At 38.8% G+C, this 57671-nt stretch carries 50 protein-coding genes (1 of these 50 running past the window's edge); 24 read left to right on the forward strand and 26 right to left on the reverse strand.

Going from position 1 to position 57671, the window contains the following annotated elements; translation table 11 throughout:
* The first annotated feature begins 272 nt into the window (after nt 1–272).
* The 5 genes from KIM67_RS06465 to KIM67_RS06485 all read left to right on the forward strand — a co-directional run bounded on the left by KIM67_RS06465 (nt 273) and on the right by KIM67_RS06485 (nt 6306).
* On the forward strand, nt 273–1757 hold the full coding sequence (locus KIM67_RS06465) for a BspA family leucine-rich repeat surface protein (RefSeq protein WP_213830531.1): 1485 nt from the start codon (nt 273–275) through the stop codon (nt 1755–1757).
* A gap of 379 nt (nt 1758–2136) precedes the next feature.
* Nucleotides 2137–4059 carry a BatA domain-containing protein gene (locus KIM67_RS06470; RefSeq protein WP_213830532.1) on the forward strand — a complete coding sequence of 641 codons (1923 nt, stop codon included), beginning with the start codon at nt 2137–2139 and terminating at the stop codon, nt 4057–4059.
* Nucleotides 4056–5309 carry a dihydroorotase family protein gene (locus tag KIM67_RS06475; RefSeq protein ID WP_213830533.1) on the forward strand — a complete coding sequence of 418 codons (1254 nt, stop codon included), beginning with the start codon at nt 4056–4058 and terminating at the stop codon, nt 5307–5309. The genes KIM67_RS06470 and KIM67_RS06475 overlap by 4 nt, the downstream gene beginning before the upstream one ends.
* A gap of 4 nt (nt 5310–5313) precedes the next feature.
* On the forward strand, nt 5314–5637 hold the full coding sequence (locus tag KIM67_RS06480; RefSeq protein ID WP_213830534.1) for a hypothetical protein: 324 nt from the start codon (nt 5314–5316) through the stop codon (nt 5635–5637).
* A 9-nt stretch (nt 5638–5646) separates the two neighbouring features.
* Complete coding sequence (locus tag KIM67_RS06485) at nt 5647–6306, forward strand: alpha/beta hydrolase (protein ID WP_213830535.1); 660 nt, start codon at nt 5647–5649, stop codon at nt 6304–6306.
* Here the strand turns inward: KIM67_RS06485 and KIM67_RS06490 are convergent.
* Nucleotides 6303–6797, reverse strand: coding sequence for a hydrolase (locus KIM67_RS06490; RefSeq protein ID WP_213830536.1), 495 nt, complete (start codon nt 6795–6797; stop codon nt 6303–6305). The two genes, KIM67_RS06485 and KIM67_RS06490, sit on opposite strands and share 4 nt — an antisense overlap.
* Before the next feature lie 3 nt (nt 6798–6800).
* Entirely contained in the window at nt 6801–7565 is a 765-nt protein-coding gene (locus tag KIM67_RS06495; RefSeq protein ID WP_213830691.1) for an MBL fold metallo-hydrolase, read from the reverse strand.
* 87 nt (nt 7566–7652) lie between these two features.
* On the opposite strand from KIM67_RS06495, the gene KIM67_RS06500 reads away from it, so the two are divergent.
* Nucleotides 7653–9110 (forward strand): TonB-dependent receptor, encoded by a 1458-nt coding sequence (locus tag KIM67_RS06500; RefSeq protein WP_213830537.1) that lies wholly within the window; start codon nt 7653–7655, stop codon nt 9108–9110.
* A gap of 72 nt (nt 9111–9182) precedes the next feature.
* Here KIM67_RS06500 and bcp read toward each other — a convergent pair whose 3' ends face one another.
* Nucleotides 9183–9635 carry a thioredoxin-dependent thiol peroxidase gene (bcp, locus tag KIM67_RS06505; protein WP_213830538.1) on the reverse strand — a complete coding sequence of 151 codons (453 nt, stop codon included), beginning with the start codon at nt 9633–9635 and terminating at the stop codon, nt 9183–9185.
* Nucleotides 9636–9690: 55 nt separating this feature from the next.
* On the opposite strand from bcp, the gene nth reads away from it, so the two are divergent.
* Entirely contained in the window at nt 9691–10353 is a 663-nt protein-coding gene (gene nth, locus KIM67_RS06510; protein ID WP_213830539.1) for an endonuclease III, read from the forward strand.
* 31 nt (nt 10354–10384) lie between these two features.
* Here the strand turns inward: nth and KIM67_RS06515 are convergent, their stop codons facing one another.
* Nucleotides 10385–10528: a hypothetical protein gene (locus tag KIM67_RS06515; RefSeq protein WP_213830540.1), complete on the reverse strand. Its 144-nt coding sequence runs from the start codon at nt 10526–10528 to the stop codon at nt 10385–10387.
* 72 nt (nt 10529–10600) lie between these two features.
* Nucleotides 10601–11182 (reverse strand): RNA polymerase sigma factor, encoded by a 582-nt coding sequence (locus KIM67_RS06520; protein ID WP_213830541.1) that lies wholly within the window; start codon nt 11180–11182, stop codon nt 10601–10603.
* A 249-nt stretch (nt 11183–11431) separates the two neighbouring features.
* On the opposite strand from KIM67_RS06520, the gene uvrA reads away from it, so the two are divergent.
* The 5 genes from uvrA to KIM67_RS06545 all read left to right on the forward strand — a co-directional run bounded on the left by uvrA (nt 11432) and on the right by KIM67_RS06545 (nt 22250).
* On the forward strand, nt 11432–14209 hold the full coding sequence (uvrA, locus tag KIM67_RS06525; protein ID WP_213830542.1) for an excinuclease ABC subunit UvrA: 2778 nt from the start codon (nt 11432–11434) through the stop codon (nt 14207–14209).
* A 396-nt stretch (nt 14210–14605) separates the two neighbouring features.
* Nucleotides 14606–17908, forward strand: a complete 3303-nt coding sequence (locus KIM67_RS06530) for a gliding motility-associated C-terminal domain-containing protein (protein ID WP_213830543.1) — start codon at nt 14606–14608, stop codon at nt 17906–17908.
* A gap of 51 nt (nt 17909–17959) precedes the next feature.
* Nucleotides 17960–18907, forward strand: a complete 948-nt coding sequence (locus KIM67_RS06535) for a type IX secretion system membrane protein PorP/SprF (RefSeq protein ID WP_213830544.1) — start codon at nt 17960–17962, stop codon at nt 18905–18907.
* A 19-nt stretch (nt 18908–18926) separates the two neighbouring features.
* On the forward strand, nt 18927–20861 hold the full coding sequence (locus KIM67_RS06540) for an OmpA family protein (protein WP_213830545.1): 1935 nt from the start codon (nt 18927–18929) through the stop codon (nt 20859–20861).
* A gap of 138 nt (nt 20862–20999) precedes the next feature.
* On the forward strand, nt 21000–22250 hold the full coding sequence (locus tag KIM67_RS06545) for a hypothetical protein (protein WP_213830546.1): 1251 nt from the start codon (nt 21000–21002) through the stop codon (nt 22248–22250).
* Between the two features lie 76 nt (nt 22251–22326).
* Here the strand turns inward: KIM67_RS06545 and KIM67_RS06550 are convergent, their stop codons facing one another.
* The 4 genes from KIM67_RS06550 to KIM67_RS06565 are packed head-to-tail and all read right to left on the reverse strand — an operon-like array spanning nt 22327 to nt 27775.
* Nucleotides 22327–23787 (reverse strand): polysaccharide biosynthesis C-terminal domain-containing protein, encoded by a 1461-nt coding sequence (locus KIM67_RS06550; protein ID WP_213830547.1) that lies wholly within the window; start codon nt 23785–23787, stop codon nt 22327–22329.
* Nucleotides 23772–25055, reverse strand: coding sequence for a glycosyltransferase (locus KIM67_RS06555; RefSeq protein ID WP_213830548.1), 1284 nt, complete (start codon nt 25053–25055; stop codon nt 23772–23774). The genes KIM67_RS06550 and KIM67_RS06555 overlap by 16 nt, the downstream gene beginning before the upstream one ends.
* On the reverse strand, nt 25055–27490 hold the full coding sequence (locus KIM67_RS06560) for a YfhO family protein (RefSeq protein WP_213830549.1): 2436 nt from the start codon (nt 27488–27490) through the stop codon (nt 25055–25057). Before KIM67_RS06560 ends, KIM67_RS06555 begins: the two co-directional genes overlap by 1 nt.
* Nucleotides 27491–27514: 24 nt before the next feature.
* On the reverse strand, nt 27515–27775 hold the full coding sequence (locus tag KIM67_RS06565; protein WP_213830550.1) for a DUF4834 family protein: 261 nt from the start codon (nt 27773–27775) through the stop codon (nt 27515–27517).
* Between the two features lie 85 nt (nt 27776–27860).
* Between KIM67_RS06565 and KIM67_RS06570 the strand changes: the two genes are divergently transcribed.
* From KIM67_RS06570 to KIM67_RS06585, 4 genes are all read left to right on the forward strand, one after another.
* Nucleotides 27861–28853, forward strand: a complete 993-nt coding sequence (locus tag KIM67_RS06570) for a transporter (RefSeq protein WP_213830551.1) — start codon at nt 27861–27863, stop codon at nt 28851–28853.
* A 76-nt stretch (nt 28854–28929) separates the two neighbouring features.
* Nucleotides 28930–30048, forward strand: a complete 1119-nt coding sequence (locus tag KIM67_RS06575; RefSeq protein ID WP_213830552.1) for a GTP cyclohydrolase — start codon at nt 28930–28932, stop codon at nt 30046–30048.
* A 65-nt stretch (nt 30049–30113) separates the two neighbouring features.
* Nucleotides 30114–30947 (forward strand): alpha/beta fold hydrolase, encoded by an 834-nt coding sequence (locus KIM67_RS06580; RefSeq protein WP_213830553.1) that lies wholly within the window; start codon nt 30114–30116, stop codon nt 30945–30947.
* 11 nt (nt 30948–30958) lie between these two features.
* A complete protein-coding gene (locus KIM67_RS06585; RefSeq protein ID WP_213830554.1) occupies nt 30959–31909 on the forward strand; it encodes an alpha/beta hydrolase in 951 nt (316 codons plus the stop codon).
* A gap of 47 nt (nt 31910–31956) precedes the next feature.
* Here the strand turns inward: KIM67_RS06585 and KIM67_RS06590 are convergent, their stop codons facing one another.
* From KIM67_RS06590 to KIM67_RS06600, 3 genes are all read right to left on the reverse strand, one after another.
* The gene (locus tag KIM67_RS06590; protein WP_213830555.1) at nt 31957–33216 is read right to left on the reverse strand and encodes an aminotransferase class I/II-fold pyridoxal phosphate-dependent enzyme; all 1260 of its coding nucleotides are present in this window, start codon (nt 33214–33216) and stop codon (nt 31957–31959) included.
* Nucleotides 33217–33343: 127 nt separating this feature from the next.
* Nucleotides 33344–34384 (reverse strand): PLP-dependent cysteine synthase family protein, encoded by a 1041-nt coding sequence (locus KIM67_RS06595; RefSeq protein WP_213830556.1) that lies wholly within the window; start codon nt 34382–34384, stop codon nt 33344–33346.
* A gap of 67 nt (nt 34385–34451) precedes the next feature.
* Nucleotides 34452–36527 (reverse strand): S9 family peptidase, encoded by a 2076-nt coding sequence (locus KIM67_RS06600; protein ID WP_250149181.1) that lies wholly within the window; start codon nt 36525–36527, stop codon nt 34452–34454.
* A 125-nt stretch (nt 36528–36652) separates the two neighbouring features.
* Between KIM67_RS06600 and KIM67_RS06605 the strand changes: the two genes are divergently transcribed.
* Nucleotides 36653–36979, forward strand: a complete 327-nt coding sequence (locus KIM67_RS06605; protein WP_213830558.1) for a YbaB/EbfC family nucleoid-associated protein — start codon at nt 36653–36655, stop codon at nt 36977–36979.
* Between the two features lie 140 nt (nt 36980–37119).
* Here KIM67_RS06605 and KIM67_RS06610 read toward each other — a convergent pair whose 3' ends face one another.
* The 10 genes from KIM67_RS06610 to KIM67_RS06655 form a co-directional block, all read right to left on the reverse strand.
* Nucleotides 37120–37710, reverse strand: a complete 591-nt coding sequence (locus tag KIM67_RS06610; RefSeq protein ID WP_213830559.1) for a hypothetical protein — start codon at nt 37708–37710, stop codon at nt 37120–37122.
* A gap of 34 nt (nt 37711–37744) precedes the next feature.
* On the reverse strand, nt 37745–38179 hold the full coding sequence (locus KIM67_RS06615; protein WP_213830560.1) for a hypothetical protein: 435 nt from the start codon (nt 38177–38179) through the stop codon (nt 37745–37747).
* Between the two features lie 144 nt (nt 38180–38323).
* Nucleotides 38324–38800, reverse strand: coding sequence for a hypothetical protein (locus KIM67_RS06620; RefSeq protein WP_213830561.1), 477 nt, complete (start codon nt 38798–38800; stop codon nt 38324–38326).
* A gap of 35 nt (nt 38801–38835) precedes the next feature.
* The gene (locus KIM67_RS06625) at nt 38836–39300 is read right to left on the reverse strand and encodes a hypothetical protein (protein WP_213830562.1); all 465 of its coding nucleotides are present in this window, start codon (nt 39298–39300) and stop codon (nt 38836–38838) included.
* A gap of 3 nt (nt 39301–39303) precedes the next feature.
* Nucleotides 39304–40335 (reverse strand): JAB-like toxin 1 domain-containing protein, encoded by a 1032-nt coding sequence (locus KIM67_RS06630; protein ID WP_213830563.1) that lies wholly within the window; start codon nt 40333–40335, stop codon nt 39304–39306.
* Between the two features lie 4 nt (nt 40336–40339).
* The gene (locus KIM67_RS06635; protein ID WP_213830564.1) at nt 40340–41410 is read right to left on the reverse strand and encodes a hypothetical protein; all 1071 of its coding nucleotides are present in this window, start codon (nt 41408–41410) and stop codon (nt 40340–40342) included.
* Nucleotides 41407–41664 (reverse strand): hypothetical protein, encoded by a 258-nt coding sequence (locus KIM67_RS06640; protein WP_213830565.1) that lies wholly within the window; start codon nt 41662–41664, stop codon nt 41407–41409. The genes KIM67_RS06635 and KIM67_RS06640 overlap by 4 nt, the downstream gene beginning before the upstream one ends.
* The gene (locus KIM67_RS06645) at nt 41652–42776 is read right to left on the reverse strand and encodes a hypothetical protein (RefSeq protein WP_213830566.1); all 1125 of its coding nucleotides are present in this window, start codon (nt 42774–42776) and stop codon (nt 41652–41654) included. Before KIM67_RS06645 ends, KIM67_RS06640 begins: the two co-directional genes overlap by 13 nt.
* Nucleotides 42777–42973: 197 nt before the next feature.
* On the reverse strand, nt 42974–43999 hold the full coding sequence (locus KIM67_RS06650; protein WP_213830567.1) for a low specificity L-threonine aldolase: 1026 nt from the start codon (nt 43997–43999) through the stop codon (nt 42974–42976).
* A 15-nt stretch (nt 44000–44014) separates the two neighbouring features.
* Nucleotides 44015–46417, reverse strand: a complete 2403-nt coding sequence (locus tag KIM67_RS06655) for a zinc-dependent metalloprotease (protein WP_213830568.1) — start codon at nt 46415–46417, stop codon at nt 44015–44017.
* Between the two features lie 84 nt (nt 46418–46501).
* Between KIM67_RS06655 and prfB the strand changes: the two genes are divergently transcribed.
* The 5 genes from prfB to fumC all read left to right on the forward strand — a co-directional run bounded on the left by prfB (nt 46502) and on the right by fumC (nt 52741).
* A protein-coding gene (prfB, locus tag KIM67_RS06660; protein WP_213830569.1) for a peptide chain release factor 2 occupies nt 46502–47597 on the forward strand; the annotation gives its coding sequence in 2 pieces (ribosomal slippage) (nt 46502–46564 and nt 46566–47597; 1095 coding nt in all).
* Between the two features lie 14 nt (nt 47598–47611).
* Nucleotides 47612–47953 (forward strand): arsenate reductase (glutaredoxin), encoded by a 342-nt coding sequence (gene arsC / locus KIM67_RS06665; protein WP_213830570.1) that lies wholly within the window; start codon nt 47612–47614, stop codon nt 47951–47953.
* Between the two features lie 76 nt (nt 47954–48029).
* Nucleotides 48030–48488 carry a hypothetical protein gene (locus KIM67_RS06670; protein ID WP_163419046.1) on the forward strand — a complete coding sequence of 153 codons (459 nt, stop codon included), beginning with the start codon at nt 48030–48032 and terminating at the stop codon, nt 48486–48488.
* Nucleotide 48489: 1 nt separating this feature from the next.
* Nucleotides 48490–51006 carry an outer membrane beta-barrel family protein gene (locus KIM67_RS06675; RefSeq protein WP_213830571.1) on the forward strand — a complete coding sequence of 839 codons (2517 nt, stop codon included), beginning with the start codon at nt 48490–48492 and terminating at the stop codon, nt 51004–51006.
* A 337-nt stretch (nt 51007–51343) separates the two neighbouring features.
* Nucleotides 51344–52741, forward strand: a complete 1398-nt coding sequence (gene fumC / locus KIM67_RS06680) for a class II fumarate hydratase (RefSeq protein ID WP_213830572.1) — start codon at nt 51344–51346, stop codon at nt 52739–52741.
* 78 nt (nt 52742–52819) lie between these two features.
* Here fumC and KIM67_RS06685 read toward each other — a convergent pair whose 3' ends face one another.
* Nucleotides 52820–53707, reverse strand: coding sequence for a hypothetical protein (locus tag KIM67_RS06685; protein ID WP_213830573.1), 888 nt, complete (start codon nt 53705–53707; stop codon nt 52820–52822).
* A gap of 165 nt (nt 53708–53872) precedes the next feature.
* Here KIM67_RS06685 and KIM67_RS06690 point away from each other — a divergent pair, with 165 nt between their 5' ends.
* A complete protein-coding gene (locus KIM67_RS06690) occupies nt 53873–54649 on the forward strand; it encodes an MBL fold metallo-hydrolase (protein WP_213830574.1) in 777 nt (258 codons plus the stop codon).
* 66 nt (nt 54650–54715) lie between these two features.
* Nucleotides 54716–55396 carry a hypothetical protein gene (locus KIM67_RS06695; RefSeq protein WP_213830575.1) on the forward strand — a complete coding sequence of 227 codons (681 nt, stop codon included), beginning with the start codon at nt 54716–54718 and terminating at the stop codon, nt 55394–55396.
* Nucleotides 55397–55410: 14 nt separating this feature from the next.
* On the opposite strand, the gene ettA is transcribed toward KIM67_RS06695, so the two are convergent.
* From ettA to KIM67_RS06710, 3 genes are all read right to left on the reverse strand, one after another.
* The gene (gene ettA / locus KIM67_RS06700; protein ID WP_213830576.1) at nt 55411–57102 is read right to left on the reverse strand and encodes an energy-dependent translational throttle protein EttA; all 1692 of its coding nucleotides are present in this window, start codon (nt 57100–57102) and stop codon (nt 55411–55413) included.
* A 32-nt stretch (nt 57103–57134) separates the two neighbouring features.
* A complete protein-coding gene (locus tag KIM67_RS06705; RefSeq protein ID WP_163419054.1) occupies nt 57135–57317 on the reverse strand; it encodes a CAL67264 family membrane protein in 183 nt (60 codons plus the stop codon).
* Nucleotides 57318–57383: 66 nt separating this feature from the next.
* On the reverse strand, nt 57384–57671 hold the final stretch of the coding sequence (locus KIM67_RS06710) for a Gfo/Idh/MocA family protein (RefSeq protein WP_213830577.1). The gene runs 696 nt beyond the window's last position; 288 of the gene's 984 nt are visible here — the last part of the coding sequence; the start codon falls outside the window, past its right edge — the gene reads right to left on this strand; its stop codon occupies nt 57384–57386.

A 57671-nucleotide genomic window follows, 5' to 3' on the forward strand; every position in this document is an offset into this window, starting at 1 on the left:
CGATGTCCGATGTCCGATGTCCGATGTCCGATGTCCGATGTCCGATGTCCGATGTCCGATGTCCGATGTCCGATGTCCGATGTCTGATGTCTAAAAAATAAACCTTTCACCCTTCACCCAAAACCTTTCACCCAAAACCTTTCACCCAAGACCTTTCACCCAAGACCAAAAACCCCTCAACCGTCAACCCAAACCCTGCATCCGTCAATTGACATGGGCGACCTATTCATATTACACTTTTCTTGCATGCTGTAATATAAAATATTCAACTCATGAAAAAAATACGTTTTTTGATCCTGATGACACTGTCCGTTGCAATGTTCGCCGTCTCTTGTTCCAGTGATGATGGTACAACGACACCAACACCGACTAAGCCGACCATAAGTAGTTTTACACCCAGTTCTGGGCCTGTTGGTACAGCGGTGACCATTAACGGGACCAACTTTAGTACAACGCCGGCATCGAACACCGTAAAGATCGGTGCCACAACGGCTACGGTAAGTGCCGCCACCGCCACCAAGCTTACCGTTTCCGTTCCCCAAGGTGCGTCTACCGGGGCGGTAAGTGTTGGCGTAGGTGGTGAGACCGTGACCGGGAGCACCTTTACCGTGACCGAAGCGGAAGTACAGAACACCGCCCCCGTGATCACCAACCAGACCACAACAACAGAAGTGGACGAGGATGCAAACAATGAATTCACCATCTTTACCGTGACGGCCACCGATGCAGATGCGGACGATACGCTCACCTTTGAGATCACGGACGGAAACGGCGATGGGCTGTTCAGCATAGATGAAAACGGCCTGATTACCTTGGCGGAGGGCAAAACCCTTGACTACGAGACCACCACCGAGCACAGCATCACCGTGACCGTCTCCGATGGCAATGGGGGCACGGACCAGATCAGCATACAGATAACCGTGAAGAACGTTATCGAAGACCTGTTCGAGGACCCGGCATCCTTTATCTTTACCTTGGAGACCGCTGGTGCCGATGAGGAATTCAACATAGGAGTATTCGGAGAAGGGGAAGACATCAATTTTCAAATTGATTGGGGCGATGGACAGGGATTGGAACATGTGACCGTTGCGGGAGACTTGGTCCATCAATATCAAGCTACGGACACCTATACCGTGGCCCTAAAAGGGCAAGTGGGCCGATTGACCTTCTTTCAACAGACCGCTTTGCAAACCTTGGAGCAATGGGGCTATACGGCATGGAAGAGCATGCAAAATATGTTTTTCTTGAGTAATGACGATGTTTATGTAGCCATAAATGCAGAGGACAACCCCAACCTTGACCAATGCACATCTCTTCAATACGCTTTCTCTCATGCAGATTTCAAACAGGACATTAACGGTTGGAAGGTAGGCAACGTCACCGATATGTTAGGTACTTTTGCTTATAACTCCTCGTTCAATCAGGATATCAGCGGTTGGGATGTAAGCCAGATCACCAATATGGATTATATGTTCGAGGGTGCCACGGCGTTCGACCAAGATCTTGGAGATTGGAACATAGGCAATGTTGGAACTATGGAAGGCATGTTCAACAATTCCGGGATGTCCGCCGTTAACTTTTCCAATACGCTTATTGGGTGGGCAGATCAACAGGTACAGGAAGGTGTAATATTGGGTGCAGACGAAGTGAACATCTGCGATAATGATGAAGCGATAGACGCTTATTATACCCTTACAGATGCAGATGATGGCTCCAACTGGAATATTATATTTAATATCGTAGTTCCTTGTAATTAAACTTAACTTTTAATACAATAGGCCACTGGGGAGCTTTACGTTTTTCGGTGGTCTTTTGGTTTAGGGTCAGAAGTTAGTTGTTCGTTGACAGTTGACAGATGACGGGGGTCAGAGGTCTGATATCTAATGTCAGTGGTCAATGGTCAATGGTCAATGGTCAAAACCAAGAGCTTAGAGCTTGAAACCCCAAAACCCTTAAACCTTTTACCCTTCACCCAAAACCCGCATCCGTCATCCGCCAACGTTCAAAACCAAGAACTTAGAACTTGAAAACCTAAAACTCTGCAACTTTGAAACCCTGAAACCCTTCACCCAAAACCTTTCACCCAAGACTCAGAACTTAATGTAAATTCCTATATTTGTTCAATCAAAATTGGGAATGCAATTTAAACATCCAGAAATCCTTTGGGCCTTAGTACTTCTACTCATTCCTATTTTAATTCATCTTTTTCAATTACGGCGATTTAAAAAAACACCATTTACGAATGTAGCCATGCTACAGCAAGTGGTTTCGGAGTCCAGAAAAAGCAATACGCTAAAAAAATGGCTCCTACTTTTAACACGACTTTTATTGATCGCTGCCATAATCATTGCATTTGCACAACCCTTTTCCTCAAAAAAAACAGCATTGCAACAAAAGGAAACCGTGGTGTATTTAGATGATTCGTTCAGCATGCAAGCTAAAAGCAACGGACTTTCGTTATTGGAAAAAGCCGTACAGGAATTAATCAAGAACAGTGATCCTGAAAGTGTTTTTAGTCTTTTTACGAACGAAAAAACATATAGAGAGGTTACCATTAGGGATATACAGAACAATTTACTTTCGCTCCCCCATTCGCATAGGCAGCTGGGGTTTAATGAAATTCAGCTCAAAGCAAACACCCTGTTCTCCAAGAGCACAAACACCATTAAAGATTTGATACTGCTATCCGATTTTCAAGAGAGCATGTATACTACGGATAGTGCCCTGGATTCTGCTACGACGAATTATTTAGTGCCTATTCGTCCAAAGGAAACCAGAAATATCTCGTTGGACTCGATATATCTAACAGAAAATCAAGCTGCTCCGGCATCACTTTCTGCACTGCTTTCCGGAGGTGCCGATGAAGAGAATGTTCCCATATCACTTTATGATGGCGAGGTATTGATTGCGAAAACCTCCGCAAAATTTAACGCTAATGGTAAAGCAGAAGTAACTTTTACCATACCCGAAGGTGAAGAATTAAACGGTACCCTAAAGATTACCGACAATGGGTTGTCCTATGACAACCAGTTCTTCTTTAATATCAATAAAAAGGACAAAATAAAAGTTTTGGTTGTACACGATTCCAACAGTAACTACCTGAATCGCTTATTTAACCAAAAGGAATTTACACTGAATAAATATACGCTCAGAGAATTGGATTACAGCACTTTGGGCGAACAAAACGTAGTGGTTCTGGATAATTTACCGGCTATTCCCAACAGCTTGCAAAAAGTACTCCGAACTTTTAAAGAAAATGGAGGGACTATCATCGTTATTCCTTCTGTTGAAATTGACCTCACCTCTTACAATCAATTTCTTACAAGCTTTTTTGCCACTCAACTAATTGAAAGTAACGACACCGGTAAAAAAATAACCACGATATCTTTTGAGCATCCTCTGTATCAAAATGTATTTGAAAAAAAGGTTTACAATTTTCAGTATCCAAATGTGAAACGCTATTATAAGACACGGACAAGGGCACCTAAAATTCTTTCTCTAGAGAGCGGCGAAGCATTTTTGTCGGGTATCGATGGTTTTTATTTGTTTTCTGCAGCGTTGGAAACTGATAATTCAAACTTTAAAAACTCTCCTTTAATCGTTCCCACTTTTTATAATATGGCAGCGTTGGGGCTTAAAATATCCGAGCCATACCATAATATCGGACAAGCTACTACGGTGGATATATCCTTGAATTTAGGGACGGATGACATCTTGAATGTTTCAAAGGAAGGATATGAATTTATTCCGTTTCAACAAAGTTTTCCGAATAAAGTAAGGCTTAGTTTTAATGGTGACCCCACGGTAGATGGTATCTTCAGCATTACCAGGCAGGGACAATCCATACAGAATATAAGTTTCAATTACCCTAGGACAGAGAGTAAACTTAGTTATTTGGATTTGGAAAGCATTGGCAATACACGTAATCAAGATTCTATTGCTTCGTTATTTGAGTTTCTAGAGGCAGAGAGCAGCATTACGGCGTATTGGAAATGGTTTGTTATTTTAGCGTTGTTACTGGCGCTTATTGAGGTAATTATTCAAAAATTTGTTACATGAACATTCTGCTAAAGTCTGTGAAAATAGTATGTCCAGAAAATGCGGCCTTACATTTAAAAAAGCGGGACATTTTTATAAAAAACGGAAGCATTGAAAAAATTGCTACAGTTGTGGACGTTCCTTCCAAAACTAACATTATCGATTACAAAAATCTTCATGTTTCATTAGGTTGGTTCGATACCGGTGTCAGTTTTGGAGAGCCAGGATTTGAAGAGCGTGAAACCATTTTGAACGGTCTGTTCGTAGCTGGCAAAAGTGGTTTTACAGATATTTTGTTGAATCCAACCAGCAACCCAGTGCCGGATACAAGTTCAGACATTGTTTTTCTAAGAGAAAGGGCAAAAGGAAATACTTGTAATCTATATCCTTTAGGCTGTTTGACCACGGGCTCCGAAGGAAGAGATTTGGCGGAACTTTTTGATATGAAAAATGCCGGTGCAGTGGCATATTACGACTTTAAAAAACAAGTTGCCAATCCCAACCTATTAAAAATAGCACTATTATATGCCCAAAACTTTGATGGGTTATTATATTCCTATCCGCAGGATGGCCAAATAAAGGGAAAAGGAATTGTGCATGAGGGCAAAGTTTCCACTTCTTTGGGACTTAAAGGAATTCCTGCTTTGGCCGAAGAATTACAGATTGCGCGGGACCTCTTTATTTTGGAGTATACCGGGGGAAAGCTGCATATCCCCACCATTTCGACAGCAAACTCCGTCAAGTTGATCGCAAATGCAAAGAAAAAAGGATTGGATGTTAGTTGTAGTGTCGCTATCCATAACCTGATTTTTACAGATGACAGTTTAAAAGATTTTGATACAAACTATAAAGTTTTCCCACCGCTAAGAGGCAAAGCGGATTGTAAAGCATTGATCAAGGGACTTAAAGATGGTGTTATAGATGTTGTAACATCTGACCACAATCCTATAGCCGTTGAAGAAAAAAAGATTGAGTTTGATAACGCAGTTGATGGAACAATTGGTTTGGAGTCTGCATTTGGTAGTCTAAACCAACTTTTTGATTTGGAACAAACCATTATATTATTGACTAAAGGCAGGGAACGTTTTGGATTAAAAACACCTACATTAAGAGAAGGAGAAAAAGCCTGTCTAACACTTTTTGACCCGAACATAGAGCATTCATTTGAAGAAGAAAATATACTTTCCACTTCTAAGAACAGTATGTTTCTGGATAGCACCCTTAAAGGAAAGGTTTATGGAACGATTAACAATGATCAAATCTTAATCTAACATTTTGAAAGAAGCAAAAAAGGGAAAAACCATCGCAATTGTAAGCTATATCACCATAGTTGGATGTCTAATTGCACTTACCATGAATATGGAGCCCAAAAATTCGTTTGCACGTTTCCATATTCGCCAAGCATTCGGAATCCATTTGGTATATCATGCATTGGCCATTGTGCTTACCTTCACAAAAATAGTTGAGGCTTCATTAGGATTGTACATTTTTTATCTTATTCTGGTTCTATATTGCTTTATTGGAGCGATGAACCTAAAAAAACAATTGTTGCCACTGCTGGGACCCTATTTTCAAAAATGGTTTACCTTTATTCCTTAATTTATAACAATGTCCCCCACCCCATTATCCTTAGAATACTTACTGCGTTCTTCCGTTGTAAAGGCTGATAAAACTCCTTCTGTTTTTATGTTTCACGGTTATGGAAGCAATGAAGAAGATTTATTCTCCTTTGCCTCTGAACTACCTGAAGAGTTAACAATATTATCTGTTAGAGCCCCTTATAATCTTGAACCTTTTGGCCATGCGTGGTATGCCATTAATTTTGATGCCGAACAAGGAAAATGGAGCGATAATGAACAGGCAAAAGTATCTAGGGATAAAATAATCACATTTATTGACGAGGCATGCGAAGCCTATAATCTAGATGAAGAAAACATTACGCTTTTAGGTTTTAGTCAAGGTACCATCCTCAGTTATTCTGTGGCCTTATCTGTTCCCGAAAAGATAAAAAATGTAGTTGCGCTAAGCGGTTACATCAATGAGGAGATTCTTTTGGAAAGCTATAAAACAAAGAATTACAGCCATCTGAATATTTATGCTTCGCACGGGCAAGTAGATCAGGTCATCCCGGTGGAATGGGCACAACGCATCCCAGAATTTTTAAAAGGGCTGAACATCAACCACCAATATGAGGAGTTTCCCATAGGACATGGTGTATCTCCTCAAAATTTTCACTCTTTTAGGGCCTGGTTGATTAAAAATATCTAATTGCTCCTAGTATAAAGTAGGTGGTCCATCAAAGTAAAGTCAACTCCTAAATCATCTTTGAGTTCATACTTAATGATTAAATCGCCCCAATATTTTCCATCAGAAAAATCGGCCAATAACCATCTATGGTTGATAATCTTTATTTTATTTATCTTGAAGTCACTTTCCATCCCTTCGTAGGGTATTAAAGGATTATCTCCTTTATTTTCGTTTGTTTCCAATAACTTATCTTCAATATAACGAGCGGGGTCTTTAAGCTTGAGATGGTCGTAATAGGCAAGGGCATCATCATTGTTCTCTAAGGAAAAGTATTGAACATCCAATATTTTGAGCTGTGCTTGTTGTAAGGAATCCTTTAAATCCGAAAGCTCTGTTTTCAAACTTTCCGCATCGGAATAAAATGCCTTTTGCATATTGTTCGTACTCACAAATTGGTACAATGCAATCAATGCGGCAAAAATAAATAGGTATAGAAAAATTTTACTCTTCATATTTTAAATCTTCAGTTGTAAATTATCATAGGCCAAAAATACATTTTTGGGAAGTTTTTTTTCTACTGCTTCATGAAACCCTAGTAAGTGGCTAATATGTGTAAAATATGTCCTTTCAGCTCCGACCAATTTTGAAAAGGACAGTGCCTCCTCTAAATTAAAATGGGAATGGTGTGGTTCTTCCCTAAGTGCATTCACAACGAGTACCTTTGCACCCTTAATTTTTTCAATTTCATGATCGTCCACATGTTTTACATCTGTTAGGTAAACAAAATCCTTAAATCGATAGCCAAAAACCTGCAAACGATTATGATACGCTTCAATAGGAACCACCTTTAAGCCTCCCAGTTGTATTGATTGGTTATTTACGACTTCATTGACCCGTACTGCCGGAGCTCCGGGGTATCGGTTTTCATCGGCAAAAATATAATCGAACCGCCTGGTTAAGGAAGTTATAACTCTGCTATGGGCATAAATTGGAATATCCCCTTGTCTAAAAAAGAAGGGGCGAATATCATCAATACCAGCTGTATGGTCCGCATGCTCGTGGGTAAAAAGAATGCCATCCAACTTCTCTATGGGATTTGTCAGCATTTGTTGCCTAAAATCAGGACCACAATCCACTACATAATTAAAACCGTTATACGAAACGAGGACAGAGACCCGTAGTCGTTTATCCCTTGGGTCGTTACTGAGACATACTTGATGATTACTGCCAATTATAGGAATTCCTTGCGAGGTTCCCGTTCCTAAAAAAGTAATGGTCATCATATCATCCATTAAAACCAAAATTATAACTTATTTATTTAATAGATTGGATGAAGAGTGTAACTTTGTTTTTATAAAATAGTGTTTATGTCCACAGCTACTGGTAAACAATATGCCTTTGAAAATATTCCTTCCATAAAGGCAAAAACCTTGAGGATCAATTTAAATTCCAATATCTACGGAACCTTTGCAGAAATTGGTGCCGGCCAAGAAACGGCCAGACAGTTCTTTAGGGCAGGTGGAGCTTCTGGAACCATTGCAAAGGCAATGAGTGCATATGACAAATCTTTTAGTGATGCAGTTTACGGTATTGAAGAAGACGGAAGGTATGTTACACAGTCTAGGCTAAAAAAAATGTTGGCCCACGAAATGCATCTTGTGGAAGAGCGTATTAGCCGGGAAAACAATCCAGATTATTTGTTCTTTTCTTTCGCCAATACTGTAGCTACCATCGATTTTTCCAAACGCTATAAAGGGCATGGATGGATTGGTATTCGGTTTCAACTAGACCCTAAGCAAAAGGAGTATGACGAAATCGTCCTGCACATTCGGTTTAAACAAAACGAGGCAAGATTACAGCAGGAAACCTTAGGTACCTTAGGCGTAAATTTAATTTATGGCGCATTTTTTAAATACAACAAACCAAAGAAGCTCTTAAAATACCTATACGATCATATTGACAAGGATACCATTGAAATTGATATGGTGAACTTTACGGGACCACATTTTAAAGAAGTTGATAACAGACTTATGAGTTTACAGCTCATCCGTAATGATATGACGGATGCCGTGATGTTCGGCCCTGATGGAAATAACCTTTTACCTGCATCGCTACTTTACAAGAAAAATATCTTAGCGCTACGTGGGAGCTTTAGGCCGGTTACGAAGGTGAACATGGATATGTTCCAAAAATCGTATGATATTTTTATACGGGAACAGACCGTTGAATATGAAAATACAATCGTGATTTTTGAAATAACCCTTTCCAACCTAAAAGCTTCGGGAGAGATTGACGAGCAAGATTTTATGGACAGGGCAGAACTGTTGAGTTCGCTTGGTCATACCGTGATGATCTCCAAGTTTCAGGAATATTATAAATTGGTGGAATACTTTAATAATTACACCAAGGCAAAGATTGGACTAACGATGGGAGTCAACAATTTGGTCGACGTTTTTGATGAAAAATATTATCGTGATTTGAGCGGTGGTATTCTTGAAGCATTTGGAAAATTGTTCTTTAAAGACCTTAAAGTATATCTATACCCTATGAAGGACGTTAATACAGGACAGGTCATGACTAGCAATAATGTGAAGGTACACCCAAGGATGAAAGAGCTCTACAAATTCTTCAAGTACAATGGAAAGGTAATGGACATTATAGATTATGATCCAGATATTATGCATATCTTTTCTAGGGATGTCCTAAAACGAATTATAAATGCTGAAGAAGGTTGGGAAGAAATGATTCCTGAAGGTATTGCAGATATTATAAAAGAAAAACGACTCTTTACACGGAAAGTTTTAAAGGAAAAAGAAGAAGCTTAAAAGCTATCTTATTTGAAAATAAAAAACGGCACTCCCAAAAAGGTTGTGCCGTTTTTACGTATTTGGCAGTGTTTAGTCCAAAAGCTGTGCTGCGTGATCTTTCGTTTTTACTTTTTCGATGACTTTTTCGATAACACCTTCGCCATCGATCACAAAAGTTGTTCTGTGCAATCCATCATATTCTTTGCCCATAAATTTTTTCGGTCCCCATACACCAAACGTTTTTATTACGGTATGGTCTTCATCCGCCAATAATGGATAAGGGAAATCATATTTATTCTTGAAGTTCGCTTGCTTTTTTTCTGAATCTTCGCTTACACCCAGTATTTCCAATCCTTGTTCTTGTAAGAGTTGATAGTTATCCCTTAAGTTACAGGCTTCTGCGGTACATCCTGGTGTATTTGCGCGCGGATAGAAAAAAATGGCCAATCGCTTTCCTTTGTAGTCACTAAGACTTATCGTGTTCCCGTCTTGGTCTTTTGAAGAAAATTCAGGTACTTTATCCCCTACTTTTAACATATTCATATGTATTCAACTTTAAATTTATTGTTTAACTTATTTTTCATAAAATTAAACAAAAATGACTAAACAACAGAAAGTAAATTTCACAATTGATACATTGAATGAACTTTATCCCACAATTCCAGTACCTCTAGACCATAAAGACCCCTATACTTTATTGATCGCTGTACTCTTATCTGCCCAAAGCACGGATATTCGTGTAAATAAGATAACCCCATTACTTTTTGAAAGGGCCGATAATCCGTATGCAATGGTTCGTCTTTCGGTTGATGAAATTAGAGATATTATAAGACCTGTAGGGCTCTCTCCTATGAAATCCAAAGGTATTCACGGACTTTCCAAAATTTTGATAGAAAAGTATAATGGAGAAGTCCCTAAGGAGATTGCGTTATTGGAAGAATTGCCTGCCGTTGGTCACAAAACTGCCAGTGTTGTCGTATCGCAAGCATTTGGGATTCCTGCTTTTCCTGTGGATACGCATATCCATAGACTTATGTACCGTTGGGGGTTCACCAATGGAAAAAATGTGGTACAAACTGAAAAAGACGCAAAACGCTTGTTCCCAAAAGCGTTGTGGAATCGATTACATTTACAGATTATATGGTATGGTCGTGAATATTCCCCAGCTAGGGGATGGAATCTGGAAAAGGATATCATCACGCGGACAATTGGTCGTAAATTGGTGCTCAATGAATACTATAAAACCAAAAAGAGCCGCTAATTGCGGCTCTTTTTGGTTTAAGTATCACGTACTAATTTAACGTAATCTCAAATTTGTAATTTTTACAATCGACTACATCAATTGATTTAGAATAGCTAAGCAAGAAATTGATGGTTTCTCTTGTAGCTTTTACCGTTTTAACGGTTTCTTGTTCTTCAGAGTAAATGTTTTCCATATTCTAGCATTAATGTTACAATTAGATAACGCCGCTAAAATGGAAATATTGCTATGTTCGACCTAATGCAGATTAATTCGTTAAAACGATATTATTGCGTTCAACTATCTTCCTAAGGTTGATTAAAGCGTATCTCATTCTCCCTAAAGCTGTATTTATGCTTACCCCTGTGTTTTCAGAGATTTCCTTAAAGCTCATGTCTTTATAGATTCGCATGACCAAAACCTCTTTTTGATCTTCTGGCAGCTCATCTATCAATAGTGAAAGGTCACTATCTATTTGATTTTTGATAAGTTGCTTTTCCGCGTTCAGCTTATCATCATGAATGACCGAGAAAATGTTGAAGTCATCGCTTCCTTCGAACTTGGGCATTCTTTTGTTTTTACGAAAATGGTCTATGATAAGGTTGTGTGCAATTCGCATGACCCAAGGTAAAAATTTGCCTTCTTCGCTGTAAGAACCTCTTTTAAGTGTTTTAATCACCTTAATGAAAGTATCTTGAAAGATGTCTTCCGCAACATCTCTGTCCATTACTTTAGAATAAATAAAACTTGAGATTCTCTGGTTATGGCGGTTGATAAGGATTTCTAAAGCTTTCTCGTCTCCAGAAATATAGTTTTTTACTAATATTGAGTCATCAATCTGTAGTTCCATACAAATTACTTTTTTTGGTTAAACACACAGTCTCTCCCTTAATAAAGAAGGACTTAGAGTTATTAGTTAATTATAAAAAAGTAATTATTTCTGTATAGGCCTATCAGCTTTTTAATTACACATCAAATATAGAAAAACAGTCTGCCCGTGAAAAAACTATGTTGTGATCTGGGCATTTTTAGATGTTAACTGATACAATATACGTATTAAGTGTGGTGTAGCGTATCTTTGAAACTCAAATTTTAACATATGGCCATTATCAATAACGTTGATCCAAAAGAGAATATTATCATAAAAGGCGCCAAACTACACAATCTAAAGAATATTGATGTGGTCATCCCAAGAAATAAGCTCGTGGTCATTACCGGGCTCTCCGGTTCCGGTAAGTCTAGCCTTGCTTTTGATACCTTATATGCAGAAGGACAGCGCCGTTATGTTGAGAGTCTTTCTTCTTATGCCCGCCAATTTTTAGGGAAACTGGATAAACCCAAAGTAGACTATATAAAAGGTATAGCACCGGCCATAGCCATAGAGCAAAAAGTAAATTCCACTAATCCAAGATCCACTGTAGGTACAACAACGGAGATATATGATTATCTAAAACTACTCTATGCCCGTATTGGAAAAACAATATCACCTGCCTCGGGAGACGAAGTGAAAAAGGACACAGTAACCGATGTTATCGATTTTATCAAGTCGTTAGAAATAGATAGTAAGTTATTGCTCTTAGCACCTATTACTATAAAGGAAGAAAGGGAACCGCTTAAATCGCTACAGCTTTTTTCCCAACAAGGTTATGCACGTATTAAATATAAAGGAGAAGTTTTACGAATAGACAATGTTCCTGAGGATATTGGCAGAAACTTTGATTTGGTAGTGGATAGAATTATTGTCAAGGACGATGAAGATTTTTATAACCGTTTGGGCAATGCAGTGGACAATGCATTTTTTGAAGGAAATGGACAGTGCACCATTGAAAACTTAAGAAATGAAGAAACCACAACGTTCAGCAATCAATTTGAATTGGACGGAATGAAATTTCTTGAACCCAATGTACACCTTTTTAGTTTCAATAATCCTTATGGCGCCTGTCCAAAATGTGAAGGGTATGGTGATGTAATCGGAATAGATGAGGATTTGGTCGTTCCCAACACAGCGCTATCCATTTTTGAAAATGCTGTTTTTCCGTGGCGTGGGGAAAGTATGGGATGGTACCGTGACCAATTGGTCAATGAAGCCTATAAGTTTGATTTCCCTATCCATAAACCTTGGTTTGAACTTTCTGAAAAGCAAAAACAATTGGTCTGGGACGGTAATGAACACTTTATAGGTATCCATAAATTCTTTCAACAGCTCGAAGAGAAAAGTTATAAAATACAGAACAGGGTAATGCTATCGCGCTACAGGGGCAAGACCAAATGTCCTATCTGTAAAGGGAAACGACTTAGGCCAGAAGCTGACTATGTTAAGGTAGGAGGACATTCCATATCAGATTTGATTGAATTGCCCATAAAAAAGCTTATTCCATTTTTTGAAGATTTACAGCTTTCCGAGCACGATAGCACCATTGCAAAAAGATTGCTGAAAGAAATTACGACCCGTCTTGACTTCCTCAGCAAAGTAGGTTTAAGCTATTTGACCTTAAATAGAAAATCCAATACATTATCAGGTGGTGAAAGTCAACGCATCAATCTTGCTACCTCATTGGGAAGTAGTTTGGTAGGTTCCATGTATATTTTGGATGAGCCCAGTATTGGACTACATCCAAAGGATACCGAAAATTTGATTGATGTCCTGTTGTCCCTTCGAGATTTAGGGAACACGGTGATAGTCGTTGAACATGATGAAGATATCATGAAAGCTGCGGATGAAGTTATCGATATAGGACCAGAAGCGGGTACATTGGGCGGTCATGTAGTGGCTACAGGAAGTTTAGAAGAAATATTGACAGCTAATTCCCTAACGGCAGATTATCTAAATGGCAACAAAGAAATTGCCGTGCCAAGCGAACGCAGAAATTCTAAATATTACATACAGATCAAAGGAGCTCGGGAAAACAATTTGAAGAATATAGATGTTACGTTTCCTTTAAATGTACTTACCGTAGTCACGGGAGTTTCGGGCAGTGGCAAAAGTACCTTGGTCAAGAAAATAGTATATCCAACCATTCTTAAAGAAGTGGGTGGCTATGGAGAAAAAGCAGGTCAGTTTACTAAAGTAGAAGGCAAATACAGTCATATAAAACATGTGGAGTTCGTTGACCAAAATCCTATAGGCCGTTCCTCTAGGTCAAACCCGGTTACCTATATAAAGGCTTACGATGACATTCGAACTCTTTTTTCATCGCAAAAACTCAGCAAGCTAAGAGGGTATCAACCCAAACATTTTTCCTTTAATGTGGATGGGGGACGTTGTGAAAAATGTAAAGGTGAAGGAGAGATAACCGTGGAAATGCAGTTTATGGCCGATGTCCATCTCGAATGCGATGTATGTAACGGCAAACGTTTTAAAAAAGATGTACTAGAAGTACAATTTGAAGGAAAAAATATAGATGACATCTTGAACTTGACCATAGATGAGGCTATTGAACATTTTAAAAACTATTCACAAAACAAAATTGTAACCAAATTACAACCATTGCAGGACGTTGGCCTAGGCTACGTTACTTTGGGTCAGTCCTCCTCTACCCTTTCCGGTGGTGAAGCGCAACGAATAAAACTGGCTTCATTTCTGGGGAAGGGAAATACCAAAGAGAAAGCACTCTTTATTTTTGATGAACCCACTACGGGACTTCATTTCCATGATATTAAAAAGCTATTAAAATCTTTTGATGAACTTATTGCAAAGGGACACTCCATCATTGTTATAGAGCATAATATAGAGCTCATTAAATGTGCAGATTACATTATTGACCTAGGTCCAGAAGGTGGTGAAAATGGTGGACACCTAATTGCTGAAGGTACACCTGAAGAAATAATTCAAAATAGGAAATCCTTTACTGCAGAATATCTTACTGGAAAGCTTTAGGGGTATCTTTTCATATTAAATTTTGATTTAATAGGATTAATTTCTAGTATTCCTTGCATGCGGATTTGCAAACAACAATACTGTAAGTATAAATTATAATTACAATAGGTATTTATCTACAAATCTAGTTTTAAGGCTTATTTTTTTCTTCCCGGATATATCATCCGTCAAATCAAACGCTACATCCGTCCATTCAAATAGCCTATTCAAAAATCCTTGCCTATTTGAGACTGATTTTTCGTGGATATTTGCACACAATTGTACAAGACGTCCAATTACATGCAAAATATCATGATTGCCAGCAAGTTATATACGCTTGCCTAAGTATAAGTTTTTTAATGAACCTACAACCTAATTATTCTATCCCATCGCTAAAATATTCCAACCATGCCCTTTATGAACTATTGCAAAGTAAAAAATAGAATTTCTTTTTTCTTAGTTATAATATTACCCGTTTTCATTTTTAGTGTAAATGCCAATATATGGTCATCTCATGAAAACAATTTCTCCCATAGCGAAGAAAGTAACAATGAACTCAACAGCATGAACAACATGTTTGTACCGGGTATTGGTCTTATAAAAACCGGGGCCGTTACCGATTTCGACGAAATCCTCTGCGGTCAAATTGTTTTTACCTATACCGTGACCAACGAAAGTACTGCCGGTGAGATACTCGAGAACATTGAGATCACAGATACAGATCTTGGTGATATTATTCTTAACGGATCTCCTGTATCTGGTGATGTGAACAATAACACCCTTCTAGATCCCGGTGAAACATGGATATATAATTCTTTCTATGAGACAACGCAGGTAGATATAGATAATGGTTCTTTTGGAGACCAACCTGCAAATGTTACTTCAAATCCAGTTGGCCAACCTTTAGTGAGTGTGGACGATGTATCCGATCCAATTGATGTTGCAGGGAGCAATCCAACTATAATAGATCTAACGGCTTGTCAGCCAAGAATTGCGGTTATAAAAACTGGGAGTATTTCCAATGACCCTGCTGGAGGATTGGACTGTAATTTTATCGATTATCAGTTTGAAGTCACTAATGAAGGTAGTCAAATTCTAGAAAATGTGGTTCTTAATGATCCGCTATTGGGTGGGGATTTACCCGGTCCCGATTCAGGTGATGACAATAATGATACTTTCCTAGACCCTGATGAAACTTGGATTTATGTCGCAGATTATGTTACAACACCCGAGGATATAAACGATGGGTTTGTGGAAAATCAGGCTACCGCTACTGCTGATGTTCAGGGAACGGTCAACACGGTCAACGACCTGTCTGATAATGATAGTGTATTGGAAGATGATCCTACAATAACCGACCTGAGTTCCTGCGGTGAGTCTGGTCCTGGTATAGGTCTTGTAAAAGATGGCAATCCAATAGACTTTGATGGTGACGGCTGTATCGAGAGTATTCTGTATACCTTCACCGTGACCAATCTGGGCGATATTGATTTGGACGAGGTACACTTGGAAGATCCTCTGTTCGGTGGGCCCATACCCGGACCCGACTCGGAGAGCATTGCAGAAAACAACATACTACAAGTGGGCGAGGTTTGGATATACACAGCGCTATACGCCATCACACAGGACGATATCGATGCCGCTGTGGTAATCAACCAGGCCACCGTATCTGCAGAGTCCGTGGGAACGGACGAACAGGTCGCCGACCAGTCTGATGACGACAGTAACTTTGAAAATCAGCCTACAAGGACAGAAGTTCCCGACGATTCCTGTACCGAAGGAGGGCCTCGTATAGGTCTTGTAAAAAATGGCAATCCAATAGACTTTGATGGTGACGGCTGTATCGAGAGTATCCTGTACACCTTCACCGTGACCAACTTGGGCAATATCGATTTGGACGAGGTACACTTGGAAGATCCTCTGCTCGGTGGGCCCATACCCGGACCCGACTCGGAGAGTATCGCCGAGAACAATGTACTGCAGGTCGGAGAAATATGGATCTACACCGCACTCTATGCAATCACACAGGACGACATCGATGCCACAATTGTGGTCAACCAGGCTACCGTATCAGCAGAACCCGTAGGAGCCGACGAACAGGTCGTGGACCAGTCCGATGACGACAGTAACTTCGAGGACGACCCCACAAGGACACAGGTGCCAGATGATGCCTGTACCGAAGGAGGGCCTCGTATAGGTCTTGTAAAAAATGGCAATCCAATAGATTTTGATGGTGACGGCTGTATCGAGAGTATCCTGTACACCTTCACCGTGACCAACTTGGGCAATATCGATTTGGACGAGGTACACTTGGAAGATCCCCTGCTCGGTGGGCCCATACCCGGACCCGACTCGGAGAGTATCGCCGAGAACAATGTACTGCAGGTCGGAGAAATATGGATATACACCGCACTCTATGCAATCACACAGGACGACATCGATGCTACAATTGTGGTTAACCAAGCCACCGTATCGGCAGAGCCCGTGGGAGCCGACGAACAGGTCGTGGACCAGTCCGATGACGACAGTAACTTCGAGGACAGCCCCACAAGGACTCAGGTGCCAGATGATGCCTGTACCGAAGGAGGGCCCGGCATAGGGCTTATCAAGACCGGTGAACTGGTCGATATTGATAATGATGGCTGTATTGAAAGTATACGCTACACATTCACCGTGACCAATCTGGGTGATTTCAATCTGGACGAGGTCCTGCTCGAAGATTCCCTGTTCGGTGGGGCAATTCCAGGGCCAGTCTCCGAGAGTATTACCGAGAACAACATACTACAGGTGGACGAGATATGGACCTATACAGCACTATACGCCATTAAACAGGCCGACATAGATGCCACAATTGTGGTCAATCAGGCCATCGTATCGGCAGAGCCTGTTGGCTTTGATATTAATGTTTTCGATTTATCTGATGACGATAGCAACTTTGAGAACTCCCCAACCAGAACCGAGGTACCTGATGATTCTTGCCCTGGTGATGACGGTGGAACACCGCTGTTCGGTATTGCCATGATCAAAACAGGAGAAGGACTGGATATTGATAACGACGGCTGCGATGATAGTATAAGGTATGATTTTACCGTAATCAATTCAGGGAGTATCAACTTAGAAAATGTGGAGATAAATGATGAACTCTTTGAGGGACAGATAAACGGATTGGTAGTGAGCGAAGAGACTGAAGATGGTATCCTACAACCGGGAGAAGAATGGCAGTACACTGCAATCTACAATGTAACACAGGAAGATATAGATGGGATTTTCGTTGACAACCAAGCTTCAATCGCTGCCAACTTAATAGAATTGAATGATGTTGTTTTTGATTTATCCGATGATGATAGTTACCAAGAAAATGAAATGACCAGAACCAATGTTTCCGCTTTCTGCGAATTTAATGGTAACAATACCGGTTTCAGGATTTACAATGGCATAACTCCCAATGGGGACGGTTTTAATGATTATTTCCAGATTGTAGGCATAGAAAACTACCCGGATAACAATGTAAAAATCTTCAACAGATGGGGTGTCGAAATCTATAACAGTGACAATTACGGTCAGGGAAATAATCTTTTCAGTGGTATTTCTGAAGGAAGGGCCACAATAGACAAATCCAGGGAACTGCCCAGTGGCACCTATTTCTACATTCTAACATTTACAGGCGAAAATCCTGGAGAAGATACCTACTCTGGTTATCTATATATCAATAGAGATTAACGGGCCAACCATCAAATTGAAAAAAGCAACCAACGCACAAGATATTTTATAATGAAAAGAAATCAATTGATAATAAGCATCGTATTTATGGTACTTGGTATAGTTTGTACGGCGCAGCAAAACCCGCAGTACACACAATACATGTACAATACCCAGATCATTAATCCAGCTTATAGCGGTTCTAGAGAAGCTTTAAGTTTTGGACTATTGGGAAGAACCCAATGGGTCAGCTTGGAAGGGTCACCGGAATCCGGGACATTCACTGTTAACTCCCCAATCGGACTTTATGATAATATGGGTTTAGGCTTATCGATTGTACATGACAGAATAGGACCTTCCTCGGAATCCAATATAACGGCAGATTATGCATACCGTATTGATGTTTCAACAGAGGGTAGACTATCCTTCGGTCTAAAGGCAGGTGTTGATGTATTGAATGTTGACTATAGTGCGTTGACCATTTTCGATCAAAATGACCCATTTTTTCAAAATAGTATTGATAATAGATTACAACCACAAGTAGGTGTTGGGCTATATTTCAATACCGATAGATTTTATATGGGGGCTTCCGTACCAAATTTTTTACGGGCAGAGCATTTTGATGAAAGTACTCTTGAAGGCGACAACGTGGATTCCGATAGTATTGCGTTGGAAAGATTGCATTATTTTTTGATTGCCGGGTATGTTTTTGATTTAAACCAAAATCTTAAGTTCAAGCCCGCTACCCTGTTCAAAGCTGTTGGTGGTTCTCCGCTACAATGGGATTTTTCTGCAAATTTTCTCTTCAATGAGAAATTTACTTTAGGAGCTTCATATCGATGGAGTGCATCCTTAAGTGCGCTAGCAGGATTTCAGATAACCGATTCGCTGTTTTTGGGCATGGCATATGATTATCAGACCACCGAAATAGAATCCTATAGCGATGGATCTTATGAAGTATTTCTTCGATTTGACATCTTCAAAAAATCAGACCGAATATTAACTCCAAGATTCTTCTAAAACCATAAAGACAATAACTATGCTACAAAAATTGCGAATATGTTTACTGTTTGTATTAATTACGGGAAACATTTTTGGACAAAGGAATAAAGTAAAAAAAGCAGATGAAGAATTTGAAACCTATTCCTATATCGATGCTAGAAAAATATATCTTAAGGTTGTTGAAGATGGTTATGAATCTGCACAAGTATTTAAAAAACTGGGAGATACCTACTATTTCAATAGCGAATATAAAGAAGCGTCCATATGGTATAAAAGACTGCTGGAAAAGTTTCCAAACGAAGTAGAACCGATTTATAAACATAGAGTCGCACAATCCCTCAAAAGTATAGGAGCATATGAGGAGTCAAAAAAGATAATGGGTTCTTATGCTGATATGGCCCAAAATAGTTCGATAACAGAAAACTATCAGAAAAACAAATCAGTTTTAGACAGTATTATTGACTTTGAATCGAAAGAGTTCGAAGTGCTAAATGCTTCCAACGGTTTATCCAGCTCAGACTTTGGACCTTCCTTTTATGGAAATAGTATCGTATATGCTTCAACTTCAAAAAATACCCAAGGAGATAAAATCCATGATTGGAACGGACTCCCTTACCTAGATTTATATCAAGCCGATCTAGATGAAAATGGACTATTCTCGAAAACCACATCGCTCAAAGGTGATATTAACACTCCATACCATGAGTCTTCAGCATGTTTTACAAAAGATGGAGAAACTATGTATTTTACTAGAAACAACTACATAAATGGCAAGAAAAAAAGAGGAAAGAACAAATTGGTCAGCCTAAAAATTTACAAGGCTACCAAAAGTACAGATGGTAGTTGGGGCAATGTACAAGAACTGCCTTTTAATAGCGATTCGTACGCTGTGGCCCATCCAGCATTGAACAGGGACGAAACTAGACTTTACTTTTCTTCGGATATGCCAGGTACTTTTGGAATGTCAGATATATGGTATGTTGAAGTGCTGAAAAATGGAAGTTATGGAAGCCCCGTGAATTTAGGTTCAAGGGTAAATACCGAAGCCAGGGAGAGTTTTCCTTATTTAAGCAATAACAACAACTTATATTTTTCGAGCGATGGACATGTAGGCCTTGGCGGGTTGGATGTTTTTGTAATCTCCCTAAACAATCCAGGCACTTTTAAAGAAGTGACCAATCTAAAAAAGCCTATAAATACAAACCAAGACGATTTTGGACTTATCATTAACGAAGAAAAACGCTTTGGCTATTTATCATCCAATAGAAATGGGAATGAAGGGAGCAAGTCTGACGACATTTACAGGTTTTCCGAAAGTTGTTCCATTCTAATCAAAGGATTAGTTGTGGACAAGGATACAAGGGAAATATTGCCTGGTTCAGTGGTCATACTTCTTGATAGTGAAAACAAGGTTGTCTCCCAAACCATAGCCAATAGTAAAGGTGTATATAGTTTTGATGGAATTACGGATTGTAACGACCAATATTCGGTTAGGGGAACCAACAATGAGCTAGAATATCAACCAGATGAGAAACTGGTCAATACTCCTTTAGGTTCTTCAACTTTAGAGGTTGATCTAGAATTGACACCCCCAGATTGTCCAGTAAACGATTTAGGTTGCAGATTAGAATTACAGCCCATCTATTTTGATTTTGATAAGCATAACATAAGACCAGATGCTGAAGTGGAGTTGGCCAAAATATTATCAGCTATGAAAGAATATCCACAATTGGTCATCCACATAGAATCACATACAGATTCCAGAGGAAACGATAGATACAACGAACTTCTTTCCGATAGGAGAGCCAAATCCACATTGGAATGGTTAGTTAATAAAGGAATAGATAGAACCAGACTCTCCGCTAAAGGTTATGGCGAATCTCAACTTCAAAATGAATGCTCAAATGGTGTGGAATGTTCAGAAAAAGCACATCAATTAAATCGAAGATCTATGTTCATCATTAAAAACTAAATTCAATAGTTTTAGAATAAAAAGGAACAAACTCCTGATAAGCAATTGTTTATCAGGAGTTTAATTTTTTTGGCACGCTGTTTGGTATTACCTAATCGGAAAGTAAATAGTTACTTCCAGAATTTAAAACCTTATAGTATGAAAAAGTCAGTACTTATTATTGCAGCGGTTTTTTTGGGTACATTTTTTACCAAGGCCGCAACGGTTGAAGATAAGGTTGCTACCGTCAATTACCGTTACGGAAATTCATTCATCTTTGTTGAGGATGGCGTAACGTTTTCAGTTTATCCTGACGGGGAATTCGATTTTTACGTTGATAATCGTGTTAATGTAGGTGTCGGTGCCCAGATCGGGAACGTCGGTATCACCTTTAACTCAGGTTTCGATTATAACCCATTTGTACAGTTCGATGATTTTGGAGCTGTAATCCAAGTTGAAAATACTCCAATCTTTTATGATTTCTATGGTCGTGTTTCCCAGATTGGAAGTGTAGACGTCTGGTACAGAAACGGAAGGGTCAGAAGACTTGGTGGATTAAACGTTTTTTATAACGGTGGAGTTTTTAGCCATCATACAGGATTCATAAATATTTATAACCGACGTTACGTGTATAGACCATTTCACAGATGGTTTGCCAGACCCGCAGTTAACTTCTGTAATGTTTGGAGAACTCCTTACCGAAGGTATTATACACCTGTAAGATACACATGGCACAGACCGTATAGAAACAATGTTCGTAGAGCTTATGCACAAATTGGAAGGGAATATAGATATAATAGAAGTAGAAGAGCAAATGTCTATAGAAATGATAGACGGGTTGCAGTAAGAAACAACAATACTATAAGAAGAGGAAGTGTTGCAACGAGAAGCAACAGATCTGCAAGTCGAAATGTTGGTAGGGCAAACACTACTAATAGAGTTAGTAATGCAAATAGAAGTTCTACCGCTAGAAGGTCTGTAGCTCAAACGAGTACTAGAAGAAGTACTACTGTAAATCGTTCAAGTAATACAGAAGCTAGAAATAATAGAAGCACAAGAACGGTAAAACAGAGCGATTATAGAAGAGGAAATGTTGCTTCTAGAAGTAATACTGGTAGAACGGTTACCAAGAGGGAAGTTACACAAAAGCCGAATAGCAGAACTGTAACCAAACGACAGGTTACCACTGCACCAAGAAGTAGAACAGTTAAACGCAGTACTCAAACTACGTACAAAAGGCCAGAAGCCAAAAGGAGTACAAGTAGTAGGTCTGTTGCAAGTAGAAGTAGTTCTCCTAAAAGAACGGTTTCCAAAAACACAAGGACTACCGTAAAAAGGAGTACTGGGAACAACAGTTCTAGAAGAAGTAATAATTCAAGTACAAGAACAAGAAGTTCTAGAGTACAATAAAGATAGTTTTTAGGTTGGTTAGTTGTTTACCCCGTAGTTGGATTTATCCGCTACGGGGTTTTTCTTTAGGAGATGACTACTCTTCCCTCCTTCTCAACCATTTGGAAAGAATACCGGATACATCCTCGGAGATTTGAAAACGAAACAAAATACCCAAATACGTCACTACGATTAAAAGCGATTTTATAATGATATTAACTACAGGATGAAATGGAAACTGAATCGCATAAAAGAGAATAGCTAAAAAAATAAGCGTAACAAAAATCTTGAAAGTAGCATGCGTAAATGGTAAGAAACCAAATTTTACTTTTACGAAAACCAGCTTTACCAAATCAAAAATGAATATTGAAATAAAACTGGCCAAAGCTGCACCTTCAAGACCAAGTACAGGAATTAAGAAATAATTCAGTACAATGGTCAATAATGCAAGACAGACGCCAAATATCAAAACTGTTCTATAGTATTTTGAATTGTATAAAATAGAATTATTGTTTCCCAACAGAGAATCAAATACCCTTGCAAGTCCAATTAAACATACAATGTAGAATCCGTTTCTATAAGCTTCGGGCAAGAGTAGATACAGGTCGTTTAAATTCAGTATAATCAATACAAAAAGAATACCGGATGCTATGAACAAGGTCAGCGATGTTTTCTTGTACAAGGTTTCCAGCGCAAAGTGATTGCCAGAATTAAGCAACTCTGCCGTTAAGGGATATGTAATTTGATGCATTGCCCTAGAAGGAACAATAATAACAGTAGCAATATATGCAGCCACTCCATAGTAGGCCACATTTTCAATTTTGATGAATTGATTGAGCATAACCTTATCTATTTCCACTAAAATCAGTGCGGCGGAGCCACCTAGAATAATCAAAAAAGTATACAATACTATTTCTTTCGTATTGGACGGAAAATTGAAATCCAGTTTAAGCCTGCGGATACTGAACGCATAAATTTTAATGATAGCGGTACGCAAGAGATATAGGCCAACAAGAAGTTTAAAGAAGATTTCCAACGAAATGACTTCATAATAAAGCAGTACCAATAATATAGAAACGCCTACTCGACCAAAAACCTCTTTCATAAAATTTCCGAAAACAGATTTAAGATGCACTTTGCACCAGGCATAGAACACTTCAAAGTACCCCATGGACAGCCCTACCAAAAATACATACCAGATATAATCCTTGACAATGGGATTAACTTTTGAAACCAGATTTCCTAAAGCATCATCAAAGATAAAGACTATCAAGGCTAATGGTATAATTCCCAATAAGGGAGTCAGGAGCATCAGGGTTAAAAACCCATCTTTTTCGGTATCTTGATAGTTACTGTAAAACTTGACCATTGTGTTTTGCACACCAAAGGCCATGAACGGCATTAAAATTGCCCCTGACGCCAGGATGAAAGTTACAAGGCCATAGTACTCATCAGGTAAAATCTGGGTGTAGAGAAAAAGCGTATTGACAGCTCCAAAAGCAAAGCCCAAATAGGTAATGGTTATGTTTTTTAAAGATTGTTTTAAAACGATTCCCATTGGATATAATTTGCCAATACTTTGGTTAATTCTCTTCTGTGATACTGCTCAATCTTACTAGAATTTGTCTTTAGTTCTCCATTTTCAAATTCGGAGAACCATTTTAAAAGTACATTTTTTATACTAGCTTCGTTTTGTTGCAGAAAAACCGTACCTGCGTTGATGCCTTCAATAATTCGACCAGCTTCCCAACCTTTGGGGCCAATGGCCAGTATGGGACGTTGCGCATTCAGATACTCAAACAATTTTCCTGGAATGATACCTTTGGTTTCTTCTGAATCGATTTCCAATAATAGCAGTACTTGCGATTTTTGTTGAACTTTCAATACCTTTTCATGGGAAAGGTACCCCAGTTGCTCCACATAAGGGCTTAATCCATATTCGTTAATAGATTCCATCACCTCTTCCCCTACTACACCAACTAGTTGAATCTTTAATTTCTTTTGAAAAGAATGGTTTTTATCCACCAAACTTTTAAGAACCTTCCAAAGTACGATTGGATTCCTTCCGGTAAGCAAAGAGCCAATATGTGAGATTGTAAAATCAGCATCCAATTCGGTCTCATTGAGTTCATCATCAAATCCATTCGTGATGACTTTAATGGATTTATCAGTAATTTCCTCAAACTCTTTCTTGGTCGTAGCACTGGTGACTATAATCTTATCCGCAGTGTTTAGAACTGTACTTTCCAAATCTTTATGCTTTTTTTGGGATGATCTGGACAATCTTAATTTGTCATGGTACCCAATGGATGTCCATGGATCTCTAAAATCGGCAATCCATTTAATTTGGGCCTGTTTTTTTAACCCTAGTCCTATTAAATGCATACTATGTGGTGGTCCTGTTGTAATTATGGTGTCTATTTGTTGTTCTTCCAAGACATTCAACACATATTTTATGGATGGTTTTACCCAAAGCACCCGAGCATCTGGAATAAAAAGATTTCCACGAATCCATAAAAGCGTTTTCTCTATAAAGGATGGTTTTTTTTCTGAAATGATTCCAGAACTGATAATCTTTGTTTTACGTTTGGACAACAACGAAGCCCAAGCATAAGGTTCGCTAATTGGTTGTTTTAAAAGTTGTATGCCTTCCGGAATTTCATTGACTAAATTCTCATCAATAATGGGGTAACTGGGATTCTCGGGAACATAAACAATGGGTTCAATATCGAAATCCCTCAAGTACTTTACAAATTTTAGCCATCGTTGCACTCCTGGCCCACCAGCAGGAGGCCAATAGTATGCTATGACCAAAACTTTACGCATCAAGTCTTGGTTTTTGATTTTTTAGAACGAAACGAAAATCCAATACCACCAACTATAATAAGTCCGAGAAATATACAACTGGCCAAGGAAATCTTACTCCCAGTCTTAACAACCTCAGGAGCAAACTTGAATTCAATTTCATGTTTTCCTGCTGGCACTTTAAGACCCCTTAATGCATAGTTTACTTTGTAGTGCTCCTTCAAATTCCCATCAATATAAACTTCCCATCCGTTTGGATAATGCATCTCTGAAAAAACAGCAAAACCATCGTTCGTATTATTGGTTTTATATTTTATGGCATTGGGCCGATGGTCGATTAAATCAATAGTAGCCAAAGAATCCACACCATAACTGAGCTTGGTTAAGGTTGGATATGAATTTGTATTAACGACAGCTTGCAATTTTGAATCAAAACCTTCAAGTCCCTGAATTTCCTCGTTGGCGGATTTTACTGGAATCAAACGTTCCACAAACCAAGCATTTCCGTTGGCGTTGTCATTTATCGCTGGAAAACTGTTGCCCTCCTCATCCTGTTGAATGATATATTTTACATTCAACATATTCAAAACCTCTACATTGTTCTGGTACAAATGATGCTCGAACAAATCTTGTAACTGTCGTGGCTTTGCGGCATGGTACCCACCAATCGATTTATGGAAATAGGAAGTTCTTGCCCCGTTTAAACCTTCCTGCGGATCAAAAACTCTAAATATCGATGTATCCTGCTGAATCAATTTGTCCAGCTGACTGGCTTGGAAGGGTGTATTTACATTACGTTGACGTACAAAATCACCTTCGTTGACATATCGTAGATTCACTCCTATCAAATCGAACAATATCAAAGCGCCAAGAACAAGTACCGCTAAATTCTTTCCTATTTTTTCCTTTATTAAAAACCATAATGCTACTGCCGTCAAAATCACAAACAGTAATGAACGAATCGTATCATTGATGTATACTGCTTCACGATCACGTTGAATCATCTTCATTAACTCATCACCAAAATATCCCCTATAAGTTTCATCCCGTAATCCTTCAAAATCAAAGAAACCTTTCAATAAAAAAATCAAGATTCCCAAGCCAAGAGTGATGAAAAAACTTAATTTTAGTGCTGTAAGTTTTTTGGCTGTCTCTATTTTCGACTTAAACAGCTCCCGTATTCCTAAGATTGCCAATATTGGGAAACAAAGTTCCAAAACCACTTGAATGGACGATACTGCCCGGAACTTGTTATAGAGCGGAAAATAATCGATCATAAAGTTGGTCAAAACCGGGAAATTTTTACCCCAAGACAGCAGTAGGGCCATAATAGCTCCAATCAATATCCACCATTTCTTCTTTCCTTTCACCAAAAACAAACCAAGAATAAACAAAAAGAAAACTATGGCACCAACATAAGCAGGTGCTGCGACTATGGGTTGATTTCCCCAATATAATGGAATCCCGCTAGAAAACTCCAATGCCTTTGAAGGTGAAAGTCCTTGATCTATCAAGTACTCATAAGCTTTAGAATCCTTTTCCAAATCTTCACCACCAGAACCACCAAACAATCTGGGGACGAACAAATTCAACGATTCTGCAATACCGTAACTATATTCTGTAATGTATTCTTTATCTAGACCAGCTTGGGATGTTTTGGCACTACCATCGGGATTAATGGTCAATTCAGATTTACCTCGTGTACTCCAATCTGCATATTCTTTGGTGGCAATAAGCCCTGTTGCATTGGTAGCAATAGATAATGCCACAGCGGCAACCAAAATCCCAACAGAAACAAAATAATGTTTTAACTTCTTTTCTTTAATTGCATAAATCAAGTATACCAATCCTAAGACCAAGACCAAAAACATAAAATAATAGGTCATTTGATAGTGATTGGCACTTATTTCCAATGCCATCGCCAAGGCAGTTAGTATAAAGCCCAGAACATACTTTTTTCGAAAAACGAGGATAATACCGCCCAAAACCATGGGGATGTACCCCAAAGCATGAGCCTTCGCATTATGACCCACACCAAGAATGATAATAAGATAGGTTGAAAAGCCAAAGGCAAGCGCACCTAAAATGGCGAGTCGGTACTCGACCTTCATACAGAGCATTAAGATATAAAACCCAACCAAATACAGAAAAAGATAATCTGCGGGCCTGGGTAAAAAACGTACGAGTCTATCCAGCTTTTTTATGTAATCATGCGGATAGTTTGCACCTAACTGGTATGTGGGCATGCCCCCAAAAGCACTATTGGTCCAATAAGATTCATCATCCGTCAATTCCTTAAAGTCATTTCGCTCTTTGGCCATACCTTTATACTGGGCAATGTCCGATTGGAAAATCGCTTTGCCCTGGAGTACAGGGTAAAAGTAGATAAGAGAGGCAACAATAAAGAAAGCTACTACACAAATATGGGTGATAATGGCTTTTGGAGAAAGATTCATGGATTGATTTTGAAAAGACAAATATTAGTCAATTTCTTCAAAATCTATATATTCTCCAACTTTTTTTGAAGGATTGGATTTTCTGAATGGCTTTTTAGAAATTTTTGTTTCACTGTTTTTATTAGGTGTATTACCAAAATCCTGATAATTGCCAAACTGTTGCCCAAAGCGTTCCTGTGTTTTCTTTACAGCATAGCTGAACAATTTGGGAGCCAACCATTTTGCCAGTAATTTAAATGTATAGTATACTAATACAACTATTAAAATCGTTTGTAATAAAACCATATAATAAGAGCTATTGCATCAAAATTACATTGTTAGTCCTTTAAAAGTCCTTAAAGTATCTTAAAAAAGTATTAAAATAAGTTATATGGATTTCCAACATATTAAAAAAACACTTGTAATAGCCCTAGTTACCCCCCTATTCCTAAATGCACAGTATACGGATGTCATAAATTCCAATAGACCGGGTAGAGCAGTGAGTGCGTATGCCGTGGGTAAAAATGTGATACAGGCGGAAATAGGCGTGGTATACGAACAACAGGACAACATTGACCTTAATTCTGATTCAAATATTTTTGGTACTGATTTTTCGTTCAGATATGGGTTACTCTTTGAACCATTGGAAATTAAATGGGAAGGTACTTTTATCAACCAGAACATTTTGTTTACCGATTTAAATACCGAAGAAACAAGAACCGATTTTACCCAAAATAGAATTGGTTTGAAATATTTGGTTTTTGACCCCTTTAAAAATCCTGAGAACAATAAGCCTAATCTTTATAGTTGGCGCGCCAATCATAAGTTTCAATGGAAAAATCTGATTCCTGCGGTTTCTATCTATGCTGGAGCCACACTTAATCTTGGGGAAAATCCATTTTACCCTACTGATCCTGTCGCATCGCCTAGAGTAGCAGTTGCCACTCAAAGTAGATTATCCCCTCGACTTGTTTTGATTTCCAACATTTCATACGATAGAATTGGCACGGATTTTCCAGAATGGGGCTACGCGGTTTCGCTGACACATTCCTTTAGAGACCCAAAATGGAGCGTTTTTATAGAAAATCAAGGTATAAGCAGTGACAGATATTCAGATTTGTTATTGCGTACCGGTGTAGCGCATCTTTTTAGTCCAAACTTTCAGGCCGACTTTCATTTAGGGTCTGGATTTAAAAATTCCCCTTCTCGAATTTTTGCCGTGTTGGGCGCTTCCTATCGATTGGATTTCCATAAGGATAAACTAGTTGCCATTCAAGATCAGAAAGCAGGCGAAAATGGAAGTATTCCAAAAAATGCGCAAAAGAAAAAAAGGAAGAAAAAGAAGAAAAAAGACAAAAAGGACAAAGACGATGTAGACTTTTAGCGTCCGCTAAATTTTGACAGTTTCTATTTTTCTTCTGAACAGATATTCCTAATATTGATCTTACAAAAGTTGATGTATGATCACTATAAAAGAAGCCCGATCCAAAGTTGATTTAAAACGTTTTGTAAAGTTTCCCTTTTCACTCTACAAAGACTCCCCTTATTGGGTGCCCCCCATTATCAAGGATGAATTGGAATCCTTTGATTCTGATAAAAACCCTGTTTTTAAAAGCGCTGAGGCCAAGTTTTTTTTGGCTTACAAAGATGGAAAAATTGTTGGTCGGGTCGCTGCTATCGTCAACTGGTTGGAAGTGAAAGAGCAAAACCTCAAAAAAATGAGGTTCGGCTGGTTCGATTTTGTGGACGATTTAGAGGTGTCCAAGGCTTTGTTGGATAAAGTTGCCGAAATTGGAAAGGGCCATCAACTAGATTATTTGGAAGGTCCTGTGGGTTTTTCCAATATGGACAAAGTTGGGGTACTTGTTGAAGGGTTTGACCATGTCGGTACCATGATAACCTGGTACAATCATCCTTATTATCAATCCCATTACGAAAAGCATGGCTTTGTGAAGGAAAAAGGATATCTCGAAAATAAGTTTTTAGCATCCAATGCGGATCCCAAACTATTCGCAAAGGCCAATTTATTGATAAAGAAACGATACGGCCTTAGGGAGTTAAATTTTAATAATAGTAAGGAAATTATGCCATGGGTGGACAAAATGTTCGATTTGTTCAATGAAAGCTATGCCCGCCTCTCATCCTTTGTGAAGATTACCGATGTACAGAAGGAATATTTTAAGAAGAAATACATAAGTTTCATCAATCCCGAATACATTAAGTTCGTAGTGGATGCACAAAATGAATTGGTAGCCTTTGCCATAGTGATGCCGTCATTCTCCAAAGCACTGCAAAAAGCTAATGGCAGATTGTTTCCAACTGGGATTTTTCATCTCTTAAAGGCCAGAAAACAAAGTAAAGACGTTATTTTCTATCTTATAGGCATACACCCTGACTATCAAAATAAAGGAGTTACGGCAATTATCTTCAATGAATATCACAAAACATTCAAAGAGAAGGGAATTATCAATTGTATCCGAACCCCAGAACTGGAGGAAAATACAGCTATCCGACAAATGTGGAAGCATTTTGACCCCGTGACCCACAAGCGAAGGAGAACCTACAAAAAGGAACTTTAAACTTTAAATAAAAGCACAAAGCTTGCGTCCTATTACCTCGTCCATACCCATTTCGATGATTTAAAATGATAGTTAAAACAAAAATCGGCACCATTGAATATAGCGATTTAGGTACAGGGGAGCCAATTCTCTTTTTGCACGGGGGACACGGCAATTGTAATGAAACCCTCTGGCACAAAGGTTTCGATCAAACGAAATTTAGATTACTTAATCCCTCAAGGCCAGGGTACGGAAAAACACCATTGTCAACTTTTGAATCACCCAAAGAAGCTGCAAGTCTTATTGTTTCATTATTGGACAAAATTGGGATAGAAAAAGTTGTCGTCATCGGTATATCCGCGGGGGGCTTAACAGCGCTTGAGTTGGCTGCAAATTATAAAGACCGTGTGGAGAAATTGATTTTATTATCCGCCGTAACCCAAAAATGGCTACAACCATCTGATGCATTGTACAAAAAGGGAAAGTTGTTATTTTCCCCTACCATGGAGAAATTGAGCTGGGGCATGTTCAGGGTGTTTTTTAGACTGATGCCCTTAACAATGACCAAAACATTGTTCAAAGAGCTTTCGACCGTTAAAGCTGTTAATTTTGACCATAAAGAAGTAGAAACTATAAAAGAGATCGCTTTCAACCAAAGTTCTGGTCATGGGTTTGTAAATGATTTAGAACAAGATATAGCTAGTAAAACGCTCTCAAAAATTACGTGTCCTACCCGAATAGTGCATAGTAAAAACGATAAGACAGTTTCTATAGAAATGGCCTATCATGCCAAAAAAAGTATAACCAACTCATATTTAAGACTCTACGACAATAAATGGGGACACTTACTTTGGGTAGGCGCAGATAGCATCGAGCCAATAACCGAAACCCTTGCATTTGTAGACAAAGCGAATCATTAAATTTATCAACTATGAAAATTAGCATTCTAACCCTATTAGCAGCTTTTATTTTTACAAATACTGGAATCGGCCAATTCGTCGAAGAATCTATTACATTGACAACGGAAACAGGAGCAATAGAAGGAACATTATTGATTCCTGAATCATCAGATAAGATTCCTGTTGTGTTGATCATTGCAGGGTCAGGGCCTACGGACAGGAACGGAAACTTTCCCATGTTCTCCAATAATTCCTTAAAAATGCTGGCTGAAGGTCTACATGAAAATGGAATTGCATCATTACGTTTTGATAAAAGGGGTATCGGGGAAAGCAAAGAAGCTGGAACAGAAGAGTCACTTCTTCGGTTTGAGCATTATATAGATGATGTAAAAGCCTGGGGCAGTTTATTGAAAAAGGATAAAAGATTTAAAAATCTCATAGTCCTAGGGCATAGCGAAGGATCATTGATAGGCATGGTTGCTGCTCAAAAGGGCAATGTGGACAAATATATTTCCTTGGCCGGGGCAGGATTCCCTGCAGGAGAAATCATTATGAAACAATTAAAGGCAGCACAACCAGATTCCATAATAAATCAAGCTTCATCAATAATCAAAAAACTAGAACAAGGCGAAATCGAGGAAAATGTACCCCAAACGTTAATTCAATTATTCAGAAAAAGCGTTCAACCTTATTTAATTTCTTGGTTCAAATACGATCCTGCAATTGAAATTTCTAAATTAGACTGTCCAACGTTAATCATTCAAGGCACAACCGATATTCAAGTAAATGTAGAAGATGCCGATGCGTTGGCAGATGCTAAAAAAGAATCAAAAAAAATTATCATAGTGGATATGGACCACGTGCTAAAAACGGTAAAACCCGATAGAGAAGAAGTCTTTGCAACCTATATTGACCCAAAACTACCGCTACATAAAGATTTGATTCCTGAAATAGTGGAATTTATAAAGGCCGACAATCATTAAATTTTTTGAATGAGAATAGCGTTGAGCGTTGAGCGTTGAGCAAAAAATTATTCCCCCATAGCTGCAGCTACAGCAGCAGATAATCTTTTATAGGTACCGTTTTGTAGACGCTCCCTAATGGCAGAAAATGCATCCAAAGTTTCAAGAATATCTTGCATGGTATGCGTAGCGGTAGGAATCATTCTAAGTAGAATCAATCCTTTAGGTATAACAGGATAAACCACTATAGAACAAAAGATTCCATAATTCTCTCTCAGGTCTTTTACCAAGGCCATGGCCTCTGGAATACTACCGTTTAGGTATACGGGAGTTACACAACTTGATGTAGTGCCAATATCAAAACCACGTTCTTTTAAACCGTTTTGCAATGCATCTACATTTTCCCAAAGTTTGGCTTTAAGCTCTGGCATGGTACGTAACATATCCAAACGCTTCAATGCTCCCTTTACATAAATCATTGGCAATGATTTAGCGAACATTTGAGACCTTAAATTGTATTTTAAATAATCTATAATTTCTTTATCGGCAGCTAAAAAAGCACCGATACTCGCCATTGATTTAGCAAAAGTGGCAAAATATACATCAATATCGTCTTGAATGCCTTGCTCCTCTCCTGCTCCAGCACCTGTTTTACCAAGTGTTCCAAAACCATGGGCATCGTCTACCAACAACCTAAATTTGTACTTCTGCTTTAGCGCAACAATCTCTCTCAATATTCCTTGCTCGCCACGCATTCCAAAAACACCTTCGGAAATTACAAGAATTCCACCTCCGGTTTGTTCTGCCATTTTTGTGGCACGCTCTAGGTTCTTTTCAAGGCTTTCAACGTCATTGTGCTTAAATGTGAAGCGTTTGCCCATATGAAGACGAACACCGTCTATGATACAAGCATGGGAATCCACATCGTAAACAATAATATCATCTTTGGAAACCAGCGCGTCAATGGCTGACATTATGCCCTGGTAGCCAAAATTCAATAAGTACGCCGACTCTTTATGTACAAAAGCGGCGAGTTCTTGCTCCAATTGCTCGTGATAATCCGTGTGCCCGCTCATCATACGTGCTCCCATTGGGTATGCGGAACCATGTTCATAGGCAGCGTCTCCATCAACTTTTTTTATTTCGGGTAGATTTGCAAGCCCTAGATAGTCATTTACACTCCAGGTGATAACTTCCTTTCCTTGAAATTTCATTCTATTGGAGATAGGGCCTTCCAATTTTGGGAAAACAAAATAACCTTCCGCTTGTGATGCCCATTTTCCTAAAGGACCTTTATTCTCGATAATTCTGTCAAATAAATCTCTCATCTACCCTAAAATTAATTCAACTGCAAAAATATAGCTTTTTACTAATCTCACATAATGAATTGAAGATATAAAAAAACGACAATGGAATCCATTGTCGTTGACTTTTTTTTGAAAACTGAGCAAGTCCTTACTCGATATATTCTATTTTTTCAGGAACATCGGTGTTTTGAATATCAAAAAAGCCTTGGTTTTCCATCCATTCATTACTAAATACTTTGCTCATATATCTTGAACCGTGATCTGGGAAAATTACTACTACATTGCTGTCCTTTGAAAACTCACCTTCCGTATTCAATTGGTACAAAGCCTGCATAGCGGCTCCGCTCGTATAGCCAACAAACATGCCCTCGGTCTGGGCTATCTTTCTGGCCATATGGGCACTTTCACCATCAGTAACCTTTACATAACGGTCAATAGCCTCAAAATCTGTGGCTGTTGGGATTAAGTTTTTACCCAACCCCTCAATTCTATAGGGATACACTTCGTTATGGTCAAATTCTCCAGTTTCATGATACTTTTTAAGTACTGAACCATAGGCATCTACACCTAAAACTTTTACGTTAGGGTTTTGTTCCTTCAAATATTGAGCAATACCGGAAATAGTACCACCAGTGCCACTACATGCCACTAAATGGGTTATGTTTCCATTGGTTTGATTCCAGATTTCCGGACCGGTCGTTTTATAATGGGCCTCTATATTCAACGTGTTAAAGTACTGATTGATATAGATGGAATTGGCGGTTTCATTGTGGAGGCGTTTGGCAACCTCGTAATAAGATCTTGGATCATCTGCACTAACATGGGCAGGACAGACATAGACCTTTGCTCCCATGGAGCGAAGCATATCTATTTTGTCTGGGGATGATTTTGAGCTAACGGCCAAAATACATTTATACCCTTTCACTATACTTACCATCGCCAAACTGAAACCTGTATTGCCAGATGTTGTCTCAATTATGGTACTATCCGGTTTAAGAATACCCTTGCGTTCTGCTTCCTCAATAATGTATGCAGCAATCCTATCCTTTGCAGAATGACCTGGATTAAAGGCCTCTAACTTAGCATAGAAATTTCCGGTAAGAGATGCTGTAATTTTATTGAGCTTAACTAAGGGGGTATTTCCAATTAATTCTAGAATATTGCTGTGCGCATTTATCTGTTTCTCCATAACTGGTATTAGGTAAGGAATGCATCTTGAAATACTCAAAATTTATCCGGTGCAAAAATAACATTTTTTATTTTAAAACAAGTTTTTCTTCCAAATCCAGAATGAAGGCATATTCTTTCGCTGTTTCCTTTAAAGATTCAAACCTACCCGAAGCTCCACCATGCCCTGCCTCCATATTGGTATCCAAAAAAAGAAGGTTATCGTCCGTTTTGTGTTCCCTTAATTTGGCGACCCATTTAGCCGGTTCCCAATATTGTACCTGGGAATCGTGCAATCCTGTCGAAACATATAGATTTGGATAATCCTGTGCCGTAACATTATCATACGGGGAATAGGATTTCATGTAGCCATAGTATGTTTTATCATTTGGATTGCCCCATTCATCATATTCCCCAGTGGTCAAGGGAATAGTATCATCCAACATCGTGGTAACAACATCCACAAAAGGGACAGCTGCAATTACACCATTATAAAGTTCTGGAGCCATGTTAATGATAGCCCCCATCAGTAACCCCCCTGCAGAACCTCCATTGGCATACAAATGTTCAGAACTGGTATATTTCTTTTCAATTAAAAACTTGGAGCAGTCAATAAAGTCTGTAAATGTATTTTTCTTGCGTAGCAGTTTGCCATCTTCATACCAAGGCCTACCCAAATATTCGCCACCTCTTACATGCGCAATGGCAAAAATGAAACCTCTATCCAACAAACTCAAACGAATTGAAGAAAAATAGGGATCGATAGTACTTCCATAAGAACCGTAAGCATATTGAAACAAAGGACTGGTACCGTCCAACTTTGTATCCTTATGGTAAACCAAGGAAATAGGAACCTTTATTCCATCTCTTGCTATGGTCCACAAACGTTCTGTCCTGTAATTTTCTTTGTCAAAAGTGCCTCCAAGAACTTCTTGTTCTTTCAAGATTGTCTGGGTTCTGCTTTCCATATTAAAATCGATGATCGCATAAGGAGCTCCCATTTCATTATAATAATAGCGAAGTTCTTTAGTATCGAAATCTACATTTACAGATGTTCCGGCCACATAGGTTTCACTTTCAAAAGGCAGATTGTAACTATATCTACCGTCCCATTTGGTGATTTTCAGCTTATTCAGCCCATTTTCTCTCTCGGAAAGCACATAATAGTCCTTGAATATTTCCACGTCTTCCAACAAAACATGTTTTCTATGTTTAATGAATTCCTTCCAGTTATCGGATGTAGTTTTACCCTCAAAGGTTTTCATCAATTTAAAATTGGTGGCGTTATCCTTATTGGTAAGGATATAAAAACTGCCATTATAATGGGCAATGGAATATTCTATCCCAGTTTCTCTTGGGGAAAACATTTTGAAATCCCCTTCAGGCGTATCTGCATTTAAAATTTGATACTCAGAAGTTAATGTACTTACGGAACCAATTACAATAAACTTTTTGGACTTGGTCTTATAGACAAATGTATTGAAGGTTTCATCCTTTTCATGGTACACCAATACATCATCAGTAGTTGGAGTACCCAACGTATGCCTGTAAATTTTGTCCGAACGCAGGGTTACTGGGTCTTTTTTGGTATAAAATAAGGTTTTGCAGCCATTTCCCCAAACCGAACTTCCCGTCGTCTTTTCAATCTTATCTGGGTAAACTTCCCCAGTCCGTAAATTTTTGATTTGTAAATCATATTCTCTCCTTGATACGGTATCAACACCAAAAGATGCCATCGTATTATCAGGACTTACAGATACTCCCTTTAAATTGAAATAATCATGGCCTTTGGCAAGTTCATTACAATCAAATAGTATTTCATCCCCAGCATCCATATGCTCTTTTCTTCTGGAATATATTGGATACTCCTGCCCTACCTTGTATTTCGTTATGTACCAATATCCATTATACTTATAGGGAACCGAAGAGTCATCTTCTTTTATCCTGGATTTCATCTCTAGAAAAAGCTTTTCCTGAAAATCCTTGGTGTGCGCAGTCATCTTTTGGTAATACGCATTTTCGGATTCTAAATAATCGATTACCTCTTGGTCTTCCCTATCGTTCATCCAATAGTAATCGTCTATTCTGATATCGCCGTGCTTTTCCAATCTTGTTGGTTTCTTTTTGGCGATCGGGGCTTTTATGTCCATCAACTGTTGTTTCATGTTTGGATAAGAGGCCGCAAAAGTAAGATTTAAAATAAAAGTACCATACAAAATCATAGCACTGAAAAGGACATTTTTACCTCAATTCGTTACTTTTGATCTTATAATTATAAAATACGGAACTTATGTTTGGAGATATGATGGGAATGATGGGGAAGCTCAAAGAGACCCAACAAAAAGTAGAGGAAACCAAAAAGCGAATGGATACCGTCATGATTGATGAAGCGTCTTCTGACGGTCACCTTAAAGTAACTATTACTGCAAATAGAGAGCTAAAATCCATAGACATTGATGAAACGCTATTACAGGATAAAGAACAGCTTGAAGATTATCTCATCATTACACTGAACAAGGCTATTGCAAAAGCTACGAATGTTAATGAAACAGAGTTGGCCGCCGTTGCCAAAGAAGGAATGCCAAACATTCCGGGGATGGACTCGATGTTTGAATAGCATGAGTTCCATACGAGAATAAGATTATAGTACTTACCTTCAATACTTTATAGAAGTACGTCAAGTCGAGCGCAGTCGACCACTTGCTTGAAAAATCAAATCATAAAGATTTATCTATTACTCTTGAATTGATGACTACCCTATTTGATGTTAAATATAGTCAGTAGCACTTCTTTCTTATCCAAAGTGTTAATGGCGTTTTCAATAAAATCAATTACTTGAATTTCATGCTCTTCTTTTTTCGGCTGACTTTTGTATTCTGTGATTTGTTCGATTGCGTTTTGTTTCCCCAGAAAATAATTATCTAGACTTATTTTATATGTAGCTGCACTTCTCTTATCAATTTCTTTTTTACTCATTTTACCATAAGCAGTATGTGCCTGCCTTAATAAATTTTCTGCTTCCGGCTTGTTTAACTTTAGGCCTAGGGCACCTTTATAGGTTAAATAGCTTGATTCATTTTTCAATATTATGACGTCTAAGTAATTATATGCATTCTGATATTGTCCAAGACTGACATAGTATTTTACTTTCTCAAACTTGAAGAAATCGCTCTCTGAATCACAATTTATGGTTCTATCCAAATAGTACAAAGCAGAATCTATTTCGTGCTCTGAGGAGAGTTTAAGATACTTCTCATTAAGACTTTGGCAATCTTCTTTAAACGCTACCCGATTTTTAGAGTTACATGATACTAAAAACAATGCTGGTAACAATAAGAATAATCTCATTCTGGCTAGAATTTGAAATCACTTTAATTTGTGATTATTCGGGATTTTCATTTGATATCGTTTTATTGCCCAAATTTTCAACGAATCCATTTTTTATGAGCGTGTAATCCAATGGAGTAGCACTAAGGCATGGTGGTAAATCATTATTAGGATAATCGATATTCCTTTGACATTCATACAAGATAGAACCTTCTACTGAATCTGCATTTTTGTTTTCAGAAACGAAAAAAACATTTTTCCCTAAAATATGTTTTACGAGAAAAATTATACCCTGTTCATAAAGAGGGTTATCTTGCTGTACCGCCTTGGTTTTTATGATTTGGATTTCATACTCTTTTTCGGTCTTTACCTCGGTTACGACAAACCTGTTCGTGGAAACAATTTCATCGACCGTAACCTCTGTCCAGTCATCTTGAGCATTAGCAAAACTGGCTATGAAGATAACAATTTGAAAAATGGATAATCTCACCTAATTAATTTTGTTGACAATTGATTATTTACTCTTGGACATGCTTATTAATACCTCTTTTCTTTAGATGACTTTATACGGTTTTCTAGAAAATCTATTGCTTGGATTTCATCAGTTCTTTTATTTCCTCCTATCGGGATTTTCCTATTCTCCCAGTTCAAATTTTTCCAAACCATTCTCAGTGATATAATAAGCCCAGTTAGGTGCACTATAGCCTAATCCTGCCATTCTTGAATTTTCATCTGGCGTATCGTTAGGTGGGGTATGCTCTAATTTGGAGACATCGACAAAATCTTTATTAGAAAAATGAAAGAACACAAGGTTTTCATCTAGCTCAATAAAACCATCGTTGTTCTGCGAATGATAATAGGGTTGCTGCATGATTATGACAACATCCCTATGGTTCTTTTCAAAAAATTCAACCCAATAAATATTAGTGTCTCCAACTTTACGACCGTATTTCCCAGCATTTTCTTCGCTGTATTCTATGAACCCATCAATATTTTTCAACAAATCTCTTCGCACGATTTTCGAGTTCATTGAATCGTTACAGCTCAGTAAAACCAAGAAAAGAGATGCGACAAAGAAAAGTTTTAATTTTTCCATAATCCATCTATTCATTCTTGATAAATTAGAATTAAAGCGAAAATGAATTTTTATTGACCAAGTTCAAATTTTTCCAAACTATTATCAGCATTGATATAGTAAGCCCAGTTAGGGGCACTAAATCCTAAGCCAGCTTCTTTGGAATTCTCATCTGGGACTTCTTCACCAATGGATTTTTCAAGTTTTGAAACATCCACAAAATCAGAGTCTGAAAAATAAAAGAAAACACTGTTTTCATTGATTTTAAGAAAACCATCAAGATCGCTTTTATAAATAAAAGGTTGTTCCATGATTACGACAACATTTTTCCCGTCTTTCTCGAAGAATTGAACCCAGTAAATATCTGTATCCGTTCTATTATTCTTAAAATCTGATATACTTTCTTCGTTAAGAGCAATAAATCCCTCAATCTCCTTAAGTAAATTACTTCTGATTATATCGGAGTTAGAAGTGTTCTTGCAACATACTAAAAGGATGCAAAAAGAAGTGCAAAATAATAGCTTTAATGCTCTCATAATCTAATCGTTAGTTTTATCAACAAAATCACTTGGCTTTTTAATAGTACCAATATATTCATCCCCTCTTCTAGGGCCATATCGATATAACCCTTGAGTGGGCGTATGATAGATATAGTAATGTAAAGATAAATTCCTGTTGCTTTGCCTTAGGATATTATAGTGACCAAATTGCCGTTCTCTATCACCACCAGGTTTTGGAGTATCATATCCAGAAGCACTGGGGTTTGTTGTATGGCTATGTAAATCAAATTGAAGATTTTCAATAGTGTACCCTCCCGACAGACCTAAATGATAAGCATTAAATGCATAACGGTCACTTCTATAAGTTCCTACTACATAGGAATAATCACCATTATCTAATTGAAATCCTTGTACACCGAATTCAACGTTTGAGTTGTCAGATGCAAATTTGAAAACATCTAAGGCATCACCCAAGTTACTGGTTACTCCAAAATCTGCGCCATTGTTATCGGAAGCTAACTCACTTAGAAAACTTGACCCAGAATTATCATCCACCATTGCAGTTGCAAATTCCTGACCACTATTGGAATCGACGATATTATTTTGGTCATCTATCGCATAAAGTCTGTCAACTTCATTCCCGTTTTCGTCAAGATACGTTTTGTCGTCCAGCCAAACAACATCACCGTCATTGTTTACTCCGTAGGTATCCAATAGACCGGTTGGGTCAGTTCTGATAATTGGATTATTTTGAACAAAATTGTATGGATTTACCCACTCTCTTTCCTCCGTCAACGGGTCTGGGGTCATCCAACGACTGACGATTTCAGGTTCCAAAGTTGCTTCTGAATATACCTTGTCGGTCTCAACAAACCCGACAATGGATTTTGTAAAGGGATTGAACAGTACGGAGCCTATCCGCACGATACTGTCATTGTCAAAATGTTCAATGTACTTGCCCTTGCTCAGGGTTCCTATCTTGGGAGTATACCCAAATTTCTCGAACGGGTTCTGTGCATGGCCTACGCTTATGCAAAGAACGGCAATTGTGATTAGGAATAGTTTTTTCATGGTATCAGTTGTTATCGGTAATCGTTTTGTTCTCGTATTTTTCTCGTTCCTCTTTTAGCGAGGTGAGCCAGTCCAGATACATTTCCTCGGGCATCCTACGATAGCCCAGCTCGTGTATGGTCATATATTCCCCTTGGAGTTCTAAAAATCTCTTTTTTAAGGTGTCATCTTGTGAGGCTTTTTGAGCCAACCCTGCAAAGTCCGTCCTGTTCTCCAGCTCCAGTATCTTTTTCGATGTTTCCGCTTTCAATACCAATGCATTGATGTAGTTGGGATAGTGTTTCAGGGCGGCATTGGTACATTTTTGGACAAATGTACCGTCATTATCGGGAAACTTTCGTTCATAGCCCTGTGCCAAATCTATAAGGCAAAGTGTCACGCTCCGTTTGTCGTCCAAGGCTTCCATATAGAGCTTGTTGGCAATGGCATCCAGATGGATATATCCAGAAGCCATCAGCCATGAATCCATCGGGAAGATACCGCTGGTCAGCTCTGTGTTGTACCACCCGTTCTCCTCTTTCCAGTGCTTGATGTAAATATGATTGGGTGCTAGGGCGAGATAGGCTTTTACATCCATTTCCTCCGCAAGTATCTTGTACAGGTAGGGCAAGGAATGGCAATTGCCCTTGCGCGTGACCATCAGTTTGGAGACGAACATGTTCTTCCAGTCGCCATGCCCCCAAATATCCTCAAAATCATAGGAGTATGGGGTGTACTTGTAACTGTTGCCCTTGCCGTCCGTTATTTCAAAACTATCCTTTAGCACGGAGAAGAGGGCGGCATAATTCTCCACATCCGCCTTATCGGAGCCTTGGTATTTTAGTTCACGGCTCTTGACAAGGTTTTGGGCAAGGACGGTCAGCTTTCTTATTTCGTTATGGAACAAAACACTGTCCAAGCCGTTTTCCAGGTAGGCGTTCTCCACCTCGTACACAGCATTCTTGAAACTGAGTTCACAGGAACCTTCCAGCATACAGTTGATGTTCTCAAAAGCGGTATCATAGAAAAAACGCTGGGCATCCGTTCCTGTTTGGAGCAATACGGTCAATACTATGGAGCAGATAATTTTTTTCAATCCTTTTTCTGTTTAATCGATTTTTTACCAAAACTCGCATTGAGCTGTCGCGTCTCCTGTTCGTTAACCGAGGCAAGCCACTTCTCATATTGCTCGGCGGGCATTTCGGAATAGCCTAGATTGTCTACCGTTTCATATTGTACCAGAACCGATTTGTAAAGTTTGACCAATTGGGGGTAATGTCTTATCTCATCAAAGTTTTCTTTGGCAATCCCCAATTTTTCCGTGGCATATTTCAGTTTTACCGTCTGCAAATTAGCCTTCGAAATTGGGCGGGAATATTTTTTGGGTCGATTTCAAGAGCAGTGTTCAAAACTTCTTCTGCAAAATCGTCATAGCCATATTTTCTTATGTAACCAACAGCCAATTCAGCAAAATAATTAGATAAAAGCTCCTGTTTATTCATGGGATGCATGAATATCTTGTTTTGTATTGCCTCGGCCTTTACGTAGCCAGAGTTCAGGATAAAGGCATCCGTAGTGAGCATATGGTTGGTCAGTTCAATATTGTACCATGTCCCACTATCATCGGGAAACTTTATGTAGGAGTGGTTGGGCGAAAGTGCCAGATGTGCCACGGCACCGATTTCCTCGGCTAGGATGAGGTATAATCTCGGTAAAGAATTGCACTGTCCCTTTCCCGTTAAAAGAAGTTTATGGACAAACATTTTGCTCCAATCCTTTCTGCCCCAGTAATCATCAAAATCATATTCAAACGGAAAGTGTTTTAATCCCTTGGATTTGATTTCCAGAGTGTCGGCAAAAAATTGGAACAATAGATAGTTCTTGTCAATGTTACTATTATTGTCTAACCCTAGTTCATCGAGTTTTTCACGAAGAAAGTCCCCTGTCTTTTTTATGGTCTCCTCAAATTCGGAATAATCTTTTTCGCCTTCGTAGTAGGCGTTCTCGACAATAAATGTCGCTCTTTTGGGAGAAAAGGAATTGTACCGCATGGGCAGAAGCTGGGCGTAAGCGTTTCGGTAGTGTTGGGAGCCTTTGGAATTTCTGAATGAGGGCAATGCACTTAGAATACCGTTCATTGTAGTGAAGGCGTCTTCGATGATTTCCTTTCTGGCCTTTTCTTCCGCTTCGACTTTTCTGACATCGGCTTCGTGCATCGCCATTTGGCGGGCATACCTATCCCTGTCGTTCGATGGAGAACTGGAAGAATAGCTTAGAACATTAATGGGTTGTGTAGGCTGTAAAGTACCGTAGGATTGAAACGTACCAGGGGTCGGGAGAGTGGGCTCAATGTTTTGTGAAAACATAATGCCTACCGTTCCAAAAATAAATATTGTGATTATCCCCTGTAAGCAAAGCGAAAAGGTGAATAGGCTAGAATTATTGGCTGGTTTTTGGCACATAAATCCTGTTTGATTTGGGCGTTGGACAACTATATAAAACTAATAAAAAAACATGTTATTTCTTACAACATCTATCAAATTTTTATACGTAAGAAAAAATCAGTTAAGATAACTTCTAGGATGATTTCAAACGATTTCGATAGATACAAAAATAGAGATAGGTGCTACACTCAGCACCCGTTTCCGATTAAGAGTAATCACCCTATTTTTCGTAGAATGTCAAGAAAGTGGTCGTGCATCTGCGCAGTATAATCCAAGTGTGTCACTATACGCAGTTTACCTTGCCCCATTCCAATAATCGAGATATGGTTGTCCTCCAGCTTGGACAAGAAAATAGTTGAAGACATTTGGGATTCATCCAACTCAAAAATGATAATGTTGGTTTCAATGGGCTCTACTTTTTTGATAAATTCCAGTTTACCGAGGACACTTCCAATTTCCTGTGCCTTATTATGATCTTCGGATAGTCGGCCAATATTGTTATTTAGGGCGTACGAACCTGCTGCCGCTAAAAAACCAGACTGGCGCATACCGCCCCCAAATACCTTACGCACCCGTAAAGCATCGGCGATTAATTTTTCGCTACCCACAAGCACGGAACCCACAGGACAGCCCAAGCCCTTGCTAAAACAGACGCTAATGGAATCAAATAAAGCTCCATAGTCCTTTGGATTTTCATTTTTAGCTACCAATGCGTTCCAGAGTCGTGCGCCGTCCAGATGATACTTTAATCCATGCTCCTCACAAACCCGTTTTATCTTTTTCAGTTCATCAAAATCCCAACATGCTCCCCCACCTTTATTCGTAGTGTTTTCAATACAAACCAAAGAAGTCAAGGGGCTATGATAAAAATCGGGAGGGTTAATGGCCGCTTCAACTTGTTCAGCGGTCATCATTCCCCTATTTCCATCCACCAATTTACAGGAAACGCCACTGTTGAAGCTTACACCGCCACCTTCGTAATTATAGACATGGGCGTATTTGTCACATATTAGCTGCTCACCAGGCTGTGTATGCAATTTTATGGCTGTTTGATTGGTCATAGTGCCACTTGGAAAGAACAAAGCGGCTTCCATACCAAAATAATTGGCTACTTCTTCTTCAAATGCATTAACGCTTGGATCATTCTTAAAGACATCGTCCCCTACCTTGGCATTCATCATGGTCTCCAGCATACCATTGCTTGGTCGTGTGACCGTGTCACTTATCAAATTAATTTTCATAAAAGGAACAAATCTTTAGTTCATACAATCCATACCAATTGGGGAACCATCTGGAATCTTAGGAGCTGGAATAACCTTAAAACTAGCCGGAGCTTTTAGAAATGCATCTATTCGCCGTACCATTTCTGAGGAAATCGCACTACTTCCTTTATTGGTCATTCTGGTTTTTAATCGCTTTAAAGACTCATTGGCTATTGCATTTACTTGAGGGTGAACTTCATTGTGCGCTGCCAAATTCATCATGTGAAACAGTACTCTAAAATTTATAATCTGCTGCGCTTCGTTCAAATAGGGATCTTTATGTGTTTTTTCAATCGTAGCATTCACTAAAGTATTGAACACCTGTTCTAATCCAAGCTGGTTTTTATCCAAGCTTTTCTGCTGAATTAAACGAGAAGCCCTTTCAGGATGTAACAAGAGTCCCAAAGTCATATCTGATGAGGTTTCCACTGCCGAAAGCGCATCAAAACTAACACCTGTTCTTCCTTTAAAAGATTCTCTTGTTCGTCCATATCCAATGGCGCGTGGTGGAAAAAGGTTTAGTTTGTCTTTTGGTATTGCCAGTTTATTAGCGTCCAATGTTTGTAATATAGTTTTCAGGGCATTCTCCTGACCAGTTCGATTAACAACGGAAACGGCACGTTGTCCATCACCCTTTACGGCATAATTATAATCCAATCCCCCAATAACTTTAGAAACTGCTTCAGTTTGATACCTGTGAAAAAAGAATAAAGGTGCAAAAATATCTTCCAGCACCGAATTGGGTTCTCCTGAACGAATATTGTCCATAGAAAAGTTGGCCATAGCTATTTTTCGTATCATCAGTACTTGTTCCAATTCTTCTGCTGCATTTTTTCCATTGTCCCATAGATGAGCCAAAGCATGTGCACTGCCCATGGGTCTGGCATCTTGATCGGATATGTACCGTAGACCATCGGCTTGTGCTTTTTCCAAAATAGCGTTTAAACCTTCCGCTTCTTTAGCCTTATTCGGAAAATCTGTATAAGAATATGCCACAGTGACTTTATCCCATACCCCGATTCCCGTGTCATATGCATTGGAAAAATCGATGGCATCACCCTTTAGTTCAAATTGTGGATGTGGATAGTCCATTACCGAAGCTCTGCCATTGGTGCTAGCAGCAAAATTATGGGCAAAGCCCAGGGTATGTCCAATTTCATGGGCAGAGAGCTGTCTAATCCGTGCCAAAGCCAATTCCAACATAGGTTGGTAATTATCATCCCGTTCAGCAAAAGGCTTGTTCATTAAGGCCTGTGCAATCAAGAAATCTTGGCGTATACGAAGACTTCCCAAGCTCACATGCCCTTTCATAATTTCTCCCGTTCGTGGGTCGGTGATGCTACTTCCATAGCTCCAACCTCTTGTGGAACGATGTACCCATTGAATTACATTATAACGAACATCCAAGGGATCTGCATCATCGGGCAATATTTTCAATTGAAACGCATCCTTATAACCTATGGCTTCAAATGCCTGGTTCCACCATTTGCCTCCTTCGAGAAGCGCGGAACGAACAGGTTCCGGGGTTCCGTTATCCAAATAATAAATTATGGGCTCTACAGCTTCGCTCACAGCTGCTCCAGGATTTTTCTTTTCAAGACGGTGACGTCTTACAAAATGTTTTAAAATAGGCTCTTGTACTGGAGTAGCGTAATCGTAATATGATATTGGGTACGAACCACAGCGCGGGTCGAACACACGTTTTTCATATTTATCATCAGGTAGCTCAATTAAGGAATGATGCTGGGCAACGGTAACCAGTGAAGGGTTTGGGGCAACAGACCGTATGTATGCTCCCTCAGGGTTTCCAGAAAAGGTAAGCGTTACATCAAACTCCACATTCTTTGGGAATGCTTTGGTACGGTCAAAGGCCATGGCACTTTTAGATCTATCCAAACTGTAAGAACCTTGTTTGGTCCGTTTCAATCTGGCGGAGACACCATGGGCATCACGCATTAGAAAATCAGTAATATCGATTAAAAACTTCCCTTTTGACTCTTCTTCAATCGTAAACCCATAAAGCACAGATTTTGCAAAAGCTTGTTCCACCGATTTTTTCTCCAGTTTATTTTGGGTCAGTGCCCTAAACTTTAAATTGGGTTGAACCAATAGTAATTTGTTTCCCGCTTTTCTAAAGAAAACTACTTGTTCGTTTCCTAGTTGCCCCCTATCCAATCCTATATCGTTGCTACCTATTCCACTGCTCAAAGAATACACATATAAAAATTCCTTTTCCAGTTCATCTACCTCTAAGAAAATCTTATCTGTTTTGTCATCAAAATAAAAATTAAAGTAGCCATTAAACTTTTGATATTCTTTGGTACTATCAAAACTTTGGGCGTTTAAAAAGCTAGTTATCAGAATGAATGGTAAAATGTGAGAGAGGTACTTTTTCATATCGTAGTTAGTTGAACCTAAAAATATATAAATTTCGTTGCTTGACCATTGTGAAACACTATTTTTGCTTGAAATTAAATTCTGATGATAACTACAGATCAGCAAAAAGATCTTATTGAGCGCCTTGGTGCGTTAAGGAGGTATCTTTGACATTGATGCCAAACTTATTGAAATAGAGAACGAGGAAGAAAAAACCCTTGCTCCGGGGTTCTGGGATAATCCACAGCAGGCCCAAGTTCAAATGCAATCGCTCAAGTCCAAAAAGAAATGGGTAGAGGATTTCAATTCCGCTGAAGCTTTGGTAGGTGATCTTGAAGTCTTACTGGAATTTCAGCAGGCGGGTGAGGTTTCCGAGGAAGAAGTAACCCAACAGTACGATAAAGCAGTCCTTCTTATAGAAAATCTTGAGTTTAAGAACATGCTTTCGGACGAAGGCGATGAACTCACTGCCGTATTGCAAATAACGGCCGGCGCAGGTGGCACGGAAAGTTGTGATTGGGCCGCAATGCTCATGCGCATGTACCTTATGTGGAGCGAAAAAAATGGTTATAAGGTCAAAGAACTCAATTATCAAGAAGGCGATGTAGCTGGCATTAAAACAGTTACTTTGGAGATTGAAGGTGAATTTGCCTTTGGTTGGCTAAAGGGAGAAAATGGCGTACACCGTTTGGTGCGTATCTCTCCTTTTGATAGTAATGCCAAAAGGCATACGTCATTTGCTTCGGTTTATGTCTACCCGTTGGTCGATGACACTATTGAAATCGATGTAAATCCATCTGATATTGAAATAACTACTGCTCGTTCCAGCGGAGCCGGTGGGCAAAATGTGAATAAGGTAGAAACCAAGGTACAATTGGTCCACAAGCCTACGGGCATTCAGATTTCTTGTTCCGATTCACGTTCGCAACACGATAATCGGGCAACTGCCATGAAGATGTTAAAATCGCAATTGTACGAAATTGAGCTTCGTAAAAAACAAGAGGCACGTGCAGAAATCGAATCCTCCAAAATGAAAATAGAATGGGGCTCACAAATCAGGAACTACGTTATGCATCCCTACAAATTGGTCAAGGATGTTAGAACAGCAGAAGAGACCGGTAATGTTGATGCTGTTATGGACGGTGATATCAATTCATTTTTGAAGGCGTTCCTTATGATGATGGGGCAACGTGACGATTAAATCTAATTATAGTTATGATAAAAATTTACCATAATCCAAGATGTAGAAAATCCAGGGAAGGACTAGAAGTTTTAGAAAAATCTGGTCAAGAGTTTGAAGTGGTACGATATTTGGAAAATATTCCTACGAAAGAGGAATTGCGAGAGGTCATTGCCTGTTTGGGAATTTCTCCTGAAAATCTGGTCCGAAAAAATGAAGCGATATGGAAAGAAAAGTACCGTAACCAGCTTTTAACGGACGAACAAGTATTGGACGCCATGATAGCACATCCAAAATTGATAGAACGGCCAATTGTAATGAAAGGCCGAAAGGCCGTAATCGGCAGACCAGCCGAAAATATTGAAGAAATACTATAAAATGTACTTAACAAAAGTTTAACCAAATTGGATTAAACCTTCACTTAACTTTAGAATCATATTTAAGTTCAACATCATGAAAAATGTACGTACTGTATTCGTTATCACATTTTTATTGGCAATTACATACACTTCTACGCTGTCCGCTCAATTTGGAAATAGGTTTGGCAGACAACAACGAAGTGCTATTCCACAAGCGCAGCAAGCACCTGAAAAACCAGACCCGCTTACTGCTGAAGAGATTGTGGAACAACGTATGCCTTCTATTACTGAGGAGTTAGGGCTCAATCCGTTCGAAGAAGCCGTAGTCAAAACTACATTGACGAAATATGTACAACAGCGAATAGAGCTGCAGATTTTAAAATTAGAACCTCAGAAAATGAGGGAAGAGCTTGAAAAAATAGGCAAGAACCAGAATGAAGAAATGAAGAACGGGTTGCCAGAAGATAAGTACAATGCATATTTAGAACTCCAAGAAAATAGGTTCAAGACCAGCAAAAAGAAAAAGAAGAAAAAGAAGAAATCCAAAGACTGATATGAAAAAACTGCTACTGTCCTTTCTATTGCTTAACTCCATAGTACTAACAGCACAAAACAAAGGACAGGGCAATCGACCTTCTCCCATTAAAATAACCGGAAAGGTCATCGATAGGGACACAGGACAACCTTTGGAGTATGCTACTTTAGTACTCCAACGTGTTCGAAACCCTGAAAAAGTAACAGGCGGAATAACAGATGAATCTGGAAATTTTGAAGTAGAAACCCCTCCGGGTCTTTTTAATATACGAGTGGAATACATTTCTTATGAAACGTACGAGCTTAAATCACAAACATTAAGGGCCTCTACTGATTTAGGCACGATAGAACTTAGTGTCGATGTAGAGCAACTGGAAGATGTTGAAGTAGTAGGTGAACGCACAACGGTCGAACTACGTTTGGACAAAAAAGTCTATAACGTAGGAAGCGACCTTACCGTAAAAGGTGGTTCTGTAACAGATGTGTTGGACAATGTACCATCCATAACCGTGGATGTTGAAGGGAACATTAGCTTAAGGGGCAATGAAAGTGTACGGATATTGATCAATGGAAAACCCTCTGCCCTATCTGGTCTTAGCCCAGATGCCTTACAACAATTGCCTGCTGATGCCATTGAAAAAGTTGAAGTCATCACTAACCCTTCCGCTCGTTATGATGCCGAAGGAACTGCCGGTATTCTAAACATAATTTTAAGACAGAGCAAAACTGCAGGATTAAATGGTTCCATTAATGCTTTTGGAGGTTATCCAGATAATTTTGGGGCAGCTTTAAACCTGAATCTCAGAAGAGAACGCTTCAATATTTTCACTACCACCACATATCGCTATCGAGATGCGCCAGGTAATGCTCAATTTCTGCAAGAAAATTTTGATGAAGACGGAAACACCGCAAGCTTTCAAGATGAGTTTAGGGAGTACCAAAGGGAAGATGATGGTATTAACACCAATATTGGTTTTGAATTGTTTTTGGATGAGGATGCTCAAAGTAGTATTACCAATTCATTTGTTTACAGAAGGTCGAATGGTGACAATACTGTAGATGTTGATTTCTTCAATTTTGATGCATTGCGAAATCCGACCATACAACGTAATCGATTCACAAATGAAGATGAGTTTGATGAAAATATACAGTACTCCGTAAACTATCAGAAAAGGTTTAAGAAAGATGGACAGTTATTGACTGCCGATTATCAATACTCCAAGGGCATCGATATAGAAAACTCGATTATTGAAGAGTTTATACTGGGCGATAATATTCAGCTGCCCACAGAACAGACCATAAATGATGAAAGTCAAATCAACCAATTGGCGCAGTTTGATTATGTACATCCCTTTGGTAAAAACAATCAATCACAGTTTGAGATAGGCTATCGTGGCACATTCAACACCTTCAATACTGATTTTGTTTTTGGGATTTTAGAAGATGGTGTATTGGATTCTGACCCAGACTTTAGCAATGAACTCATCTATAAAGAATTTGTAAACGCGGCATATACCCAATTGGGAACCAAAATAAATAACTTTAGTATTTTGGGCGGCATACGTATGGAGGCTTCGGATATTGGTATTGAGCTTGTAAATACGGATGATGTTTCTGAAAAGGATTATATCGATTGGTTTCCTTCATTGTTTTTTGGTTATGAACTATCAGAATATGAACAGTTCACCATAAGTTACAGCAGAAGACTGAGACGGCCCCGGTCTAGATTTATCAATCCGTTTCCGTCACGTTCCAGCAATACAAACCTTTTTCAAGGTAATCCGGACCTAGACCCAACGTACACCAATGTTTTTGATTTAGGCTATATAAAACGTTGGGATAAAATTACATTAACAACTTCTGGGTATTATAATCGTTCTACAGGAGTATTTCAATTTATTACACAAGAGACAGGCGATTTTGTTGAGATTGAAAACCCTGATGATGTGGCAAACCCTATTATAGTTCCAGTTCAAGTGAGAACTCCTATCAATCTGGCAACAGATACTCGGTTTGGTGGTGAATTGACAACCACTTATGTCCCAAAAAGAGATTGGCGTTTAACGTTGAACCTCAATTTATTTCAACAACAACTACGAGGCAACTTCACGTTTACCAACTTTCTGGGTGAAGCGGTTTTTCAGAGTTTTGATGCTGATAATTTCACATGGTTCAGCCGTTTAAGTGCTAAAATACCGCTTCCAGGAAAAGTGGACTTTCAAACCAACACACTTTATCGAGGAAGAAGGGTTGACGCACAGAATGTAAACAAAGGCATATTGAGCACCAACCTGGCCTTCAGCAAAGATGTAATAAAAGATAAAGCAACACTATCCTTGAATGTTAGAGATCTTTTTAATTCCAGAAAGCGAATTACCGAGACAACAACAGAAAATGTCTTCACGAACAGTGAGTTCCAATTTAGGGAACGACAACTAACACTGTCTTTTCTATATAGGTTTAATCAACCGCAGAATGAGCGAGACAAACGAGAAGGTAGAAGTAATGGTGAAGATGATATGGAATTTGAAGGATAAAAAAGAGGATAAAAGCCTCTTCGTTTATTCGTTGCGATCTGCTCTTTTAGCTTCACGTCTTTCTTTGTACATCTCCATTAAGTTCCCAAACAACCAGTAAGGGACCACAAAAGTTAACAAGAAAATCATTAACCAGAAACCTATGGTCAAAATGGTTAAAAAAGCTAAGAAACCTAAATATTGGTCAAATTCGAACATGATTTACTCCTTTTGTTGTACAAAGATACTTTGAAATCCTTTAAAAAAACAAATCTCAAATTAAAAAATATACAATTGTAGAGATGTCATATAATTTTAATGAACAACACCTAACTTTGCATATCTAAAAATTTGAGAAATGAGCTTTAGAATCGAAAAAGATACGATGGGCGAGGTAAAAGTGCCTTCGGACAAATACTGGGGGGCACAGACCGAACGCTCTAGAAATAATTTTAAAATTGGTACGCCAGCCTCTATGCCGTTAGATGTAGTTTATGGTTTTGCCTATCTTAAAAAAGCTGCTGCTTACACCAATCATGAGCTTGGAGTTTTATCAATAGAAAAACGGGATTTAATTGCACAAGTTTGCGATGAAATCTTAGCAGGACAGCACGATGAGCAGTTTCCATTGGTAATCTGGCAAACCGGTTCCGGGACCCAGAGCAATATGAACGTGAACGAGGTCATTGCCAACAGGGCCCACGAAATTGCAGGAAAAAAGATAGGAGAAGGCGAAAAAACCATCCAACCCAATGATGATGTCAACAAAAGCCAATCTTCCAATGATACCTTTCCAACGGGAATGCATATTGCCGCCTACAAAAAAATTATAGATGTAACCATACCCGGAGTTCAGCAGTTAAGGGATACTTTGGAGAAAAAATCCAAAGAGTTCCAAGATGTTGTTAAGATAGGCCGTACACACTTAATGGATGCCACTCCCCTAACCTTAGGTCAAGAATTCTCTGGTTATGTATCCCAATTGGACCATGGTTTAAAAGCCTTGAGGAATACCATGGAACACCTTAGTGAACTGGCATTGGGCGGTACTGCTGTTGGTACTGGTCTAAATACACCAAAAGGTTATGATGTTTTGGTCGCTAAATACATTTCTCAATTTTCGAACCTTCCTTTTAAAACAGCCGGCAATAAATTTGAGGCACTTGCGGCACATGATGCAATCGTGGAAAGTCACGGAGCTCTAAAGCTATTGGCAGTTTCTTTAAACAAAATAGCAAATGATATTAGAATGATGGCATCTGGACCCCGTTCTGGTATTGGTGAAATCATAATTCCCGCGAACGAACCCGGTAGTTCCATTATGCCCGGAAAAGTAAATCCTACGCAATGTGAAGCTTTGACCATGGTATGTGCCCAAGTAATGGGTAATGATGTAGCTATAAGCGTAGGGGGAACACAAGGACATTATGAACTCAATGTTTTTAAACCAATGATGGCAGCAAATATCCTACAATCAGCACAACTATTGGGTGATGCCTGTGTTAGTTTTGATGTAAACTGTGCGGTTGGGATTGAACCAAACCACGAAGTCATCAAAACATTATTGAACAACTCGCTAATGTTGGTTACGGCATTAAATACCAAAATTGGCTATTATAAAGCCGCTGAAATTGCCAATACTGCCCATAAAAATGGCACAACACTAAAAGAGGAAGCTATAAACCTTGGTTATGTTACTGCTGAAGAATATGATGAATGGGTAAAGCCAGAAGATATGGTTGGTAGTTTGAAGTAATCACCTTCAATATTTTATAAAGCAAAAACCCGATTCTTCGCAGAATCGGGTTTTTTAATTGAATGTGGATAGTGTATATTATTTTAGGGTGAACTTAGAGGTACCCAATAGTTTAAGACCATTGTCATAAACATTCACCATATAATTTCCTTTTTGGAAATCTGAAGCAGGCTTATTAATGTAGTCACAAACATCCAAGGTACTGTTCTCATAGTAAAAGTTAGTTCCTTTGCTATAGGTAATAGAAGCTCCTTCTTCACTAGACTTTGTAAAGCTGTCTCCCAATACGTTTCCTTGAGGGTCAAGAACTTCAATAAAGAATTCTCTATCTCCAGCTTCTGCAATTACGTTGTCCGCAATTGTGAAACATACTTTGAACTTGTCAGTAGCTTTAGCTCTAGACGTAGAAACCAATTTTCCACTGCTTCTTTCTTTCACGGCATCAACAGTAAAAGTAGAAAGACTTAGAGCAGAACCTCTTTCAACAGCATCGGCAAGTTGCGTATTCTGAACAACTAAAGAATCGTTGAATACAGTTTGCTTTTCCAATTCAGTGAATGTACTATCTCTTTGCATGGCCAATAGCGTATTGGAAGACGTCAAAGAGTCAACTTGCTTTAACAATGCTTCTCTTTCTTTCTTAAGTACACTAACTTGTCTTCTATATCTTGAAAGGGAAGCGATATCAGCCTTCATTCCTTGAACAGAATCAATGTACTTTGCAATATTGTCTCTTGCGGCAACAAGTTCTTCATTTGTAGCGTTGCTTTCCAAAATAGCTTTATCGTATTCTGACTTCAAGCTATTCAAATCTTCAACCACCAATTCCTTTTCTTGGGTAAGAGCGTTAGCGGTCTTTTTCTTATCCTGGTAAAGGCTTACCGTGTAAATAATAGTTCCCAAAAGAACTACACCAAGTAAACCAGCTATTACCTTTAATCCGTTGTTACTTTTTGTTTCAGTCATAACTTTGTAAATTAATTGATTTGTTAAAACTATTTAATCAATTGAGTTTGGTTTATATACGCTTTAGTTTTTAGTTTGGATTTTTTTAGATTAAATTCTACTGAAAAAATAGTTATTAAATCGTTAGAAGCCTTTATTTTACTGGGTTTAATTAAAATTCTAAATATGAAAAAAAATTATTTGCCCTTGATTTTGGTTCTAGTTTTATCCTCTATGTATAAGGAAATTAAGGGCCATGAAATTGTAGATACTACTGTGAAGTATGAATCGGACTCCCTGAAAATTACTCCAATAGAACATGCAACCGCTGTATTGGAATGGAAAGATATTACCATCTACATTGACCCTGTGGGTGGTAAAGAAGCATTCGAGGGGCACTATCAACCAGATTTAATTTTGATTACGGATATACATGGCGACCATTTTAGCTTAGAAACCCTACAACAGCTGAATACCCAAAAAGCAAAGATTATAGTACCCCAAGCCGTTGCAGATAAAATGCCACAAGAATTCACTCCACAAATCGATGTTTTGGACAACGGAGCCAGTAAAGAACGGTATGGTATTACCATTGAAGCCATTCCCATGTATAATCTAAGGGAAGAAGCATTAAAATTCCATACAAAAGGAAGGGGCAATGGATATGTATTGACCATGGATGCCCAAAAAATCTACTTTTCTGGGGATACGGAGGATATTCCTGAAATGCGGGCTCTAAAGAATATTGATAAGGCTTTTGTATGTATGAATTTGCCCTACACCATGACCGTTGAAAATGCAGCCAATGCCGTTTTAGAATTTAAACCCAAAGAAGTATACCCTTATCATTACCGAGGGCGACCCAACGTGAGCGATGTAAAGAAATTTAAAATGTTGATAAATCAAGAAAATCAACATATAAAAGTAATTCAATTGGACTGGTACCCCAAAGATGATTTTTAGACAAATGTAATATTGAGCGTTTAAGATCGTTTAAGTAAAAGACTCAAACCAAATTAATACTTAACCATGGTTCCCAAATCCTATGTTTTGTTTGTATTGGTGTGCTTCCTTGCCATTAATACTTCCCTATCCAATCAATGCGATAATTTTTATGCTAAAGTTACTTATGGTCTCAACCATACAAAAAGTGCTTTGGAAGCGACCAATTTTGAACATCAAACCTATTATGCCGATAGGGCCTTAATTGCGCTTGAAAAGTCTAAGGCCTTTATGGAAGAATGCAGTTGTGCAAAGTCAAAAGATAAAATGCTTGATGCCATGGAAGCTTTGAACAAGGCAAAGAACCCAGTAGATTGGGATGCCGGAAGGTATTTCTCAAAAAAATCCAAGGGCTTGATCACTGAACTGATCACTATTTTAGATGAATGTACTTTGGGAATGCCCCAAACAGTTGTAGTGGAAGATAATGCTGAAAGTACCATTGAAAATGAGGCCTACGCCAATACCCAAGAGAATGAACAAGTATCCATGGAGAAAGAAATGGTGAAGATATTTGAAAAACACTCTACCGACAGATTAGAAACTGCTAAAAAAGCCATCGATCAACTGGTTACGCTTTCTAAATCCTTTGTTTATGATCCCACGGAAGCAAAAAGTGAACCAAATAGTCTTGAAGCCCATCAAAAAGCATACATGACCGAAGCCAAGAAATTGCTTGAAGAAGGTTTAAGGGCCTTGGAAAAATAGCATTTAAAAATTGACTAACGAATCAGTTTTTTGTATTTGATACGTTTGGGCATGATATCCGTTCCAAGGCGTTTCTTCTTGTTTTCTTCATAGTCTGAGAAGGAACCTTCAAAGAAGTATACTTGTGAATCACCCTCGAAAGCTAAAATGTGCGTACATATTCTATCTAAAAACCACCTGTCATGAGATATAATAACCGCACAACCCGCAAAGTTTTCCAGTCCTTCCTCTAGTGCCCTTAACGTATTTACATCGAGGTCGTTAGTAGGTTCATCAAGCAACAGAACATTTCCTTCTTCTTTGAGGGTCATGGCCAAGTGAAGTCGGTTACGTTCACCACCCGACAACATGTTCACCTTTTTATTTTGCTCGCTACCCGAAAAATTAAATCGGCTTAGGTAAGCTCTGGAATTCACCTGCTTACCTCCCATCGTCACCAACTCTTGACCATCACTAAAATTTTCCCAAATGGTTTTATTTGGATCTATGTTGGAATGGCTTTGATCTACATAGGCCAGTTTTGCGGTATCGCCAACAACAAATTCCCCCTTATCGGGAGTTTCTTCGCCCATTATCATTCTAAAGATTGTGGTCTTACCAGCACCGTTAGGGCCAATAATGCCAACAATACCAGCTTGTGGAAGGTTAAAGCTCAATTCCTCATACAACAACTTATCACCATAAGCTTTACTTACCCCTTTTGATTCAATAACGTTGGTTCCCAAACGTGGACCATTTGGAATGTAGATTTCCAGTTTTTCTTCTAGTTGTTTTTGGTCCTGACTTAATAACTTATCGTAATTTTTTAAACGTGCCTTTTGTTTGGTCTGCCTACCTTTTGCGCCTTGTCGAACCCATTCTAACTCTCGCTCCAATGTTTTTTGGCGTTTTGAGGCTTGTTTACTTTCTTGCGCAAGACGTTTGGATTTTTGATCTAACCAACTTGAGTAATTTCCTTTCCAAGGTATGCCCTCTCCCCTGTCCAATTCCAAAATCCATCCGGCCACGTTGTCCAAAAAGTAACGGTCGTGCGTAACTGCAATGACCGTTCCCTTATATTGTGCCAAATGGTGCTCCAACCAATGTACAGATTCAGCATCCAAGTGGTTTGTTGGCTCATCCAATAGCAGTACATCTGGCTCTTGCAATAACAATCTGCATAATGCAACCCTTCGTTTTTCACCGCCCGATAGCACACCTATTTTCTTATCAGAATCAGGAGTACGAAGCGCATCCATGGCAATTTCAAGTTTTGTATCCAGTTCCCAAGCATTGGAAGCATCTATTTTATCTTGCAATGCTGCTTGCTTATCCATCAACTTTTGCATTTTGTCCGCATCCTCATATACTTCGGGCAAACCAAACATATCGTTGATTTTGTTATACTCATCTAATATGGCAACTGTTTCAGCCACGCCCTCTTTTACAATTTCAAGAACGGTTTTTTCAACATCCAACTGCGGTTCTTGCTCAAGATAGCCTACAGAGTATCCGGGAGAGAAAACTACATCTCCCTGATAATTCTTATCCAGACCAGAAATTATTTTGAGCAAGGTTGATTTACCAGAACCGTTTAGACCTAAAATCCCAATTTTGGCCCCATAGAAAAAGCTGAGATAAATATTTTTTAAAACAGGGGTGTTGGCCGTTTTAAAAGTCTTGGTGACCCCGGACATTGAAAAGATGACTTTCTTATCGTCTGACATTCAGATATTTTTATATTAAAATTTGTGGAAAACTATACTCTGCCCTTGAGTGCGTTAAAAACCCAAGCTATCGCAAAAAAACCAATACCGACCGCTGCAAATCCCCATCCGGCAATATCATCATATTTAAAAGCACCTAACGCTATCATTCCCATTCCAACAAAAATCATGATCCATGTTGCCCACGCCAGCACAGTATTCTTATTCATTACCATATAGTTAATTAGTATAAAATCAAATATCGTAAAAAATTGATATAATCATTAGGACAAAGCAAGAGTTTATGCTTCAAAAGGAAATTTTATCGCTGCTTTTTCTCGAACTCGATCTAATAATTCCAATAAATCCAGGCTATTTTGATGCGACCAAAGACTACTTTCCAACTTTTTAGCAGCAAGACAGCGATGTACTTCTTTTATCTCATGTACAAAACCATTTCCTGCCATAGGAAGTTCAAAATTCTTTTTCTCACCATCTTTTAGCAAAGAAATGCTATTGGCTTCGTGCCATCTTGGTTGAATAAGCAGTTCTCCTGTATTACCAGAAATTTCAGCTTCCATTTTAGACCG

The organism is Flagellimonas sp. 389 (assembly GCF_018449435.1).
Classification (GTDB): Bacteria; Bacteroidota; Bacteroidia; order Flavobacteriales; family Flavobacteriaceae; genus Flagellimonas.

What these genes read in the sequence shown, in the direction of transcription:
- KIM67_RS06465 (WP_213830531.1), top strand. Translation starts at nt 273, where the DNA reads ATGAAAAAAATACGTTTTTTGATCCTGATGACACTGTCCGTTGCAATG.
- KIM67_RS06470 (WP_213830532.1), top strand. Translation starts at nt 2,137, where the DNA reads ATGCAATTTAAACATCCAGAAATCCTTTGGGCCTTAGTACTTCTACTC.
- KIM67_RS06475 (WP_213830533.1), top strand. Translation starts at nt 4,056, where the DNA reads ATGAACATTCTGCTAAAGTCTGTGAAAATAGTATGTCCAGAAAATGCG.
- KIM67_RS06485 (WP_213830535.1), top strand. Translation starts at nt 5,647, where the DNA reads ATGTCCCCCACCCCATTATCCTTAGAATACTTACTGCGTTCTTCCGTT.
- KIM67_RS06490 (WP_213830536.1), bottom strand. Translation starts at nt 6,797, where the DNA reads ATGAAGAGTAAAATTTTTCTATACCTATTTATTTTTGCCGCATTGATT.
- KIM67_RS06495 (WP_213830691.1), bottom strand. Translation starts at nt 7,565, where the DNA reads ATGACCATTACTTTTTTAGGAACGGGAACCTCGCAAGGAATTCCTATA.
- KIM67_RS06500 (WP_213830537.1), top strand. Translation starts at nt 7,653, where the DNA reads ATGTCCACAGCTACTGGTAAACAATATGCCTTTGAAAATATTCCTTCC.
- bcp (WP_213830538.1), bottom strand. Translation starts at nt 9,635, where the DNA reads ATGAATATGTTAAAAGTAGGGGATAAAGTACCTGAATTTTCTTCAAAA.
- nth (WP_213830539.1), top strand. Translation starts at nt 9,691, where the DNA reads ATGACTAAACAACAGAAAGTAAATTTCACAATTGATACATTGAATGAA.
- KIM67_RS06515 (WP_213830540.1), bottom strand. Translation starts at nt 10,528, where the DNA reads ATGGAAAACATTTACTCTGAAGAACAAGAAACCGTTAAAACGGTAAAA.
- KIM67_RS06520 (WP_213830541.1), bottom strand. Translation starts at nt 11,182, where the DNA reads ATGGAACTACAGATTGATGACTCAATATTAGTAAAAAACTATATTTCT.
- uvrA (WP_213830542.1), top strand. Translation starts at nt 11,432, where the DNA reads ATGGCCATTATCAATAACGTTGATCCAAAAGAGAATATTATCATAAAA.
- KIM67_RS06530 (WP_213830543.1), top strand. Translation starts at nt 14,606, where the DNA reads ATGAACTATTGCAAAGTAAAAAATAGAATTTCTTTTTTCTTAGTTATA.
- KIM67_RS06535 (WP_213830544.1), top strand. Translation starts at nt 17,960, where the DNA reads ATGAAAAGAAATCAATTGATAATAAGCATCGTATTTATGGTACTTGGT.
- KIM67_RS06540 (WP_213830545.1), top strand. Translation starts at nt 18,927, where the DNA reads ATGCTACAAAAATTGCGAATATGTTTACTGTTTGTATTAATTACGGGA.
- KIM67_RS06545 (WP_213830546.1), top strand. Translation starts at nt 21,000, where the DNA reads ATGAAAAAGTCAGTACTTATTATTGCAGCGGTTTTTTTGGGTACATTT.
- KIM67_RS06550 (WP_213830547.1), bottom strand. Translation starts at nt 23,787, where the DNA reads ATGGGAATCGTTTTAAAACAATCTTTAAAAAACATAACCATTACCTAT.
- KIM67_RS06555 (WP_213830548.1), bottom strand. Translation starts at nt 25,055, where the DNA reads ATGCGTAAAGTTTTGGTCATAGCATACTATTGGCCTCCTGCTGGTGGG.
- KIM67_RS06560 (WP_213830549.1), bottom strand. Translation starts at nt 27,490, where the DNA reads ATGAATCTTTCTCCAAAAGCCATTATCACCCATATTTGTGTAGTAGCT.
- KIM67_RS06565 (WP_213830550.1), bottom strand. Translation starts at nt 27,775, where the DNA reads ATGGTTTTATTACAAACGATTTTAATAGTTGTATTAGTATACTATACA.
- KIM67_RS06570 (WP_213830551.1), top strand. Translation starts at nt 27,861, where the DNA reads ATGGATTTCCAACATATTAAAAAAACACTTGTAATAGCCCTAGTTACC.
- KIM67_RS06575 (WP_213830552.1), top strand. Translation starts at nt 28,930, where the DNA reads ATGATCACTATAAAAGAAGCCCGATCCAAAGTTGATTTAAAACGTTTT.
- KIM67_RS06580 (WP_213830553.1), top strand. Translation starts at nt 30,114, where the DNA reads ATGATAGTTAAAACAAAAATCGGCACCATTGAATATAGCGATTTAGGT.
- KIM67_RS06585 (WP_213830554.1), top strand. Translation starts at nt 30,959, where the DNA reads ATGAAAATTAGCATTCTAACCCTATTAGCAGCTTTTATTTTTACAAAT.
- KIM67_RS06590 (WP_213830555.1), bottom strand. Translation starts at nt 33,216, where the DNA reads ATGAGAGATTTATTTGACAGAATTATCGAGAATAAAGGTCCTTTAGGA.
- KIM67_RS06595 (WP_213830556.1), bottom strand. Translation starts at nt 34,384, where the DNA reads ATGGAGAAACAGATAAATGCGCACAGCAATATTCTAGAATTAATTGGA.
- KIM67_RS06600 (WP_250149181.1), bottom strand. Translation starts at nt 36,527, where the DNA reads ATGAAACAACAGTTGATGGACATAAAAGCCCCGATCGCCAAAAAGAAA.
- KIM67_RS06605 (WP_213830558.1), top strand. Translation starts at nt 36,653, where the DNA reads ATGTTTGGAGATATGATGGGAATGATGGGGAAGCTCAAAGAGACCCAA.
- KIM67_RS06610 (WP_213830559.1), bottom strand. Translation starts at nt 37,710, where the DNA reads ATGAGATTATTCTTATTGTTACCAGCATTGTTTTTAGTATCATGTAAC.
- KIM67_RS06620 (WP_213830561.1), bottom strand. Translation starts at nt 38,800, where the DNA reads ATGAATAGATGGATTATGGAAAAATTAAAACTTTTCTTTGTCGCATCT.
- KIM67_RS06625 (WP_213830562.1), bottom strand. Translation starts at nt 39,300, where the DNA reads ATGAGAGCATTAAAGCTATTATTTTGCACTTCTTTTTGCATCCTTTTA.
- KIM67_RS06630 (WP_213830563.1), bottom strand. Translation starts at nt 40,335, where the DNA reads ATGAAAAAACTATTCCTAATCACAATTGCCGTTCTTTGCATAAGCGTA.
- KIM67_RS06645 (WP_213830566.1), bottom strand. Translation starts at nt 42,776, where the DNA reads ATGTGCCAAAAACCAGCCAATAATTCTAGCCTATTCACCTTTTCGCTT.
- KIM67_RS06650 (WP_213830567.1), bottom strand. Translation starts at nt 43,999, where the DNA reads ATGAAAATTAATTTGATAAGTGACACGGTCACACGACCAAGCAATGGT.
- KIM67_RS06655 (WP_213830568.1), bottom strand. Translation starts at nt 46,417, where the DNA reads ATGAAAAAGTACCTCTCTCACATTTTACCATTCATTCTGATAACTAGC.
- arsC (WP_213830570.1), top strand. Translation starts at nt 47,612, where the DNA reads ATGATAAAAATTTACCATAATCCAAGATGTAGAAAATCCAGGGAAGGA.
- KIM67_RS06670 (WP_163419046.1), top strand. Translation starts at nt 48,030, where the DNA reads ATGAAAAATGTACGTACTGTATTCGTTATCACATTTTTATTGGCAATT.
- KIM67_RS06675 (WP_213830571.1), top strand. Translation starts at nt 48,490, where the DNA reads ATGAAAAAACTGCTACTGTCCTTTCTATTGCTTAACTCCATAGTACTA.
- fumC (WP_213830572.1), top strand. Translation starts at nt 51,344, where the DNA reads ATGAGCTTTAGAATCGAAAAAGATACGATGGGCGAGGTAAAAGTGCCT.
- KIM67_RS06685 (WP_213830573.1), bottom strand. Translation starts at nt 53,707, where the DNA reads ATGACTGAAACAAAAAGTAACAACGGATTAAAGGTAATAGCTGGTTTA.
- KIM67_RS06690 (WP_213830574.1), top strand. Translation starts at nt 53,873, where the DNA reads ATGAAAAAAAATTATTTGCCCTTGATTTTGGTTCTAGTTTTATCCTCT.
- KIM67_RS06695 (WP_213830575.1), top strand. Translation starts at nt 54,716, where the DNA reads ATGGTTCCCAAATCCTATGTTTTGTTTGTATTGGTGTGCTTCCTTGCC.
- ettA (WP_213830576.1), bottom strand. Translation starts at nt 57,102, where the DNA reads ATGTCAGACGATAAGAAAGTCATCTTTTCAATGTCCGGGGTCACCAAG.
- KIM67_RS06705 (WP_163419054.1), bottom strand. Translation starts at nt 57,317, where the DNA reads ATGGTAATGAATAAGAATACTGTGCTGGCGTGGGCAACATGGATCATG.